This is a genomic window from Vibrio neptunius (assembly GCF_000967495.1).
GTDB classification, from domain to species: Bacteria; Pseudomonadota; Gammaproteobacteria; order Enterobacterales; family Vibrionaceae; genus Vibrio; species Vibrio neptunius.
Window position 1 is genome coordinate 1 of record NZ_JXXU01000034.1, and the last position, 42,071, is coordinate 42,071.

Here is a 42,071-nt window from a genome sequence, read left to right on the forward strand (position 1 = left end):
CGTATTTTAGGACGAGACACCTTACCGAGCAGCTTAGTTAAATACCATCACCACCAATAAAGCTCTGTGAGCGACCGTTGAACTGCTGGTCCATATCCAATGAAGGCTTATCTGTTTTAGGTCGTCCTACAATCTTAGCAGGCACGCCCGCGACGGTGGTATGAGCGGGTACTGGTTGTAAAACAACAGAACAAGACCCGATCTTCGCGCCTTGACCCACCTCAATATTGCCAAGAATCTTAGCACCAGCACCGATCATCACACCTTCACGGATCTTCGGGTGTCGGTCGCCACATTCCTTACCTGTACCACCTAACGTGACGTCTTGCAGAATCGAGACGTCATTTTCCACAATTGCTGTTTCTCCAATCACAATACCTGTTGCATGGTCTAGCATAATACCGTGGCCAATTTTTGCTGCTGGATGAATATCCACTTGGCACGCTACCGAAATTTGATTTTGCAGATAAGTGGCCAGCGCAATGCGTCCTTGGCGCCATAGCCAGTTCGCCACGCGATAACCTTGCAAAGCATGATAACCTTTCAAGTACAGCAAAGGCATTGAGTACATGGAAACCGCAGGATCTCGATTCACTGTGGCACAGATATCACAAGCCGCTGCCTCTGTGATCGAATGTTCTGCGTTGAACGCTTCTTCCACCACTTCACGAACCGCCATCGCGGGCATAGACACTGTATTAAGCTTGTTGGCCAAAATATAGCTAAGTGCAGCGGCTAGGCTTTCATGCTTGATGATCGTCGCATGATAAAAGCTTGCTAGCATCGGCTCTTGTTCTGAGAGCTCTCGAGCCTCTCGAACGATGGCTTGCCATACTTTCTGTTTTTCACAATGTTTCATTTCTCAACCCTTCACCTAAGCCTGCTTAAGTGTTGTTTGCTTTCCATGTCTTTGGACGCTTACGCTTCTGATTTCTTATCACGAGCAAGCAAATCTTTTGCTGCAATATGTGCATCTTTTCCTTGATACAACACTTGATAAATTTGGTCAACAATTGGCATCTCGACTCCCATGCGCTGTGACAGTAGCCAAACTTCTTTAGTGTTACGATAGCCTTCAACGACCTGCCCAATCTCATCCTGAGCCGTATCTACATCTTTACCTTGCCCTAGAGCTAGGCCAAATCGACGGTTACGTGATTGGTTATCTGTACAAGTCAGAACCAGATCGCCCAGCCCAGCCATACCCATAAAGGTTTCTGGCTGAGCACCTAATGCAGCACCAAGACGCGTCATTTCTGCGAGGCCACGAGTAATAAGAGCTGTTCTAGCGTTAGCTCCAAAGCCAATACCGTCTGACATTCCTGCACCGATCGCAATCACATTCTTAACCGCTCCACCTAACTGCATACCTGTAAAATCACTGTTGGCATAAACACGAAACGTCTTGCTGCAATGAATTTTCTCCTGCAGTTCAGAAACAAAACTCTCATCAGGAGACGCGACAGAAATCGCCGTAGGCATACCTAGCGCAAGTTCCTTGGCAAACGTAGGCCCTGATAGTACAGCTAAAGAGTACTCTTCCCCTAACGCTTCTATAGCCACGTCTTTCAGTAGGCGTCCTGTCTCTGGCTCAAGACCTTTCGTTGCCCAGCAAATGCGTGTGTCTGCTCTGAGGTGAGGTTTAATGTTGTTAAGCACGATGCCAAACACATGACTGGGTACCACAATCAATAAATCACGACTTGCCTGGACCGCTTTTTCTAGATCTGACTCAACGATCAGTGATTGTGGAAAATCAATACCCGGTAAGAATTCGTGATTCGCTCTATCTGACTGCAAACGTGTCATATGCTCAGGGTCATGGCCCCAAAGCACCACATTCGCGCCATTTCTCGCCAGTGAAATAGCCAGAGAGGTACCGTATGAGCCAGCACCAAGCACCGTCATAGCAATTGCTTTCCCGTAGCCGTTTTGAATGTCTGAGTCCGTCATTAATCCGTCCGATCGTATTAAAAATTTGGAAGTTGGAGCTTCGATTGATTTCAATGTAAGGCACTATTGTAGGCAATAAACAAAAAATGCACATCACATCCTTTGATGCTCTGTGCATTTTGTTGATACCAAGAAACAGCGATAACGTAATTAAGCTTCCGCAGTACCTTCTTGCTGAGCTTGCTGCTGCAGGTAGTTCATAAACAATGCGTCAAAGTTAACTGGCGCTAAGTTCAATTGCGGGAATGTACCTTTAACCACTAGGCTAGAAATCGTTTCACGAGCGTATGGGAATAGAATGTTAGGGCAGAATGCACCTAGACAATGCGCAAGCTGGCCTGCTTCCATTTTATCAGCAGTAAAAATACCACCTTGTTGAACTTCACACAAAAACGCAGTTTCTTCTTCGTTCTTCACCGTTACAGTCAGACGTAGAACAACTTCATAAACACCTTCACCTAGTTCACGGCTTTGGGTGTCTAGGTCTAGTTTCACATCTGGGTTCCACTCTTTTTGGAACATATTTGGTGAATTAGGCGCTTCAAAAGAAACGTCTTTTAGGAAGATACGTTGAATCGCAAAGTTTTGTGCGTCTTGTTGTTGTGGTGCTGCTTCAGCCATTTTGAAATCCTTTAATAATCAATTTTCTAGGAGACTAGACGAGAGAGATTGCTATTACTAGGCTTCTCATAAAATTCGTGGAAATGCCCACACCTCTCTTTAACAAACGCTGTTTTTTCAATCGGCGTTTGCAGAAAAACCACTCAGTTTATTTTTTGCCTTTCACTAACGGCAAATTTGCTTCACTCCAAGCAAGCAGGCCATTCTTCAGCAAACTGACATTTTCAAAACCAGCTTTGACAAGAAGGTTAGCACTCTCTGGCGCCGTATTGCCTGTTTTGCATACCACTATGATTGGGTTAGATTTTTGGTTTTCAAGGCTGCCAAAGTTACCGGCTTTGATATCAGAAGGTAAAATGTGAACTGCATCGGTAATATGTCCATTGCGGAACTCATCTTTACTACGGATATCAACAACAACACCATTTTCACGGTTCATTAGGTGCGTCGTTTGTGATGCAGTGATCTCTTTGTACGCTGCTGTCGTTGACTTAACAATATTCATAATAAGGGCAACCAGTAGACCAACCCATACTAGAGAGAGAATCATGTTCTCTTGAAAAAATGCGATGTATTCTTGCATGTCCTGTGCTCTTCAATAATAGAGCTGCTTAATTCTAAGCAGCTCTGGACTAGAAATCAGAATGGGAGTATAGCGGGGATAAGAACTTAAGGCGAGAGCACCTTAAGCAATACGAAGAATAGCTAGTCATTTTCTCGACGAGATGCGTAGCGAATAAGAACAATCGCAACACCCAGCATTCCCCCAAGCAATATTGATAATATGCATATCAGGGCCCTTTTAGGGCCTACCTTTTCTTCCGGCACTACTGGAGGATCGATTACTTTGAACGCGTATTCATCTTTCACTTCCGCTAACATGAGAGTTTTTGTTTGTTCTTCAATGAGTTGGTAGAACACGTTCTGCATATCGACGACTTTGGTTCTGTCCAACTGTTGTTCAAGGTATTCAATATTACGATTGGTATCTGTTAAAGATTCTTCTTTCATCCAAGAGTTTAGCTCTTTCACCAACCATTGAGTCCATTGCTGAGCAACATATGGAGATAAGTGGGTAATACTAACGGTAACTATACCAGTCTCTTTGGATTCAGAGACTTTTAATATACTTTGAAATGCTTTGTAGGCTTCCCAAGCCGTTGGCTCTAAGGATTTTTCTGGATCTTTAGGGTCATTAAGCCAGCGAATGCCGTCATAAAGTTCAGGGTCAAGTACAAGCTTATTGCTCTCTTTGTCCCACGATTTGGTTGCCATCAAAATAGGTAGTAAAGCATATTTATCAATAAATGCATTGATAAACTTGCGAGATTCCAGAGTTGCTAAAGACAAAGCCTTATCGTCTGTTTTCCCACTCACCACATTAATTCCAGCCAAGGAAGCTAAGCCTCCAAACTGACTCGCCATTGCGGCAAGCCCACCAACTTTTTCATCATTTGAAGCAACCAAAGTGGCAGACGCTTGGTAAGTATTCGATTGTGATAGCGCGAATACAACACCGCCTAAAGCGAATAGTAAAGTAGTAACAATCACCACCCACTTGCCTCTCCACAGAGTAAGGAATACTTGCCTTAGATCTATTTCATCGTTAGTAATTGGCAAGCTTTGAACTTGGGTAAAATTATTTTCATGAATGATTGGCTTGTTCATAATATCTTCTTGAATATGATAGCCCCCTCAATTTGAGAGGGCTTATAAACTAATTAATCCTTTACAGCACTCCAGGCTACACCAATTTGATACAAGATTTGCGTCGCTGATGTCAGTGTGCTCAAGCCATCTAGGTAATCGGTGTCTAGTGGTACAATGATTGTATCTCCAGGTTCCAGAGGATTAGATTTGCGGCTGAACCAGAATGAATTATTGGGTAACATGACAGAACCATCAGCACGAACAACATAAATTCGGTCGGTATCTGCCTGCTTTTTGGTCCCACCCGCAGAAGAAATATAATCTTCGATCGTCATTCCAGGAGTAAAAGTGTGGTTCGAGGTAAACTGAACTTCACCCATGACACTAACAATTGGCTGCCTAGCTGGGACATACAACTTATCGCCTTTCTCGACAATAATGTCAGCATTGGTATTTCCAGCTAGCGCTTCAGGCAAGTTAATAACCAAGCGTCCGATGGCTTCCGTAGATGCCAGTTCATCAGCAATGGTCATCGCTTCCGTAGGGCTAGTGGTATAAGTAGCGCTTGAGTTCTGGCGACGTAGCGCTAAATTACCTATTTCTTGTTTCAATTGCAGATTGAGTAGCTTTAACCGCTCTTCCTCCTGGCGACGCAGATTTTCACGACTGAATACCGCCCCTTGTGCGTACGCAAACTGAGTTAATCCACCTGCTCGCTCTATAAGATCTTGAATCGTCTCTCCGCGCTGGAACGTATAGGTTCCCGGAAAAACAACTTCACCTTGCAATTCAATTGAATTACCACGCTGCCAGTTCGGTTGGGTCTTGATAACAATGTGATCTTGCGCCTGAATATCAAGTTCCTCTTGACCACTTAAAATCTCATTGGGAGAAAAAGAGTGATGCTCGACAACAAAATCTTGTTTTATCTTCTTCGAACGGCTCAGCTCAGCACTGTATAAAAATGCTTGCTCAGCAAAGCCACCAGCTGCAACGATTATTTTCTCAAAGCTGGTATTCTCTGTTAGCGGGTAGACACCTGGATATTTTACCGCACCTGTCACTTCGATAATTTTAGCTTGCTCGGTAAGACTAGCCTGTGCTTTAAGCCTTTCAATGATTGGTTTTAACAATGATTCTCGACTAGACAAGCGAAAATCATCCGCAATGGCAAATTTATCATCGTCAGCAATATCGAGTTTCTTTTGCTGCTCTTTTTCTACCAAAGCGCCGGTTGCTGAGTCCAGTACCACAACGCTCTTAGAATTATAGGATGGCAACGGCGTTCTCAATTGCGATTGTGGCTTTATTTGCGATTGAGCTTGTAGCTGTGCTTGGGATTGCGATTGCGATTGCGATTGCGATTGTAATGACTCAGTTGGGAAAGATTGAGCTTGGAATTGATCACTTGTGTTGTTCTCAACAGTCTCAGTAAGCCTAGTCATTCGTTTTAAATTGGTAGACTTTTGCTCTCTATACCAGTAGTCAACATTAAGGCCATTATCAAATACAAATAGTTGGTCACCTTTTTGCAAAGAGAAATTGTCGCTTGTGCTAGGTGTGTTGAACACCTCCCCTAAATCAAATTGCCAAACGCTAATATGACGACTTTCGGGTTCTTCTCTAACGAGCAATGCATAAGACAGATCCGCATTCTCTTTAACGTCTACACGACTGATAACATCACTGATTCTAAGCCCCTTTTTATATTGATATGCACCTTGGCGGAATAGCTCTCCACGAAGCGCAATCGCATTCTCTAGCTTCTCCCCTGTGGGTAATAAAGAGATTTCATCGCCTGCTTGTAGCTTAAACGTTTTACCTTGCTGTGATGATAAGTCTAATGTCAGCTGCTCAATACCCTTTGAGGTACGTCTTTTTACGCTCACTTTTGATAAATAGGCACTAGGCAAAGCACCACCAGCGACATTGATTAATTCATTTAAACGACTGTCTACCTTAAGCTCATAATGGGCAGGGCGAAGTATTTCTCCTTTGATAACAATATCAGATTTCTTGGCCGGAACGAGAATAGTGTCTCCGGCTTGTAAACGGATATCTTGACTAGAGTTACCATTGACTATCAAATCATAAGCATCAAACGTCAACACCGTTTTGCCAAGTCGTTTTAGTTTAATGTTTCTCAAACTACCGGTTAACTTTATACCTCCTGCTGCAATCAAAGCTTGAGATAGAGTAGTCAACCCATTGACATTGTAGGCGCCCGGCTGCTTAACACCACCTGTCACAAACACCTGCATTGTTCGCATAGCACTTAACGAGATAACCGCCTCTACCCCAATAGACTTGCGTTGAATTAGCGACGCCACATAGGTTTTCAGCTCACTAAAAGTTTGCCCTGCCACATATTCAGGACCGTATTCAGGGATATTGAGTTTGCCCTCTCTATCTACTTTTAACTTTAAGTCGCTATAAGATTTTCCGTAGAGTTGAATTCGGACTTCATCCCCAGGAGCGATAATGTAGTCATGAGGAACAGGCAAATGTTTGACTGGCGTAAAGTCGAGTGGATTACCAGCGAAAACATCATAACCAAAGTGAGGCAATCCATTTGAATTCCCTCTATTCTCATATTCAATATCAGTTTTAATGCCTTTTTTAAAAGCTTCTGTTGCTCTCTCAGGCTTCTTAATTTCAGGTGTATCGAGATCTGAACTCGAAGAAGGAACACCGAGAGAGTCAATTAAAGAAAGATCCACACCCAACTGTCTAGCAAGCTGTTCTTGTTGGGCCTTAGGAAGAGATTTGAACTGATTAATCTGCGCTTGAGTTGGCATTGCAGCATTGACACTCGCACTTAGGAGTATTGAGGCGGCCAACATGTGTGTATTAAACTTCAATGTTGTGGTACTCATTAAATTATATAATCTTCTCTAGTGTTTACGACACAATTAAAACCTGAATTCATACATAGAACCAAATACCATTTCACTTTCACGGTTGTCTTTACTGAGATAGTCGGCACTAAGGCTAACTCTTCCTTGTAGCGCAGGAAGTTGATAAGCCAGTTGGTATTGTTCCTGCTTATTATTTTTGTCATCCAACAAATGTTTAGTCACAAAGGTTGCGGAAACCTGATGATCATTGGCAAGTTGAAGGTAACTACTAAAAGACCAACTACTTTCATTCAGATAACTCGACTGGAGGTAATTATCAATTTTTTCACTGAAAATTAATTCACTCTCCTGTGAAGTTAATGACTGATATTCAACAGACATACGCAACGAACTTCCGAATACAGGCCTATGACCAGTCCAGCCTATAAGATACGCGCCTAATCCACTATCCTTTTGAGCAGAAGCGAGCTCACCATATAGGCCATGCTGCACATTGTTAAGTTGGGGTAAAGTAAGCTTTACATCGACAGTCGTTTGCTGTTGATGACTAGAAACTTGCTGCTGACTCGCCTCAAACCAATAATGTTGTGTCAAGCCCAATTCTAACCACGAATTCAGTTTACCAGCATATCTCAATGAAGTTCTGTAATCATAGTCTAGGTCTTCTAACTTTGAAGTCACTATATTCAGGCTCCACACTCCTAGAAAAGGATTGTCTCCTATCCAGCTAAGACCAGCATCTAAATCACTTCCAGACGTTGCTAAAATGAGACTGTGATTCCAACCGTGCCCCCACCACCTAGGTAACATACCCACATCGAATAACGTACGACCAGCATTCAGGGCGATGTATGTGTTTTTAAAAGAAAGCTCTTTATCGCTAGCGTTGTCTAGATACGAAGAGTTAAGCCGGAATGCATAACTGTTAGCGAGATGTTCATAGCTCGCTTCCATCACCCACTTATCTCGGTCCACATCAGAAAACCAACCATTGTCTAAATCTTTGTTTCCACCAGAAATAGCAAAGCGACGATTGCCTCGATTAAGCTTGGCGGTCTGTAGAGCGTAGTTAAAGTGGCCAAGTTCAGCATCTAAGTAACCAGAGGTATCGATGACATGATCCCCATCGGCAATAGATGACCAACGTAATGGAAATGTACTAGTCACTCCGTTAAGCACACCTCCATCACTTAGCGCCAGCATAGAAGACCTTAGAAAAGGATCGTTGGCTTCGATCCAAGGAGAAGAATAGACATAGGCATTCATTAAAAAGATAGATGTCAGTGATATGGATATTCTAAGCCTATCAATCTTTCGCATATGTCCTTCTTTTGTCTCCGCATCAATATAAAATACGAGCAATTCAGTGCTGAATACCTTCGTTTTAGCTCATTATAAAGGGCGTTATGGATTAAGCAATCCACCATACTGTGATCACCTTGCATTAAAGAAATTTAAATTTTTACAGATATAACAAAGTGAAATAGAATCAAAACTGGAACGAACTAATTTTGTTCCAACATCGATGTTAAATTGTAAATTTACAAGGAAGACTCAATGAAGAAAATTGCTCTAACCATGTTAGTTGCGTTATGTGCATCAACTGGCGCTTTCGCTGAAGAAAGTTCTACAGCAAGCACTGCAGGTAGTTCTGCTGGCGGTTCTGCTGCTGGTGGCACAGCCGCAGGCTCAACAGCTGCTGCTTCTACTGCCGCAGCAGGTGTAGCGACAACAACAGCGGTAGCTGTAGGCGCAGCCGTTGCTGTAGCCGCCGTGGCAGTCGCAGCATCAGATAATGATGGCACTACGGGTACTGATGGTACTAACTAATTAGTACTTCGAGTAATAAACACCCTTAGCATTTTTGCTAAGGGTGTTTTTTTGCGATATTTATTAGTTCTGAGTTTTCATGATGACATATAAGGCAACCGCTCTATTTATAGCGACTATCTTGACATTATTAACGGGATGTACACAGCGTTTCGCTGATACTAACGAGACTTTAAAAGAAGCATTTTGGGGCTTTGAAGATGTGAATTTAAAGAAAGAAACAATCGAAAACATACCCTATGCTAGTAGCTATTTTAAAATTAATGATGGACCACAAATTCTGATGGTGCTTGCATTTGTTGAAAAGAATCCACAATCCGGAAAAACTCAGCATAAGTGGCTATCCAATGACAAAGCGATGATTGTTACCGAAGAGGGCCGTATCGTTAAAACATACAACCTTCCAGACGCAAACCTGAGCAGTAAAATCTCTTCTGAGAACATTGTACATTTCGATAATCCTCAATATTACTGGACTTCTGTTTATGACTGGCAGCCTGACTATCATTACAACCATCAAGCGAAAATTACCACCGAATATGTAGCCACAATGCAGTTAAACTCTATGTTGTGGTCTCAAAAGGTCAACATCTGGCAAGAATACATTTCATTTGAGAAATTGGATAAGACCATGCAAAGCACTTATTGGGTAAATGGCAATGGAGATGTACTGAAATCGGCCCAATGGGTCATTCCAGGCCAGCTTTTCATCGAGCAAGAAATACTCAAGCCATATAAAGGATGATCTTGATGAAGCATAGCTTTTTAGTTCTTTTAACTTTAGTTTCTTTTACAAATGCCGTCGCCAGTAGCGTTAAAGTAGAGCTTCCCAGTGAGCAATTAGTGATTAACTATACTGCCCCCGTCCGCCTTGAGAGAGCCATTGCTGACTCTATATTACATAGTGAGAACAATGCTCCATTTAGTTATCCATTGAATAATGCTCTATTCAACATAGACAAGCAAAGAGTCGCCAACAATAAAAAACAAGCCGTATTGAATTTACTCGATAAACTTAAAAAGCAAGATTCAGCACTTTATGAAAGTCTCGGCATCTTACACGAACAAGTGAAAACTTGGTCTGTAGGTTATAGAGAAAACCTTGCACTAGATCTCGACTTTATTCGCCTTACTCCTTCTGCCAACCCTATGCTTTCTGGTCATTATCAATTCGAATATCTAGATCGCCCTAAAACCATAAATATAGAAGGGTTAGTTTTCAGTACCTCTCGACCAGACGCAAAACCAGATTGGACGGTCAAAGATTATTTATCAACGTCTAGAGTGCTTTCTAGTGCCAGTAATAGTTATGCTTGGGTTATCTACCCAGATGGCAATTATAAGCAAGTTGGCTTCGCTTACTGGAATGATGAGAATACCCCACTACCTCCAGGCTCTAGCATCTTCGTGGGATTTAACAATCCATCAACAGAGCTTTCTCAGCTTGAACAAGACATCGTCTCTCTAATTGCCTGGAGAAGAAATTACTAATGAAACTTAATGTCATCACCTCTTTATTCCTCTCTCTTGGCTTCGTTTCAACAGTTCAGGCAAGCGATAATCTCAAAGTATCCCAAACTGACTTTGGTGGCGTCGGTCTAATGCAAATGCCTTCAGGACGTATGGCGAAAGAAGGGGAGTTCAATATAGGAGTTAGCGTCAACGACGACTACCAACAGTACACTGCATCAATTCAGTTAATGAATTGGTTGGAGTCCACAGTCCGTTACACAAGGGTGCCAGACTTGTTGTTTAGTAGCGATCCCTCTTACAGTGGAGACAATTTATATACCGATAAAGGCATCGACTTCAAAGTCCGCCTTTGGCAAGAAGGTTACTGGTTACCAGAAACTTCAATTGGTGTGCGCGACTTCGGCGGCACTGGTTTGTTTGACGGTGAGTTTGTTGCTGCAACAAAACGCTTCGGTAATTTAGATGTAACACTAGGTCTTGGCTGGGGGTACTTAGGCCAGCGTGGCAATGTGACCAATCCTTTCTGCAAAATGAGTGATGAATACTGTACTCGTGACGGTGATTTCAGAGGTACAGGCGGCAGTGTCGATTACGAGCGCTGGTTTAAAGGCCCAGCAGCTATATTTGGCGGTCTTGAGTACCAAACGCCTTATGCACCACTTCGCTTAAAGCTCGAATACGATGGCAATGATTATACACAAGACTATCCTGTAGTTCGGGCTGGCAAAACCATGCCTCAACATACTCCATGGAATGTAGGGGTTAACTATCGTTTAGGGGATTGGGGGGATGCCAAAGTCAGCTATCAACGTGGAGATACCATCACTTTTGGTATAAATATCTACACCAATTTTAACGATATGAAAGCGACATGGCGTGATGAGCCCAAACAGGCTGTCACCAACGTGGATAACAATAACCCTGACTGGCAATCGGCAGCAAAACAGATTGAGTCAAACGCAGGCTTTGAGCAAAACTCGATTACACTGGATGGCGATACCGTCATAGTGAAAGGCCAGCAGAAAAAGTACCGCGACAGAGAAAAAGCTCTCGACCGAACCGCAGCAATCTTATCTAACCATTCAAATGATCTGATTCGCGTATTTAAAGTCGTTGAACAGCAAGATGGTATGGACCTGAAAGAAACCACCATAGATAAACAGAAATACCTTACTGCAGCGAATTACTTATCCACTGAAGCAAAAGCCAAAGACAGTTTTGAGGAATCAGAGCCTAAGAGTATTGCAAAAGCACCCGTAGTAGAAAACAAAGAACGCTGGGATTATGGCTTCGAACCCGTATTAAAGCAGAGTATTGGTGGTCCTGAGTCATTCTATTTGTACAGTTTAGGCGTCAGCGCAAATTCGAACTATTGGCTCACTGATAACCTTGAGTTTGGCGGTTCAATCATCTTCAATGTGGTCGATAACTATGACAAATTTAACTACATTGAAAACTCTCCACATGTAAGAAATTACTCAACACCTAGAGTCCGAACCATGTTCCGTGCCTATGTGCATGATAATCCAGTCAGGCTCAACCACCTTCAACTCACATGGTTCGAACAGCCATTCGAAGAAGTTTATACCCAGATGTACGGTGGCTATCTAGAAATGATGTTCGCTGGTGTCGGAGGTGAAGTACTATACAGACCAATAAATAAGAACTGGGCAGTAGGTTTCGATGCTAACCTAGTCAGCCAACGTGACCCGGATTCATGGTTTGGCACATACAGTGAAGATTACTTCTTCTATGATGAGGCGACCTGCAATGACCCAACACCTTCTTGCCAAGCGTATGTTTTAAGCCAAGGTACAACAGGACATATCACAGGTTACTATATGCCAAATTGGGACTTCCTAAGAGATACACTGTTTAAGGTCAGCGCAGGCAAGTTTTTGGGTGGAGACATGGGCGCTCGCTTCGATTTTTCTAAACAGTTCAAGTCTGGTGTGATTGTCGGTGCTTACGCCACCTTTACCGATTTGACAGCAGAAGAATATGGCGAAGGAAGCTACAACAAAGGCTTCTATATTTCGATTCCTTTAGACATCATGACAATTAAACCCAGCACTGGCCGTGCAAATATTTCATGGGAACCAATAACCCGAGATGGTGGACAAATGCTGAAGAAACAATACAATCTGTTTGATAAAACAGACGTTCGTTCTCAGTGGTACCAGAAACCAAGTACTGTTGAGTAGAATGAAGAATAAAAAGGCTGACAGCAATGTCAGCCTTTTTACTATTAGGCCCTAGGGAAAGGGAATGCAGTTACCTTATCAATATGATCATTGCTGGTCGCTAGCATGATGAGACGATCAATACCTAATGCAACACCCGCGCATTCAGGTAAACCAGCTTCTAGCGCTTTGATCAAATGGCTATCAATAGGTTGAGTGGCTAATCCCATTTGTTCTCGTTTGGTATTATCTGACTCAAAGCGTTTAAGCTGTTCTGTTGCATTGTCTAGTTCATGGAATCCATTTGCTAGCTCTATTCCTTTAAAATACACCTCAAAACGGTCCGCAACGCGACTGTCTTGGCGGTTTATCTTTGCCAATGCCGCTTGTGAAGCAGGAAAATCGTATACAAATACGGGGACCTGCTGGCCAATTTCAGGTTCAACCCCAACACCAAACAATAGCTGCAACAAAGTGTCTCTATCCTGCTCAAGTTGAGCTATATCACTGAGCCCTAGCTTACCAGCCGCCACTTTAAGGTCTTCCATCGTTCCCTCTAAAGGGCAAACATTTAATATTTTCAGAAAGGCCTGCTGATACGTCATACGCTCCGCTACACCGACTTTCAGAAGTCGCTGTAACAGGTCATCTATTTCATTCATCAACTGATGATGATCAAATCCGACCCGATACCACTCAAGCATAGTGAATTCAGGGTTGTGATATCGACCATTTTCTTCATTTCGAAAAGACTTACAAATCTGGTAGATACAACCACTTCCCGCCGCAAGTAAGCGCTTCATATGGAATTCAGGGCTGGTCATCAGGTAAAGCTTCTTACCGTCCGCATAGCCTGGGCCAATAAATTCGGTTTGAAACGTATGAAGGTGGATATCCGTCACTGTCGCATGACTCATCGCTGGCGTATCAACTTCAAGGACACCTCTATCATCAAAAAACTGGCGCACTTCTCGAATCAAACTAGCTCGCTGCTTTAACTGCTCAACACTTGCTGTAGGTTGCCAATCTGCCTGCATACTTAATCTCTCGTGATGCTTTAATGTGGCGAAAATTAGCATCTTTTGCTCAAAATTAAAATGAGTTGTACTTAACCTGAAGCGCTTAAATAACGTCTTACAGCCAATAATTCATTCAATTAATCATTGATGATATTAATTCCCCGCAACAGCTGGTACGTAGGAGTATTTGAGCCGATATGGATTTGCCGTGATAGTAATCACATAACCTATATTTTCTATGCCCTTGCATGCATTACCGGAGCAAAAACCTAAATACATCAATTTTTCTGCCAATAAGCTCTTCTACACTAGCCCTATCAACTTTGGGGGTTTACCCCATGTAATTACAACAAGCGGAACAATCCGCAAATTCACACTGGAGGATAACTGTGCAAACTATCACCACAGATATCGCAGTCATCGGCGCAGGCGGCGCTGGTCTTCGCACTGCTATTGCAGCAGCTGAAGCAAACCCTGATTTAGAAGTCGCACTGATTTCTAAAGTTTATCCAATGCGTTCTCACACGGTCGCAGCGGAAGGTGGCTCAGCAGCAGTTATCAAGGATGAAGATAGCCTAGACAACCACTTCAACGACACTGTTGGCGGTGGTGACTGGCTATGTGAACAGGACGTTGTTGAATATTTTGTAGAAAACGCGACTCGCGAAATGATCCAAATGGAGCAATGGGGCTGCCCATGGAGTCGTAAAGAAAACGGTGAAGTCAACGTACGCCGATTTGGTGGTATGAAAGTTGAACGTACATGGTTCGCTGCTGATAAAACTGGCTTCCACATGCTTCACACCCTATTCCAGACATCAATGAAGTACGACAACATCAAACGTTTTGATGAGTACTTTGTGGTGGATCTGCTTGTCGATGAAGGCGAAGTGCAAGGTCTTATCGCTATCCACATGTCAGAAGGTGAACTCGTTACGATTAAAGCCAAGTCTGTTGTTTTAGCAACAGGTGGCGCAGGTCGTGTTTACCACTGTAATACTAACGGCGGTATCGTAACAGGTGATGGTATGGCAATGGCTTACCGTCATGGCGTACCTCTACGTGATATGGAATTCGTTCAGTACCACCCAACCGGTCTTCCAGGTACTGGTATCCTGATGACCGAAGGTTGTCGCGGTGAAGGCGGTATCATCGTTAACAAGAATGGCTACCGTTACCTACAAGATTACGGCATGGGCCCTGAAACTCCAGTTGGCCAGCCAAAGAACAAATACATGGAACTGGGTCCTCGCGACAAAGTTTCACAGGCTTTCTGGCACGAACAGCAGAAAGGCAACACCATCAAACACCCTTTAGGTGATGTGGTTCATCTAGACCTTCGCCACCTTGGTGAAGAGTACCTGCAAGAGCGTCTACCGTTTATCTGTGAGCTAGCGAAAGCTTACGTCAACGTTGATCCTGCAAAAGAGCTGATTCCAATTCGTCCTACTGTTCACTACACCATGGGTGGTATTGAAACTAACGGCGAATGTGAAACGCGCATTAAAGGTCTATTCGCAGTAGGCGAATGTGCTTCTGTTGGTCTTCACGGCGCTAACCGTCTGGGTTCTAACTCACTGGCTGAGTTCGTGGTGTTCGGCCGTGTTGCTGGTGAACAAGCAGTGAAGCGTGCAGCGGAATTCAAGGGCTGGAACGAAGAGTCTATTGCAGCTCAAGTGAAAGATGTTGAGCAGCGTATCGCAGCACTGATGAACCAAGAAGGCGATGAAAACTGGGCAGATATCCGCACTGAAATGGGTCATACCATGGAAGCGGGCTGTGGTATCTACCGCCAAGAAGATTTGATGCAAGCCACCATTGATAAAATCACTGAGTTGAAAGAGCGTTACAAGCGCATCAGCATCAAAGACAAAGGCAAAGTGTTCAACACAGACCTTCTGTACGCTATTGAAGTCGGTTACGGCCTAGAAGTCGCAGAAGCTATGGTTCACTCTGCGATCCTACGTAAAGAGTCTCGTGGTGCCCACCAGCGTCTAGACGATGGTTGTACTGAGCGTGATGACGTAGAGTTCCTCAAGCACTCGCTGGCTTTCTTCCAACCAGATGCAGCCCCAACTATCGACTACAGCAAGGTGACTATCACTAAGTCACAGCCTAAAGCTCGTCTATATGGTGAAGCAGCTGAGAAAGCAGCCGCTGCAGAAGCAGCAAAAGCCGCACAGAAGAACGCAGAGGAGCAAGCATAATGTCAGCAAATCGCATCCAAAAAGTAGAGATTCTGCGTTATGACCCTGAGAAAGACGCAGAACCGCACTTCCAGACCTTTGAAGTACCATTCGACGAAACTATGTCGACACTTGATGCACTTGGCTACATCAAAGATAACCTAGATAAAGACCTGTCTTACCGTTGGTCTTGTCGTATGGCGATCTGTGGTTCATGCGGCATCATGGTAAACGGCGTGCCAAAACTTGCTTGTAAAAGCTTCCTGCGCGATTACCCAAACGGCGTGAAGATCGAGCCACTGGCAAACTTCCCTATCGAGAAAGACTTGATTGTCGACATGACACCGTTCATTGAGCGACTTGAAGCTATCAAGCCTTACATCATCGGTAACGATCGTAAACCTGAAGATGGCACTAACCTACAAACGCCAGAGCAAATGGCCAAGTACAAGCAGTTCGCAGGTTGTATCAACTGTGGTCTGTGTTACGCAGCGTGCCCGCAGTTTGGTCTAAACCCTGAGTTTATCGGCCCTGCTGCGCTGACTCTTGCCCATCGTTACAACCTCGATAGTCGTGACAATGGTAAAGCAGAGCGTATGGCGATGATCAATGGTGAAAACGGCGCATGGGGCTGTACCTTCGTCGGTTACTGTTCTGAAGTGTGTCCGAAGAACGTTGATCCTGCAGCTGCAGTAAACCAAGGTAAAGTCGAGTCTTCTATGGACTTCGTGATTGCTATGCTGAAGCCTGACGGCACACCAGCAAAAACAGCAGAGGAGGCATAAGAATGAGTAACCGTAAACCTTACGTTCGTGAAGTAAAACGTACTTGGTGGAAAGATCATCCTTTTTACCGCTTCTACATGCTTCGCGAAGCGACTGTACTGCCTCTGATCCTATTTACTGTCTTCCTGACTTTCGGTTTAGGCTCATTAGTGAAAGGTCCCGAAGCTTGGCAAGGCTGGCTTGAGTTTATGGCCAATCCAGTAGTCGTAGCGATTAACATCGTCGCGCTAGCCGGCAGCCTACTGCATGCTCAAACATTCTTCAGCATGATGCCGCAGGTAATGCCGATTCGCTTAAAAGGTAAGCCAGTGGATAAGAAAATCATTGTGCTTACTCAATGGGCAGCCGTGGCATTTATTTCTCTGATTGTGCTGGTAATCGTTTAAGGAGCTATGACTATGAAACCTAACTTTTCTGTAGATAGAGCCCCTAAGCGTTCTGATGAGCCAATTTGGTGGGGATTGTTTGGCGCTGGCGGTACTTGGTTTGCCATGATTACCCCAGTGACGATTCTGGTTCTTGGTGTACTTGCTCCATTGGGCATCATCAATGTCGAAGCTCTAAGCTACGAGCGTGTGGTTAATTTTGCAACAAGCATCATTGGCGCTCTATTTATCATTGGTACGCTAGCACTACCAATGTGGCATGCAATGCACCGTGTCCATCATGGTATGCATGATCTCAAAATTCATGCTGGACTAGCTGGGAAAGTCGGCTGTTACGCCTTTGCAGGGCTCATATCGGTCTTGAGCGTGATTTTTATCTTTATGCTCTGAGCAAAACCTGAAGATAAAAGCTGGCTTAACGCCAGCTTTTTTATTGCTCGCAAGCCATCTCTATTCCATGAAAGTTGCGATATTAGATAAAGATTTCTTATGAGTCGCATGTTCAGGAATCGTTGCATCTTCAGCAGGATAACCCGTCACAATCAACATGTACGGCCTGTCGACATCGTTATCACGGCCACAAATCTTACTCAGAAAGCTCATTGGTTTAGGGGTATGCGTTAGTGTTCCTAGGCCAGCGTTATGCAATGCTTGGAGTAAAAAGCCCGTTGCTATGCCGACCGACTCATGTACGTAATAATTGGTTTGCTCCCCATCATTGCTCACGCCACCTTTCTTCTGTGAAAAAACGGCAATTAACCAAGGCGCTGTTTCGAGATAGGGTTTACTGGCGTGAGTCCCTAAGGGCTTTAAAGCATCCAGCCACTCCTGCCCTGCTCTCCCTTCGTAGAAAGAACGCTCTAACTCTTCTGCAGCCTGGCGAATTTGACCTTTCACTTCCGCACGACTGATGGCGACAAAATGCCAAGGTTGATGATTCGCTCCACTAGGCGCGGTTCCAGCTGCAAGGATACAGTGCTCAATGACATCTTTCGCTACTGGTCGATCTGAAAAGCGGCGAATCGAATGGCGGCGTTTGAGCTGTTGGTAGTTTTGCTCAGCACGCGCTGACATTTCCTCGGCAGGAAATTCAATAAAATCATTCAAAGGCGAATGGGATTCTGTGGTCGACATGTTGCTTCCTTGCGCAGTTAGAGTCATTCCAATATAGCGTTATTTGTCTATCTCGCGAGTTAGCAAATGGAGGGAAACCAAAGAGTGAGAGTGAACGCAAACTTCCCTCAACGATTAATAACAAAAAAGCCGATCTTACGATCGGCTTTTTCTTCAAGAGTAGATCAAAGAATGAAACGACTTAGGTCTTCATCTTCTATTGTTTCGCCTAACTTAGCTTTAACGTATTCGGCATCAATCGTCAGTTTCGAACCTGATTTGTCTGTTGCTTCAAATGAAATCTCATCCATCAAGCGCTCCATCACCGTATGCAGGCGGCGAGCACCGATATTCTCAGTGGTTTCATTCACTGTCCATGCCGCTTCTGCGATTTGAGTGATACCCTCTTCAGTAAACTCAACATCGACATCTTCTGTCTTCATTAGCGCAACGTATTGCTCTGTCAGTGATGCTTTGGGCTCAGTTAGGATACGTTTGAAGTCGTGACTTGAAAGCGCTTCTAGCTCGACACGAATTGGCAGGCGACCTTGCAGTTCAGGGATCAGATCCGAAGGTTTGGCTACCTGGAATGCGCCAGATGCCACAAATAGAATATGGTCTGTTTTCACCATACCATGCTTAGTTGAGACTGTGCTACCTTCAATCAATGGAAGCAGGTCACGCTGAACACCTTCGCGAGAAACATCTGGACCTGAGCTTTCGCCACGCTTACAAATTTTGTCAATCTCATCGATAAACACGATACCGTTGTTCTCAACATTGAAGATAGCCTGTTCTTTCAGCTCTTCCTGATTAACCAGTTTCGCAGCTTCTTCTTCCGTCAGCGCCTTAAATGCATCTTTGATTTTCAGCTTACGTTTTTTCTTGGTATCGCCAGCTAAGTTTTGGAACATACCTTGAAGCTGATTAGTCATTTCTTCCATGCCAGGAGGCGCCATGATTTCTACACCCATTTGCGGTGCAGCTACATCGACTTCGATCTCTTTGTCATCGAGTTTGCCTTCGCGTAGTTTCTTGCGGAAGATTTGACGCGTGTTAGAAGCGCTTTCGTCTTGCTGCTCATTTTGCCCCCAAGCATCTCTCGCTGGTGGTAAAAGCGCATCAAGAACACGTTCTTCAGCTTGCTCTTCAGCACGGAATTTAACTTTTTCCATCGCTTGCTGATGCGTCATCTTAATAGCAACATCCGTCAGATCGCGAATGATAGTCTCAACTTCTTTACCAACGTAACCCACTTCAGTGAATTTTGTTGCTTCTACTTTAATAAACGGTGCATTGGCCAGTTTAGCTAAACGACGCGCAATCTCCGTTTTACCTACACCAGTTGGACCAATCATCAGAATGTTCTTTGGTGTGACTTCAACGCGTAAGCTTTCTTCAAGCTGCATACGGCGCCAGCGGTTACGCAGTGCAATGGCCACTGAGCGTTTCGCGTTATCCTGACCAATGATATGGCGGTTAAGTTCATGAACAATTTCGCGGGGAGTCATTTCAGACATAATCAAATTCCTTAAATTCAGTAACCACTATCTTGGGTTATTCAGCGTTAAGTTCAGCTGGGATTTCTAGTTCTTCGATAGTGTGGTGATGATTGGTAAACACACAGATATCACCTGCAATTTTTAGTGATTTCTCCGCGATGTCACGAGCATCTAGCTCTGTGTTCTCTAGTAAAGCTGTCGCCGCTGCTTGGGCGAAATTACCACCAGAGCCAATCGCAATCAGATCGTTCTCAGGCTGAACCACATCACCATTACCAGTGATGATAAGTGAGGCAGTTTCGTCTGCTACCGCAAGTAGGGCTTCAAGTTTGCGTAACGCACGGTCACTGCGCCAGTCTTTGGCCAGCTCAACAGCCGCTTTGGTTAGATGGCCTTGGTGCATTTGCAGTTTGCTTTCAAACTTTTCAAACAGCGTAAATGCGTCTGCGGTACCACCAGCAAAGCCAGCAAGCACTTTGTTGTTGTACAAACGACGTACTTTACGTGCGTTGCCTTTCATCACAGTGTTACCCAGTGATACTTGTCCATCGCCGGCAATGACGACTTTGTTGTTTCGACGTACAGATACAATAGTAGTCACGAGTAGGGCCTCATCATTATCTTCATCTTGGTATATCAGCTATATGAGGCTGGCTTAAGAGGAATTCAAGGGGAGATAAAAGGTTACAATTGACGAGAAGCCTATTTATCTGGTCATCCTCAAGAGCGAGGGACGAGTGAGTTGGGGATCTCTTCAACTTGTGTTGCTAACTTAAGAGGTTCCCTACTCCTTCCTTCGTCAGTCTATGGAATGACAACAGGTAAAGAGCCAATAAAAAACGAACCCATCAGGGTTCGCTTTTAATATCTTTACTGCGCTTCTTTCCAAATTGCACAAGGTTCAATCTTGGCGCGCTGAAGTTTGTGTTTGTCTCGCTCGGCGTCACGCTTGAACTTATATGGTCCGAGCACTACCCGATACCATTTGCTCCCTTCTTTTTTACGGATCTTACTGTTTATGCCTTGAAAAGCGATATCGAGCTTACGTGCTTCAGCCTGCGAGGCATTGGTATACGCGCCACACTGCATTATGTATGGGACCTCAGACACCACCTGCTTTTTGGCAGTCACTTCAATTTCGCGGCTTGGTAAAGACTCAACATAGTCCCATTTTTCCTCCGGAGGAGGTGGCAATGCTTTTTCAGTTTTGGGTTTAGGCTTCGGCTTAGTTTGCTTTACTACAGGCTGAGACGGTTGAGGGTCATTACTGAGCGTATATAACCCATACCCAAATCCACACACCAGCAGAATCGCCAGCAATCCACTGCGCCAAGGCCTTCTCTTTGGCACCGACTTCTTACGCGCTGGTTTTCGCCCACTGTTTCCGCGACCACGTTTTACATAATCTCTATTTGCCACTGCTGTACATCAACATCTATTGCCTCTTTCGCTATGGTAATGCAGTTTGCGCCCTGATTACAGAGGGGAAATGGAAGCGGCGCATCAAAATGCGCCGCGGATAGAGAAGGTTTGGTCAGATGATTCTTGGTGGAGCCGCACTTTCCCTCACAATCAGCTGAGTTTCCAGCAACCTTGAGCCAGCGCGGACGTCATGTCCTCTGAGCAATTCAAGCATCATCAGCATCGCCTGACGGCCAATTTCGTAACGTGGCTGAGAGATGGTGGTCAACGGTGGATCGCAGTACTGGGCAAATTGAATATCATCGAAGCCCACCACAGAAAGGTCTTGCGGAATACGCAAACCCAATTTCTTGGCTTCCTGAATCGCTCCAATTGCCATCGCATCATTGTGACAGAAAATAGCCGTTGGTGGCTCAGGCAGGGAAAGAAGCTTGCGTAATGCTTTTGCACCATCTTCGAATGAGAAATCACCATAAGTGCAGTAATTTGGGTTCATCGTGATGCCCGCTCGGCGAAGTGCCTGCTGATAGCCTTGGTAGCGGAACTGGCATAACACCGCCGAGTCCGGACCAGATATCTGCGCGATGCGCTTATGACCCATTTGCGTCAGATAATTAACAGCTTCAAATGCTGAAGTCAGATTATCGATGTGGACCGTCGGCAACTCTAACTCCGGAGCAAACTCACACGCCATCACCATAGGTGGTAAGTTTTTTTGCTCTGGTTTGCTTACATCAAATGGGAGATCAGTACCAAGCAGCAACATCCCATCCGCTTGCTTAGTAAAGACAAGATTGACAAAAGAGCTCTCACGCTTTTTCTGCTGGCCACTGTCTCCGAGAAGTACGATGTACCCATGCTCCATCGCCGCATCCTCTATCCCACGGATAATCTCTGTATAATAGGGATCACAGATGTCCGGAATAATAGCTATGATAGTCTTGGACTCATTTCGGCGCAGGTTGCGCGCAAGAGAATTTGGTGAATACCCGGCTTCCAAAACTGCATCTTCGACCCGCTTCCGTGTGGCTGTAGATACTTTTTCCGGGTTCATTAGAGCACGCGATACTGTTGCTGTTGAAACGCCTGCTAGTTGAGCAACATCCTTCATTGTCGCCATATATTAATTACCCTCTTCATTTTCTAAACATGGTAGCGCTTGGTGCCACCTAAACCGATTTTGATGAGCTGAAACTCATTCTTATGTTTATTGCCTAGAGCAATCGTTTACCTGTCTTATATCAATCAATTTATTCAATCAAGCTAATCCATAGTTTATTCATTTCGAAACATAAAGTTACGGGAAGATTAACAAAATTAAACCCGGTGATGAGATGTTAATCACAATTAAATGAAAAAGATGCAAATCAACTCAAGTCCTGCGGCTCAATATCTAGAGACCAGCGAACTCTCTTCGCATTTGGCAACATTTGGATCGCTGGCTTTGCACTCCCTAATAGTTTTTGCATCGTTGATCGAGTTTGCGTCTGCAACATTAGCTGCCAGCGGTATTTGCCTGACCGCTTCGCCAACGGGGCTGGCGTAGGACCTAGTACCTGACAGCAATCATCGAATAGTGGGTGCGATTCCAACGTATGGCGTACTTGACGCAAAAATGCTTCTACATACTGAGAGTCATTCGCCTCAGCACGGAACAAGGTTAAGTAAGAGTAAGGAGGCAACATAGCCAGTTTACGTTCCTGCAAGGCGGTCTCGGCAAAATGTCGATAACTTTTCGTCAACAGAGCTTGAAGTAAACTATGTTCAGGATGATGGGTTTGCAGTATAACTTCTCCTGGCTTGCTGGCTCGCCCTGCTCGTCCCGCGACCTGAATAAACAATTGAGCCAAACGCTCTGAGGCTCTGAAGTCACTGCTGTATAGTGATCCATCGACATCCAACAACGCCACCAATGTCACATCTGGAAAGTGATGACCTTTCGCCAACATTTGCGTACCAATCAATATTTGGTATTTACCGTTGCGAATAGCTCCGAGAGCTGATTCCAGACTGCCTTTACGTCGGGTACTGTCGCGATCAATACGAATGGTTTGATATTCAGGAAAAAGTTCACCAAGCTGCGCTTCGAGCTGCTCAGTCCCTACACCCACCGTGACCAAATTGGACGATCCGCATCCTTGGCACTGATGAATAGTGGGCTGCTGTGAACCACAGTGGTGGCAACGGATCTCATTGCTGTATTGATGATAGGTATAATAAGCATCGCATCGCTTACATTCCGCAATCCAACCACAATCATGACACATCAAAGCAGGCGAAAAACCGCGACGATTGAGGAACAACATCACTTGATTACCCGCACTAAGGTGTTGACGCATCTCAGCGATCAAGGAGGCAGATAGACCACTTTCCAAATACTGACCTTTCACATCCAGCACCTTGTTTGTCGTCGGTACCGCATTACCAGCGCGCTCGGTCAGTGTCAAATGGTGATACTTGCCAGATAAAGCATTATGTAGAGTTTCCAGAGCTGGTGTTGCCGATCCGAGTACAATTGGAATTTGCTCTTTGCTAGCTCGCATCACAGCAACATCACGCGCATGATAGCGAAGGCTGTCTTGCTGCTTATAAGAAGCATCGTGCTCTTCATCAACAATGATGATGCCGAGATCAGCAAAAGGCGTCAGTAATGCTGAACGTGTACCAATAACGATGCCAGCAGCTTGATCTCGGGCACTTAACCAAGCATTCAATCTTTCGCTGTCGTTAAGCCCCGAATGAATCACTTCGACTGGCACATCAAACCTGTGGCGAAAACGGTTAATGGTTTGTGGTGTCAAGCCAATTTCAGGCACTAATACTAGGGCTTGCCGCCCTTTCTCCAATACCGGCTTAATAAGGTTCAGATACACTTCTGTCTTACCTGAACCGGTCACTCCTTCCAGTAAAAAACACCCAAAACCATCAAAGCTATTAACGGTCGCAATAGCGACAGCCTGCTCTTCATTAAGCTTTGGCTTGTCCACATCTGCTTCAACCTGCTGACTCCAGTCGCGAATCTCCGGTTTGCACTCGATCGACTCAATCCAGCCTTTCTCCTGCAAGGTTTTGAGAACGCTAGAGCTGACTTCTTGATCAATGAAGTGCTGGTGTGGCACTGAACCACTTTCAAGCATATGCATGACCTTAGCCTGCTTGACGGCTCGGCCAAAACCTAACATCAGTTGATTACGTCCAGCTGCAGTCAACTGCCATTCCACCAGCGTCGCAAAATCGGCTTCTTTGCCTTTACGAAGTGCACTTGGCATCGCATTGAGCAAGGTGTCTCCAAGAGGGTACTGATAAAACTGACTGCACCATTGCAACAACTCATAGAGGCTATCTGGCCAAACAGGCTGAGAGTCCAGCACTTGTTTTAGCGGTTTGAGCTTGTCAACACTGAACTCGGACTGGTTCACCAACGCCGTGACCACACCGACCAGCGTCTGACGACCAAACGGAACAGACACACGCCCACCAATAATAGGAAACAGGTGAACAGGAATCTGATAATCAAACTGTTTGTCGAGTGGTACAGGTAAAGCCACTCGGGCAATTGTCGGTCGCATATAGACTTAAAGCACAATGAAAGGAACTCATTTAGTCTAAGGGAAAAGCACTAAGCGCGAAAGTCACAGCATTGCTAACCCGATTTCTAGCACGGATAAAGACCAGCGGCTAAAAAAGTAGCAACTTTCTTAGTAAATAAGTTGATCCCTAAGTCTGTATTCATTACTATATCGCGCCTTAGTGATATGGCTTGCTTTTGAGCAGCGGTATCCAAAGGAAATTTTATTAACTACGTGTGGTGTCCGGCATAGAATCGGATAGCGACACGGCCTATTTTAGAGGTTCTCCCATGAAAGCTGGTATCCACCCAGAATACAAAGCAGTTAAAGCAACTTGTTCTTGCGGTAACTCTTTCGAGTTCAACTCAACTCTAACTAAAGAGTCAATCCACCTAGACGTATGTGACAAATGTCACCCATTCTACACTGGTAAGCAACGTATCGTTGATACTGGCGGCCGTGTAGATCGCTTCAACAAGCGTTTCGGTGCTCTTTCTTCTAAGAAATAATTTCTTTTTAGATGAAGAGAAAAGGACGCTACGGCGTCCTTTTTTGTTCCCTACATCCCCAGCGAATCATTCAGAGTAATATCTTCCGCTGTTTGATATTCGCCAGCCACATCTCTAACCATCTGGTCTTATCTCCTGTCATTTAGCACATTTTATTGCTTTAGCTCGCATTCTGACCTTTGCAGCTTGACTTAGTTACTCTAGAATGGGTTCCCCCCTATCCTAATTATTAATAACGAGTACCTACACCTATGTCCGATGACAATCACCAAGAACTATCCCCTGAAGAACAATTCCGTCAGCAAGCATTGGATTACCATGCCTACCCTACAGCAGGCAAGATTTCGGTTGAGCTGACAACACCAGCTGAAACGGCAGGTGATCTAGCGTTAGCGTACAGCCCAGGCGTGGCTGAGCCAGTACGTGAAATTGCTCAGAATGCAGATAATGTCTACAAATATACCTCTAAAGGTAACATGGTAGCGGTTATCTCCAACGGAACAGCTATTCTTGGTCTTGGAAACTTAGGTCCGCTGGCATCTAAGCCTGTCATGGAAGGTAAAGCTCTCCTGTTCAAACGCTTCGCAGGTTTGGACTCTATCGACATTGAAGTCAAACACCGCACAATAGAAGAGTTCGTCGATACCGTCGCTAACATTGCCGATACCTTTGGAGGTATCAACCTCGAAGACATCAAAGCACCAGACTGTTTTGAGATTGAAAAACAGCTGATCGAGCGCTGTGATGTACCGGTTTTTCACGACGATCAACATGGTACAGCTATCGTCACCGCAGCAGGTATGCTTAACGCAATTGAACTCCAAGGCAAAAAGCTAGAAGATGCTACGATTGTTTGTCTTGGCGCCGGTGCTGCAGCAGTGGCTTGTATGGAACTACTGATTAAATGTGGTGCAATGCGTGAAAAAATTTACATGCTTGACCGCAAAGGTGTTATCCACACTCGCCGTGATGATCTCAACGAATACAAGCAACTATTTGCCAACAACACTGACAAGCGTACACTGGAAGACGTAATTGAAGGTGCTGACCTATTCTTAGGCGTATCTGGCCCGAACTTACTCGCACCTGAAGCACTAAAACTGATGGCTGATAAACCTGTGGTCTTCGCATGTTCAAACCCAGATCCGGAAATCAAGCCAGAGCTGGCACACGAAGTACGTGATGATTTAATCATGGGCACAGGCCGTAGTGACTACCCGAACCAAGTGAACAACGTGTTGTGTTTCCCATTCATCTTCCGCGGCGCTCTAGACGTTCGAGCTAGCGAAATCAACGATGAAATGAAGCTCGCTGCCGTAGATGCCATTCGTGAACTAGCGAAAGAAGAAGTTCCAGCAGAAGTATTGAAAGCCGCTGGCGTAGACAAGCTGGAATTTGGCCCTGGTTACATCATTCCTAAACCGATGGACTCTCGCCTATTGCCACGTGTCGCAAAAGCGGTTGCTTTAGCAGCAGTAGAGTCAGGTGTGGCTCGTATTGAAATGCCAGAGAATTACATGGAAGCGTAGGCCTTCCTCTCTAGCAACAAAAAACCGCTGAACATTCAGCGGTTTTTTAGTTTTCAGTAAAATAAAAACAAGGCGCGCCGCCAGTTATTACTCTTCGTCATAGGCTTCGAATTCAATACCCATCTCAGTCATGAGTTTTTTTACTTCCGCCGGGATATCATCTGGGCGATCTTTACGCAAATCTTCATCAGTCGGTAATGGTTGGCCAGTATAAGCATGTAGAAACGCTTCACACAGCAGCTCACTGTTTGTCGCATGGCGCAAGTTATTGATCTGACGGCGCGTTCGCTCATCAGTTAAAACCTTCAATACTTTCAATGGAATAGAAACTGTAATCTTCTTTACTTGCTCGCTTTTTTTTCCATGTTCAGCATACGGACTTATGTATTCGCCGTTCCAATCTGCCATTGCGCACCTTTATGATTCATTATGTATAAAGTTAGAAAGCATAATTTTAGCGGGATTCATGTCCACAAGCAAAGACATATAGACGTCTAGAAGTGTTGACGTCTCAAAAAATGAGAAGTAAAGTGAAGAGATATACGATTGGAATAACATATATCTAACATCCGGCAAATAGGTATAGTGTAGTCTCCAGTCAAGTCACTACAGTTCGAAAGGAAACACTTATGAGCGCCCGTAAACCAGCCACAATCGCGGTACGTACTGGTATCGAGTCAGACACTCAGCATCATGCCGTTGTGCCACCTATTTACCTCTCGACTAACTACGGATTTCCCGCCTTCGGTGAAGTGCCCAAATATGACTATACTCGCTCAGGTAACCCAAACCGTGGTTTGTTAGAAAAAGCACTCTATGAACTGGAGTCTGGTAGAGGCGCAGTAGTGACCAACTGTGGAACCTCAGCATTAAATCTGTGGGTCTCGGCATTTCTTGGCCCAGATGACCTGATCATTGCGCCACACGATTGCTACGGTGGTACATACCGTTTGTTTAACACCCGCGCTCAGAAAGGTGACTTCAAGGTTCAGTTTGTCGATCAGTCTGATCAAAAAGCCTTGGACGACGCCATTGCAAAGCAGCCTAAATTGATTCTGTTAGAAACACCGTCCAATCCTCTGGTTCGAGTCGTCGACATAGCCGCAGTATGTGAAAAAGCCCGTCAATTTGGAGCATTGGTTGGCGTCGACAATACCTTTTTGACTCCTGTGTTCCAAAAACCTCTAGAGCTAGGGGCTGACTTCGTCATTCACTCAACAACCAAATACATTAACGGCCATTCAGATGTGATTGGTGGTGTGGTAATCACCAAAACTGAGCAGCATGCTGAAGATCTTGCTTGGTGGGGCAACTGCATCGGTGCGACTGGTACACCATTCGACAGCTATATGACATTACGCGGTATTCGCACCTTGGGTGCACGAATGAAAGTGCATGAAGAAAGCTCGGCACAAATCCTCAATTACCTGCAGTCTCAGTCTCTGGTGGGGAACATCTATCACCCTAGCTTGCCGGAACACCCTGGTCACGAGATTGCGAAAAAGCAACAGTCTGGATTCGGCTCTATGCTTAGTTTTGAGTTTGCAGGCAGCTTTGAGCAGCTCAAGCACTTTGTTGGTGAGCTAGAACTGTTCTCACTCGCCGAATCACTTGGCGGCGTGGAGAGCCTGATTTGCCACCCAGCGTCAATGACACACCGAGCTATGGGTGAAGTGGCATTAGCAGAAGCTGGGGTTTCACAGCAACTGCTCCGCCTTTCCGTCGGCCTCGAAGATGCGGATGACCTGATTGCCGATCTTGAACAAGCATTCGGTAAAACTCAGGAGGCGTTGTCATGAACCAGCAGCGTCAATTGCATAAATTTGGCGGTAGTAGCCTCGCAGATCCAGACTGCTACCGCCGCGTAGTCAATATTCTCAAAGAGTATTCTGATAAAGAAGACTTAATTGTCGTCTCAGCGGCAGGCAAGACCACCAATCGTTTGATTGAGTTTTTAGACTCACTGAACAAAGATGGCCGCCTCGCACACGAAGCATTGCAGTCATTACGCCAGTTTCAGGTCCAGCTAGTAGAAGACCTGTTACAAGGTGAAATACAACAGCAGCTTCTTGCCACACTCAACGACGAATTCACCATACTGGGTGAGCTAACAGCTCCCTTAAAGACTGCCGACCGCGCAGCCGTATTGGGTCATGGAGAGGTTTGGTCTTCTCGACTACTGGCAGCATTACTAAATCAAAATGACCTACAGGCCGTTGCTCTAGATGCAAGAACCTTCCTACGTGCCGAAGCAGGTACACAACCTGAAGTCGACCGAGGTACCTCCTATCCGCTGCTCAAGGAAGTGCTCGCTCAACACGCCCATCATCGCGTTGTGATCACGGGCTTTATGGCACAAGATGAGCAAGGCCATACCGTTCTGCTTGGTCGTAATGGTTCAGATTACTCCGCCACCGTCATTGGTGCGCTAGCCGAAGTAAAACGCGTGACCATATGGAGTGACGTCGCAGGTGTCTACAGCGCAGACCCACGTTTAGTCTCTGATGCATGCCTTCTGCCATTACTTCGCCTTGATGAAGCCAGTGAGTTAGCCCGACTTGCTGCGCCAGTCCTGCACAGCCGTACGCTTCAGCCAGTCGCGCAAAGTACGATGGACTTGCATCTACGTTGCAGCCACGAACCAGAGGACGGCTCCACACGCATTGAACGTGTATTGGCCTCAGGTCGCGGTGCGAAAATCATCTCGTCGCTGAAAGAAGTACTGCTGATCCAACTAAATTTTGCCTCTGGACACGATTTCAGCCGCCTTGAACAAGAAACCCTAACCGGTCTGAAGCGAGCTCAACTTGAGCCACTGACCTATGAAGCACAAGAAGATCAACAAACACTGCGTTTAGCGTATACCGCAGAGATTGCAGGTGGTGCTCTCGAGTACCTGCAAGATGCTGCAATAGAAGCTGAAATTAAGCTCAAAGAAGGCTATTCGTTAATTGCAGCTGTCGGCGCAGGCGTCACTAAAAGCGCAAACCATTGTTATGGCTTCTACCAGAAGCTTAAGTCTTCTCCGGTGGAGTTTGTGTCAGAATCTCAGTCCGGATTAAGCTTAGTCGCGGTGCTGCGTCGTACGGAGACTTCTGTTCTGGTCAAGTCAATTCACAGCCAGTTGTTTCAAGCTCAGAAACGTGTCGGCATTGCACTTTGTGGCAAAGGTAATATTGGTTCGAGCTGGCTTGAACTGTTCGCTGAGCAAAAAGCAGAGCTAGAAAAACGTCGCGGCATGAACTTCGAATTGGTTGCTGTTGTTGGCAGCCAAAACTACTGGTTCAATCCTAAAGGGATTGATGCCAGTACCGTAAGCGGCCACTACGAAGAAGAAGCCATTGAGTATCAAGGCGATGAGTGGGTAAGAAAACTTGGCGCGATTCAGGGCTACGATGACGTCGTTGTGCTCGATGTAACGGCCAGCCAGCAACTGGCCGAACGTTACCTGGATATCGCAGAACAAGGTCTACACCTTATCTCAGCCAACAAAGTCGCTGGCTCCGCATCGAGTGATTATTATCATCAAGTGCAAGATGCATTTGCCAAGATAAACCGCCATTGGCTTTACAATGCAACGGTTGGAGCTGGCTTACCGATCAACCATACGGTGAAAGACCTACGGGAAAGTGGCGATGACATTCATGCTTTATCCGGTATTTTCTCAGGCACGCTTTCTTGGCTGTTTCAGCAGTATGACGGTAATGTACCTTTTGCGGAACTAGTCGATCTCGCTTGGCAGCAAGGTTTGACTGAACCGGACCCACGCAGCGATCTGGATGGCTCTGATGTAATGCGTAAGTTAGTGATCTTAGCGCGTGAAGCTGGGCTCGATCTGGAACCTGAAGCGGTTAAAGTGGAAAGTCTGGTTCCTGTTGAACTTGCAGATCTATCGTTAGACGATTTCCTAGATAAAAGCCAGCTATTGAGTGAACTATTGGCCGAGCGTTTAGAGAAAGCTCAATGCGAAGACAAGATACTGCGATACGTTGCAAGGCTGGAGAAAAATGGTTCCGCAACAGTCGGCGTTGAAGCGCTTAGCAAAGAGCATGCGCTGGCTAACTTGCTGCCATGTGACAACATCTTCGCCATCGAAAGCAAATGGTACAAGGATAACCCACTGGTCATTCGCGGCCCCGGCGCAGGCCGAGAGGTAACCGCAGGGGCGATTCAGTCAGACCTCAATCTTCTTTCCAGCTTGTTATAATTGAATAAAGCGCAGCCCTTAGCTGCGCTTTTTCTTTCTCATTCATACCATTACCTATCAAGTTGAAAACGTCTAATATTTAACTTGAAAAAAATTCATAATCGCACTGTTGACTTTAAATCGTATTCAATACATTCTGTGGACATATAGACGTCTAAACGTCGATTTGAGGATTTGAGTTTTGTGGTCCAGTTGCCACATGGAGAGAGTAAGATGGGATATACGCACGCCGGCCATATAGATGCCTTAAACCAGAATATTGCGGAACTTTCTGACAACATCAATGTGTCATTTGAGTTTTTTCCACCCAGCAGTGAAAAGATGGAAGAAACCCTATGGAACTCAGTCCATCGCCTCAAAACGCTAAAGCCTAAATTCGTTTCTGTCACTTACGGTGCGAATTCAGGTGAACGTGACCGCACACACTCCATCATTAAAGAAATTAAAGCTGAAACAGGGCTAGTTGCCGCTCCCCACCTAACGTGTATTGACGCGTCACGTGAAGAGCTAGCACGTATTGCTGATGATTACTGGGCGAACGGTATTCAGAGCATCGTCGCGTTGCGTGGTGACATCCCACCGGGCGGCGGTAAGCCTGAAATGTACGCCTCCGATCTGGTGAAACTGCTTAAAGAGCGTCACGATTTTGATATCTCCGTTGCCGCTTTCCCAGAAGTGCACCCAGAAGCCAAAAGTGCGCAGGCGGATCTACTCAACCTCAAACGTAAAGTAGATGCAGGCGCAAGCCGCGCTATTACTCAGTTCTTCTTTGACGTTGAAAGCTATCTTCGTTTCCGTGACCGCTGTGTTGCAGCAGGCATCGACGTTGAAATCGTACCGGGTATTTTACCTGTTTCGAACTTTAAGCAAGCCTCACGCTTTGCCGCTCAGAACAACGTTAAAGTACCAAACTGGATGGCGAAACAGTTTGAAGGCTTGGATGATGACCCAACCACACGTCAGCTAGTTGGTGCGAGCCAAGCCATCGATATGATTCGAGTGCTGAGCCGAGAAGGTGTGAAAGACTTCCACTTCTACACACTAAACCGTGCAGAAATGACCTATGCGCTGTGCCATACCTTAGGCGTGCGACCTGTGGTGTAATCTCAACACTAATGACCCCTCTAAAAATGCAAAAAGGGTAGCCATGGCTACCCTTTTTATCATTAGACTATGATTACTCTACTTCGTCCATCTTACCTAGCAGATTACGAATACGATCCTGCCAAGCTGAATGTTCTTGTTGCATCTGCTGCGCTTTTTGTTCGATCTCTTCACGGCTAGAGCGCAGTTCATTTGCTTCTACTGCCAGCTTCTCTTTTTCTTCTTTCAGCTCTTCCACTTCCATTTGTAGAAGCGCAATGGTGTCAACTGCAGTTTGGATTTTCGCTTCTAGTTTTTCTAGTACTTCAAAAGACATCTTAGCCTACCTTGTATTGTCCGGTTATTGTGAAGAGCTTTCTCCACCTAATGTACTCATTCTACTCAGGCAGAGAGTGATAAACACGCCCTATATTCTATATTTCGCACCATTCGGTCAAAAAATCAGCATACATTGACAATGCACTGACGGAGAAGCTCTGAGAGCACATTTTTTATCGATTTCCCCCTGATTTTGATCGAGTTCAATTTCGCTTGGCTAAAGTGGCAAACGTTTACTTGCAACTATGCTAAAATCCTGCGCGTTTAATTCATTCCCCTATTCTCTAGATTTGGAGTCATTATGAAACGCGATTTAGCAATGGCATTTTCCCGAGTAACAGAAGGCGCCGCATTGGCTGGTTATAAATGGCTGGGACGTGGTGACAAAAATGCGGCTGACGGCGCTGCTGTTGAAGTGATGCGAACCTTGCTCAATAAGACCGATATCAGTGGTGAAATTGTGATTGGTGAAGGCGAGATTGACGATGCACCTATGCTGTATATTGGAGAACACGTCGGAATCGGCGGGGATGCAGTCGATATTGCTGTCGACCCAATTGAAGGTACGCGCATGACGGCTATGGGGCAGTCCAATGCGTTAGCCGTACTCGCTGCAGGCGAGAAAGGCAGCTTCCTAAAAGCACCTGACATGTACATGGAAAAGTTAGTCGTTGGCCCTTGCGCGAAAGGCTGTATCGACCTCAACAAACCACTTAAAGAAAATCTAGAGAACATCGCCCAAGCGTTGAATAAAACGCTAGATACGCTAGTCGTCATTACACTAGCCAAGCCACGCCATGACCAAGTGATAACAGAGATGCAGGGAATGGGGGTACGTGTTTTTGCTGTTCCAGATGGCGATGTGGCCGCTTCGATTCTAACATGTATGCCTGACAGCGAAGTTGATGCGATGTACTGCATTGGCGGCGCACCTGAAGGGGTGGTGTCTGCTGCAGTGATCCGCGCTCTGGATGGTGAAATGCATGGCCGTTTACTGCCCCGTCATGAGGTCAAAGGCGATACGGAAGAAAACCGAATTTATGGGACTGCAGAGCTAAAACGCTGTAAAGAAATGGGCGTAGAAGCGAATACAGTACTCACGATGGAAGAGATGGCCAAGAGCGATAATGTGGTCTTCTCAGCAACGGGAATTACTAAAGGTGATCTTCTCGATGGCATCACTCGCCAAGGTAACATTGCGACCACAGAAACACTGCTTATCCGTGGTCGTTGCCGTACCATTCGTCGAATTAAGTCCACTCACTATCTTGAGCGCAAAGACGCTGAAGTAAGAGAGATCATTCTCTAGCACCTAGTGGCGTTGCTGGAAGGGGGAGCTAACCTTCTGACCCTGTAAACACAGCCCATTAGATACGAAAACGGAGCCTAACGGCTCCGCTTTATTTGGCTAAGTAGCTAGGGATGATTACATCATGCCGCCCAAATCGCACTTAAACCCTATGAGTGGCGGTATATCTAGCTTTGTGGCATCATAATTGTCTACATTAATGACTACAAAGTTGGCTACATGGCATCTTCTGACACAAAACACTTGAAGCTACGAGGCAACGTCTGGTGGTATCAAAGACGCATTCCAAAATCTCTCCTAGAGCAATTTGGCGGACAAACCACGGTATCAGAGAGCCTTGGAACAGGTGATATCAGGGAAGCTAGGCGCAAAAGAGACATCCTCAATGGCAAGCTTGAAGAAAGACGATTTAATGCCCCCAATGCAGATAGACACCGCTTCCTTGAACTCATTAAGACAATGAGCGAGGACAAGGAGCGTTTCCCTGCGTCTTGGGATGAGCACTACGACCTAGACAAAATACAGCGTGAGAATGATGAAGTTTTTATTCACGCATACACAACGGTTAACGGTAGAAAAGACCATCGTTCAAGATATCGCATCACGTTGAAGGAAGCATTAAATAACTGGGTGAAGAAGTTTCACGCCAGCAAGACGAAAGATACCATTCACAAAGTCAAACAAGCCACAGACAAGTTCTTAAAATACATTGGACTTTACGATATCCAACTCGAAGACATCACTAAGCAACAGGTTAATGAGTACATAGAGCACCTTCAAACCAAGTACAAAAAGACAACCGTTCAAGGAAGCCTTAGTCGCTTACGCTCTATCTGGAACTATGCTGATTCTCTTGGAGAAGTCGCGACTAGAAGCCCTTTCGAAAAAATATCTATGCCACTGGTGATAAGGTCGAGAAAAAACAACCATTCACAGCAGATGAAATGACTTGGATTAAAGAAAACGTAGCCACCGAGGAGCCAAATAAGCGCTTGTTGGTTGAGTTGGGGGTGTTCACAGGCTGCCGTATATCGGAACTCTGCAACCTAAAAGTAAAAAACATAATTACTGAAGATGGCATAACGGCAATCTTTATTGAAACAGGCAAAACGGATGCTGCCGAGCGCTTAGTTCCTTTAACTGATGAACTGGCAGAAACAGTTAGAGCGCTAGCTGACACGAAAGAAGATAATGACCTATTACTTGGCTTCGAAAACCCGTCAGATATGAGCCGATGGTTTTCTCGAATAAAAACAGCTCGTATCCCCAACAACCCCGCAAAGTGCTTCCACTCATTCAGAGTGATGTTTTCCACTGCGATGGAGCAAGCTGGTGTAGATGAATTAAAAGCAGCTGCAATTGTTGGTCATAAGCGAGGAAAAACGATGACCTATCTCTACTACTCAAGAGGCTACACCCTCCCACAGCTCAAAGAGGCTTATGACCAAGGAGTTTCACATCTTGTCTGGTAGCTCTATCAATAGGGTCTACCCTGAGGAAAATACTTGCCAAAATAACAAAACCCACCCTAAAGACATGCTCTGGGGTGGGTTTTCCGTTTGTCACAAGGGTATAGCCATTAGAGAAAATGGTACAATAAGCGATTAGTTATTAACTCTGTATTCTATTCTTACAACATCTTGCAATCTCACGTTGCAGCCAATTGTGCCTATTTGAGTAATAGCCATTCCTATCATGCCACCATGAAAGCGTCCTCCTGAAACACTTCGAGAGGGAGATAAGAAACCAAGCAGATATTCTCCGTTTGACTTATGTATTACAGGACTAAAAGTTTCAAGCGGATACTGAATATCGAACCAAGCATCATTACACCCATCGACGGTAACAACTCTGGCACCAACGGTCTGTACTTGAGAGCTATCCTCAAGTAACGCTTCAATACCAGAAAAAATCACCGGTATCATGTAGCGTTGAACATCGACGTTTCTGCTTATATGGTCTTCGTTGGCTAATAACGGGCTTGCTTTCCACATCATGCGGACTTCTTTTTGAGGAGCGTGCTTCCTTGGTTTTATCCAACCCGCAAGTGAGGGGTTTTGAGAGAGCTCTCGACGGATTGGACTAAAAAAGTCCATCATCCCAATATCTCTTCCTGAATATAAACAGTGCTGAGTCCCAATGTATTCAAGCCCAGACACCTCTGAAGCAACGATTTTCGCAACTTCATCAACATCTGTGATTAACACACAGGTCTCTTTACCATCTGACATAGCCCATCTCAAAGTATCAGAAAAGAAATCTGAAGAACCACAGTATATGAATACATCATCAAGTGAAATATGCTCGTTTGAGTGGGTTATATCGAAGCATGAACTCTCATCCGATGGATAATAGAGCTTTACTTGCCCTTCTCTATCATCATCAATTAACCCCCCAAAGGCTCCTTTTCTGAATGCTCTAGGATTAGAAAGATACATATTACCATCTCGCCACATACTAGAAGCATGTTCTTCTTTCTGAAACTTGAACACAGGGAAAATAAAATCCCTACCATCATCCTTTACTATCTTATGACTCATGCAGCACCCAAAGAAGTTATACTGAATCCAATATACTCCTTAGGTTAACACTGCTCAATATGTGGTTGTTTTTGATAAAGTTATTAGAAAGCAGGTGTACACCTTGCCTTCTAATTTTTGAGTTAACTTTGAAGAATACGATAAACGCTTGAAAGGCTGATATTCAAGCTGCGAGCTATATCAGCTTTACTCTTACCTAAATTAGCGAGTTCAAGTACTTCTTTCTTTTTGCCTCTTGCTGTCGGCTTTCTCCCTGTGTAGACACCCTTTTGTTTAGCGACAGCAATCCCATCAGCTTGTCTTTCAAGTAATAGCTGACGCTCAAAAATCGCAACCGCACCTATCATCGTAAGCATCAGTCGTCCCGTTGGTGATTTCGTATCAATACCAAGGTTTAGTACCACCAGCGATACGCCTCTCTGGTCAAGATACTCAACAATCTCGAGGAGGTGCTTTGTATTTCTAGCCAAGCGACAAAGTTTGGTCACTGTTATAGTGTCTCCATCCCGCTCGTAATCAAGCATTATGACAAGCTGAGGGCGCTCGACCTTAGCCCCAGACTCTTTTTCTTGGAAAACCTTGTCACAAGCTCTCAGAGCCTCTAGTTGAGACTCTAGACTCTGCCCAGCAGTACTCACTCGAGCGTAACCTACATTAGCCATACTCACACCTCCTCATCCTGATTCATTTCAAGAATCAGAGATAAGATTGTAATAAGTAAGGTAAGAATGACTTTCAACGATATTTTCATGATTATTCCTCCGTAAGATTTCATCAACTTACTTATAACAATCATATAGTTACATATTGACAGGCATGTGCCGACATGTGCATTTTCGTTCGTTTGAGTGCTATTAACTTAAAATCTAGGTATGAATCACCAGACGTGGAGGCAAATATGCTAACTAACCGAATCACTCGCACCAAACGAGAAAAAATAATTAGGCTGAGAGATGCCAACCTCACCCACCAAGCCATTGCTACCAGAGTAGGTTGCCACCGTAACACTGTAAGCAAAGTGCTCAGAAGCGAAGGGCTAAAATGACCCAAATATACGAATTGTCCCTGACAGAGACCTAAAAATGTCAGTGGATGACTAGACATTTTCACCAATCATCACTAATTACCCCACTCTAGCTTTCTATATCTCTATATATGTGTGGGTATTAATAATCAGATGTTCCAATGTAGCAATGTTACAAACCGAGTTAACTTATTGTTTTATAACATTTTGTCTTGCTACATTTTGTAACTTTTTCAAATTCAAATGTAACCTATTGATTTAAAGGACTTAATCATGACTCGACTGAAGAATGGCTATGGTTGCCATAAGAAAAACATCCAAATAACAGACATTGGCAATCATATTGTTGCCAAAGTTGGCTTAGGCAAGAAACAAACTACGACTATCAGTTTGTGTGATATACAGATTTTAGAAGAGCACAGCTTCTACGCCCACAAACGTAAGGATGGTAAATACGTAGCTCGCAGTAACAAAAATGGCGCATACCTTCACCGCTTACTGATGAACCCTGACGACGAGCAAGAAGTTGACCATGTTGATGCCAATCCACTTAATAACATCCGTGGGAATTTACGCCGCTGCACAACTAGGCAAAACAATCTAGCCAAGAAGACACCAAAGCTCAAAGGGTTCAGTGGTATCCACAAAAACAAATGGGGATGGTATCAAGCCTTTGATGGTGAGGGTAAGAAGCATGGCAGGTACGATTCAGCTTCTGAGGCTGCGCAAGCTAGAGATGAGCTGATGCTAGATGCATACTTTCACAGCTATTCAGGAGAGGAACTACATACGTATAGCTTTATTGACTGGAACTTCGAGTCTCCCGAACGAGCCAATGAATCAGAGAACTACCTGTTTGATGAAACTCAATAGGCGCAATGGCTCTCAGGGCTGCTATTACAAGAGAAAGGATGGAATTGCCATTAAAAAAGGGATGCCAGAGTCTTCAAACTGGCATCCCTTAGTGTCTACATTGGCGTCTACACGTATTTTTAAGTCGTTGTTTATTAATGACTTAAATTGGTGTGAATGGCTTACATCATACCACCCATGCCACCCATACCACCCATGCCGCCCATATCAGGCATTGCAGGTGCATCTTTCTGAGGTAGATCCGTAACCATCGCTTCTGTTGTGATCATTAGGCCAGCCACTGATGCCGCGAACTGAAGTGCAGAACGAGTTACTTTTGTTGGGTCTAGGATACCCATTTCAAGCATGTCGCCGTACTCACCTGTAGCCGCGTTGTAACCATAAGAACCTTCGCCACCTTTCACGTTGTTCGCAACCACAGACTCTTCGTCGCCTGCGTTTGTAGTGATTTGACGGATAGGCGCTTCCATTGCACGTAGAGCAACGCGGATACCAACGTTTTGCTCTTCGTTATCACCTTGAAGTTCAGTGATCTTAGAAGCTGCGCGGATTAGTGCGACACCACCACCAGCTACTACGCCTTCTTCAACTGCAGCGCGAGTCGCGTGTAGAGCGTCTTCTACGCGATCTTTCTTCTCTTTCATTTCAACTTCAGTCGCAGCGCCAACTTTGATGACTGCAACACCGCCTGCTAGTTTAGCAACGCGCTCTTGTAGCTTCTCTTTGTCGTAGTCTGAAGTCGCTTCTTCGATTTGTTGACGAATTTGAGCAACACGACCAGAGATCATTGCTTCTTCACCGATACCATCGATGATCGTTGTATTTTCTTTAGTGATAGCAACACGTTTCGCTTGACCTAGGTCTTCTAGAACCACTTTCTCTAGCTCTAGACCTACTTCTTCAGAAATCACTGTACCACCCGTTAGGATAGCGATGTCTTGAAGCATGGCTTTACGACGATCACCGAAACCAGGTGCTTTAACCGCCGCTACTTTCACAATGCCACGCATATTGTTCACAACTAGTGTTGCTAATGCTTCGCCTTCAACATCTTCTGCGATAATTAATAGAGGGCGAGACGCCTTTGCTACTGCTTCTAGAGTAGGAAGAAGTTCGCGGATGTTTGATACTTTCTTATCGATCAGAAGAATGAAAGGATTCTCTAGATCAACAGAACCTGCTTCTTGGTTGTTGATGAAGTAAGGCGATAGATAACCACGGTCGAACTGCATACCTTCAACCACGTCTAGCTCGTCTTGTAGAGCCTGACCTTCTTCAACAGTGATAACGCCATCACGGCCAACTTTTTCCATCGCTTCAGCAATGATATTACCGACACTTGAATCAGAGTTCGCAGAGATAGTACCTACCTGAGCAATCGCTTTAGTGTCTTCACATGGAACTGAAAGCGCTTTTAACTCTTCAACAGCAGCAACAACCGCTTTGTCGATACCACGCTTAAGATCCATTGGGTTCATGCCAGCTGCAACCGCTTTTAAGCCTTCATTTACAATAGCTTGAGCAAGTACAGTTGCCGTTGTTGTACCGTCACCCGCTGCATCGTTTGCTTGAGACGCGACTTCTTTAACCATTTGCGCGCCCATGTTTTGGAACTTGTCTTCCAGTTCGATTTCACGCGCAACAGATACACCATCTTTAGTAATCGTTGGTGCACCGAAAGATTTGTCTAGAACCACGTTACGGCCTTTAGGACCAAGTGTTACTTTTACTGCGTCAGCTAGAACGTTGACACCCTCTAGCATTTTTACGCGTGCGTCGTTACCAAATTTAACGTCTTTAGCAGCCATCTTTAGTTTCCTTTTCTAAATTCTTTGTTTTGATTTTCAGCTGAACTTGAGCAAAAAATTACTCAATGATTGCTATTATTCAACGATTGCCATGATGTCATTTTCAGACATCACTAGCACTTCTTTACCGTCGATTTTTTCAGTTTTAGTACCGTAACCTTCAGCGAAGATAACCGTGTCACCGACTTTCACGTCCAGTGGCATCACAGTGCCATTTTCTAGAATGCGGCCTTTACCTACAGCTAGAATTACGCCGCGAGTAGATTTCTCTGCAGCAGAACCAGTCAGAACAATGCCACCTGCTGATTTAGACTCAACTTCTTGGCGTTCTACGATAACTCGGTCGTGTAATGGACGAATGTTCATCGGTCGTCTCTCCTGATTAGTTTCCATATTTGACATGATGAATGGCTATAACAGCCCAATGCTGTCTATATGAGGCACAAAGAGAAGAAACCCAAGGGCAAAGAGAAAGTTTTTGTGTGATCTGGTTCTTAGATGCTAGGCTAAACAAAAAAGCCGGATGCAATTTGAAGTGCATCCGGCTGCAAGAAGGGAGGTGATATCTTGTTAATGTCTGCGGAAGCCGAAGCGAATCAGAACGACGGCTATACCACATATTCCACCAAGTAAAGCACCCAAAATAACTATCAAAGCACGTTTAGGCTTATCCCGTGTTATTGGCTGTTCAACATTATCTAAAAAGCGGAAAGTCTGAAAGTCTACACTTCGATCCACTTTGAGAGTATTTAGCATTTGAAGCTTAGCATTTATCTGTTGAAGGCGAGGCTCGACTACGCTTAAGTTTTTGACGGAATTCAAGGCTTCAATTTTAGCTGCAAGTGCTTTGGAGCCCATATCAATCCCAAACAGCTCTTGACTACCATTGGTTTGAATCGGGGACGCCACACCTGCTGCTTTCGCGATACTAAGCGCATAACGTGCCTTATCAGCTTCAACCAATAGACGATTTTTCGCTTGAGTTTCAAGTATACGCTTCTGTTGGATTAACTCATCTTTCTTAGCAGAAACCATCGCCTCTAAATTGTTTAGCGCATCTTGATGTGCCTTAACCTTGATAGTTTTGATATAGTTAATCAGTAACAAATAGCTACTTTCGCTTGTCGTCGACTGAAAGCTTATGTCATAAGGCGTTAGCTCATTTTTCGGATTTTCAGCCTTCGCTGAAATTCTGCTAAACCATCCAGAGTAAATTGCACGCCTAGCTTCCGTTAGCTGTTCATCACTTAGTGAACTACTGGTTTGCTGTTTAAACTCTTGAAATGCTTCGCTGGAATCCAAAAAAAGACGTTTGTTGCTACTTGAGTTAAAAGCATCGACAAATCGATTAAACAAGACTTTTGTGTCAGTCAAGTTATCAAGTTCTTGACTCACTAAAACCGTGCCGTCATCCTGATAAATATCAAAAACCGGCTGGAATTGCTTCACTTGCTGCCTGTATGCAGCCATATCTTGCGCTTGAGGTTGAGAAATCGTAGCTTTCGATGACCACCACTCTTGAGAAGTCATTGCAAAAAGTACAGCCACAACAGTAAAAACTAACGTCGTGGCGATTATTAATGGTTTTCCAGCCCAGAGAGCTTGTAATAGCTCTCGAAGGTCTACTTCATGACTAGGTGGGAAAGCATTAGGTAACTGAGGTGAGTATTGTTGCTCGTTTGGTGATTGTTGAATTTGCCCGCTCACACGTGATCCTTTTAAGGCGATAAAGCCTTAACATTTTGTATTTCTATTCAGCGCGGAAGTGTAACATAGCGAGTATATAGTGAACAGAGCTTCAGCTTGGCTTATACAATTGATTACGATTCACCGCCATTGCTCTAGAAGAATTACTTCAGCATCTTGGTTGTTTTTATCTCGTATGTCACCCTCTAGCGCTTCGTGAAATTTTCCTACTTGGCTCACTAACTCTCGCATTAGTACGACATTAGTGTGGTTAGGATTTTTGCACTGGCCAACAACCCTATCAATGTGACTTTGCTGAGCCCACAATCTCTCTCGCATTTCCTCAGAAGCAGACTGGATCATTTCTTGGCACATCTCTTGTTTAAATCGATTAAAAGCTTCTGGATTATCTTGTGCCAGAACCATTAGTTCGTCAAAAGTCGGTAGGGTTTGATTAATTAATGTTGCACTCATGATTGCTCCTTAGTGGTGATAGTTTTATCAACACCATAAAAAGAGCTTAGGTGAAGGATATGAGAAATGAAATAGACCGACCCAAACTTCTCAATTATGAGACAACTCCTTACATCATCTTGTAGTGGTTTAATGATCCC

General features: G+C 44.8%; 40 protein-coding genes. 18 read left to right on the forward strand and 22 right to left on the reverse strand.

What is annotated here, in order from left to right:
* Positions 1-37: 37 nt before the first annotated feature.
* The 7 genes from cysE to TW84_RS11690 all read right to left on the reverse strand — a co-directional run bounded on the left by cysE (position 38) and on the right by TW84_RS11690 (position 8,402).
* On the reverse strand, positions 38-859 hold the full coding sequence (gene cysE / locus TW84_RS11660; protein ID WP_045975814.1) for a serine O-acetyltransferase: 822 nt from the start codon (positions 857-859) through the stop codon (positions 38-40).
* A 59-nt stretch (positions 860-918) separates the two neighbouring features.
* A complete protein-coding gene (gene gpsA / locus TW84_RS11665) occupies positions 919-1,953 on the reverse strand; it encodes an NAD(P)H-dependent glycerol-3-phosphate dehydrogenase (RefSeq protein WP_045975815.1) in 1,035 nt (344 codons plus the stop codon).
* 150 nt (positions 1,954-2,103) lie between these two features.
* The gene (gene secB / locus TW84_RS11670) at positions 2,104-2,574 is read right to left on the reverse strand and encodes a protein-export chaperone SecB (RefSeq protein WP_045975816.1); all 471 of its coding nucleotides are present in this window, start codon (positions 2,572-2,574) and stop codon (positions 2,104-2,106) included.
* Positions 2,575-2,722: 148 nt separating this feature from the next.
* Entirely contained in the window at positions 2,723-3,157 is a 435-nt protein-coding gene (locus TW84_RS11675) for a rhodanese-like domain-containing protein (RefSeq protein WP_045975817.1), read from the reverse strand.
* A 122-nt stretch (positions 3,158-3,279) separates the two neighbouring features.
* Entirely contained in the window at positions 3,280-4,242 is a 963-nt protein-coding gene (locus TW84_RS11680) for a Wzz/FepE/Etk N-terminal domain-containing protein (protein WP_045975818.1), read from the reverse strand.
* Between the two features lie 53 nt (positions 4,243-4,295).
* Positions 4,296-7,100 carry an SLBB domain-containing protein gene (locus TW84_RS11685; RefSeq protein ID WP_045975819.1) on the reverse strand — a complete coding sequence of 935 codons (2,805 nt, stop codon included), beginning with the start codon at positions 7,098-7,100 and terminating at the stop codon, positions 4,296-4,298.
* A 36-nt stretch (positions 7,101-7,136) separates the two neighbouring features.
* The gene (locus TW84_RS11690) at positions 7,137-8,402 is read right to left on the reverse strand and encodes a capsule assembly Wzi family protein (RefSeq protein ID WP_045975820.1); all 1,266 of its coding nucleotides are present in this window, start codon (positions 8,400-8,402) and stop codon (positions 7,137-7,139) included.
* Between the two features lie 237 nt (positions 8,403-8,639).
* Here TW84_RS11690 and TW84_RS11695 point away from each other — a divergent pair, with 237 nt between their 5' ends.
* The 4 genes from TW84_RS11695 to TW84_RS11710 all read left to right on the forward strand — a co-directional run bounded on the left by TW84_RS11695 (position 8,640) and on the right by TW84_RS11710 (position 12,589).
* Positions 8,640-8,912 (forward strand): hypothetical protein, encoded by a 273-nt coding sequence (locus tag TW84_RS11695; protein ID WP_045975821.1) that lies wholly within the window; start codon positions 8,640-8,642, stop codon positions 8,910-8,912.
* A gap of 79 nt (positions 8,913-8,991) precedes the next feature.
* A complete protein-coding gene (locus tag TW84_RS11700) occupies positions 8,992-9,657 on the forward strand; it encodes a YjbF family lipoprotein (protein ID WP_240478170.1) in 666 nt (221 codons plus the stop codon).
* A 5-nt stretch (positions 9,658-9,662) separates the two neighbouring features.
* On the forward strand, positions 9,663-10,403 hold the full coding sequence (locus TW84_RS11705) for a capsule biosynthesis GfcC family protein (protein WP_045975822.1): 741 nt from the start codon (positions 9,663-9,665) through the stop codon (positions 10,401-10,403).
* A complete protein-coding gene (locus TW84_RS11710; protein WP_045975823.1) occupies positions 10,403-12,589 on the forward strand; it encodes a YjbH domain-containing protein in 2,187 nt (728 codons plus the stop codon). Before TW84_RS11705 ends, TW84_RS11710 begins: the two co-directional genes overlap by 1 nt.
* Positions 12,590-12,633: 44 nt before the next feature.
* On the opposite strand, the gene epmA is transcribed toward TW84_RS11710, so the two are convergent.
* The gene (gene epmA, locus TW84_RS11715) at positions 12,634-13,605 is read right to left on the reverse strand and encodes an elongation factor P--(R)-beta-lysine ligase (RefSeq protein ID WP_045975824.1); all 972 of its coding nucleotides are present in this window, start codon (positions 13,603-13,605) and stop codon (positions 12,634-12,636) included.
* A gap of 371 nt (positions 13,606-13,976) precedes the next feature.
* Here epmA and frdA point away from each other — a divergent pair, with 371 nt between their 5' ends.
* Genes frdA through frdD form a run of 4 tightly spaced genes read left to right on the forward strand, consistent with a single transcriptional unit; the run spans position 13,977 to position 17,334 of the window.
* Positions 13,977-15,794 (forward strand): fumarate reductase (quinol) flavoprotein subunit, encoded by a 1,818-nt coding sequence (gene frdA, locus TW84_RS11720; protein WP_045975825.1) that lies wholly within the window; start codon positions 13,977-13,979, stop codon positions 15,792-15,794.
* Positions 15,794-16,558 carry a succinate dehydrogenase/fumarate reductase iron-sulfur subunit gene (locus TW84_RS11725; protein WP_045975826.1) on the forward strand — a complete coding sequence of 255 codons (765 nt, stop codon included), beginning with the start codon at positions 15,794-15,796 and terminating at the stop codon, positions 16,556-16,558. Before frdA ends, TW84_RS11725 begins: the two co-directional genes overlap by 1 nt.
* 2 nt (positions 16,559-16,560) lie before the next feature.
* Positions 16,561-16,944, forward strand: a complete 384-nt coding sequence (frdC, locus tag TW84_RS11730) for a fumarate reductase subunit FrdC (RefSeq protein WP_004743268.1) — start codon at positions 16,561-16,563, stop codon at positions 16,942-16,944.
* A 12-nt stretch (positions 16,945-16,956) separates the two neighbouring features.
* Positions 16,957-17,334: a fumarate reductase subunit FrdD gene (gene frdD / locus TW84_RS11735; RefSeq protein ID WP_045975827.1), complete on the forward strand. Its 378-nt coding sequence runs from the start codon at positions 16,957-16,959 to the stop codon at positions 17,332-17,334.
* 60 nt (positions 17,335-17,394) lie between these two features.
* On the opposite strand, the gene TW84_RS11740 is transcribed toward frdD, so the two are convergent.
* From TW84_RS11740 to priA, 6 genes are all read right to left on the reverse strand, one after another.
* A complete protein-coding gene (locus tag TW84_RS11740; protein ID WP_045975828.1) occupies positions 17,395-18,078 on the reverse strand; it encodes a nitroreductase family protein in 684 nt (227 codons plus the stop codon).
* A 164-nt stretch (positions 18,079-18,242) separates the two neighbouring features.
* On the reverse strand, positions 18,243-19,577 hold the full coding sequence (gene hslU, locus TW84_RS11745; protein ID WP_045975829.1) for an HslU--HslV peptidase ATPase subunit: 1,335 nt from the start codon (positions 19,575-19,577) through the stop codon (positions 18,243-18,245).
* Positions 19,578-19,614: 37 nt separating this feature from the next.
* Positions 19,615-20,160: an ATP-dependent protease subunit HslV gene (gene hslV, locus TW84_RS11750; protein ID WP_006963336.1), complete on the reverse strand. Its 546-nt coding sequence runs from the start codon at positions 20,158-20,160 to the stop codon at positions 19,615-19,617.
* A 269-nt stretch (positions 20,161-20,429) separates the two neighbouring features.
* Complete coding sequence (locus TW84_RS11755; protein ID WP_045975830.1) at positions 20,430-20,978, reverse strand: SPOR domain-containing protein; 549 nt, start codon at positions 20,976-20,978, stop codon at positions 20,430-20,432.
* 115 nt (positions 20,979-21,093) lie between these two features.
* Positions 21,094-22,101, reverse strand: a complete 1,008-nt coding sequence (cytR, locus tag TW84_RS11760; protein ID WP_045975831.1) for a DNA-binding transcriptional regulator CytR — start codon at positions 22,099-22,101, stop codon at positions 21,094-21,096.
* Positions 22,102-22,348: 247 nt separating this feature from the next.
* Entirely contained in the window at positions 22,349-24,550 is a 2,202-nt protein-coding gene (priA, locus tag TW84_RS11765; protein ID WP_045975832.1) for a primosomal protein N', read from the reverse strand.
* 290 nt (positions 24,551-24,840) lie between these two features.
* Between priA and rpmE the strand changes: the two genes are divergently transcribed.
* On the forward strand, positions 24,841-25,059 hold the full coding sequence (gene rpmE, locus TW84_RS11770) for a 50S ribosomal protein L31 (protein ID WP_006963341.1): 219 nt from the start codon (positions 24,841-24,843) through the stop codon (positions 25,057-25,059).
* 251 nt (positions 25,060-25,310) lie between these two features.
* Positions 25,311-26,588, forward strand: coding sequence for a malic enzyme-like NAD(P)-binding protein (locus TW84_RS11775; protein ID WP_045975833.1), 1,278 nt, complete (start codon positions 25,311-25,313; stop codon positions 26,586-26,588).
* An 87-nt stretch (positions 26,589-26,675) separates the two neighbouring features.
* On the opposite strand, the gene metJ is transcribed toward TW84_RS11775, so the two are convergent.
* The gene (gene metJ, locus TW84_RS11780) at positions 26,676-26,996 is read right to left on the reverse strand and encodes a met regulon transcriptional regulator MetJ (protein WP_006963343.1); all 321 of its coding nucleotides are present in this window, start codon (positions 26,994-26,996) and stop codon (positions 26,676-26,678) included.
* Between the two features lie 221 nt (positions 26,997-27,217).
* Here metJ and TW84_RS11785 point away from each other — a divergent pair, with 221 nt between their 5' ends.
* The 3 genes from TW84_RS11785 to metF all read left to right on the forward strand — a co-directional run bounded on the left by TW84_RS11785 (position 27,218) and on the right by metF (position 31,899).
* Positions 27,218-28,387, forward strand: a complete 1,170-nt coding sequence (locus TW84_RS11785; RefSeq protein WP_045975834.1) for an O-succinylhomoserine (thiol)-lyase — start codon at positions 27,218-27,220, stop codon at positions 28,385-28,387.
* Positions 28,384-30,795: a bifunctional aspartate kinase/homoserine dehydrogenase II gene (locus TW84_RS11790; RefSeq protein WP_045975835.1), complete on the forward strand. Its 2,412-nt coding sequence runs from the start codon at positions 28,384-28,386 to the stop codon at positions 30,793-30,795. The genes TW84_RS11785 and TW84_RS11790 overlap by 4 nt, the downstream gene beginning before the upstream one ends.
* Before the next feature lie 213 nt (positions 30,796-31,008).
* On the forward strand, positions 31,009-31,899 hold the full coding sequence (gene metF / locus TW84_RS11795; protein WP_045975836.1) for a methylenetetrahydrofolate reductase: 891 nt from the start codon (positions 31,009-31,011) through the stop codon (positions 31,897-31,899).
* 73 nt (positions 31,900-31,972) lie between these two features.
* Here metF and zapB read toward each other — a convergent pair whose 3' ends face one another.
* Positions 31,973-32,215 (reverse strand): cell division protein ZapB, encoded by a 243-nt coding sequence (gene zapB / locus TW84_RS11800; RefSeq protein WP_045975837.1) that lies wholly within the window; start codon positions 32,213-32,215, stop codon positions 31,973-31,975.
* 303 nt (positions 32,216-32,518) lie between these two features.
* Here zapB and glpX point away from each other — a divergent pair, with 303 nt between their 5' ends.
* From glpX to TW84_RS25055, 3 genes are all read left to right on the forward strand, one after another.
* Positions 32,519-33,526, forward strand: coding sequence for a class II fructose-bisphosphatase (glpX, locus tag TW84_RS11805; protein WP_045975838.1), 1,008 nt, complete (start codon positions 32,519-32,521; stop codon positions 33,524-33,526).
* A 219-nt stretch (positions 33,527-33,745) separates the two neighbouring features.
* On the forward strand, positions 33,746-34,474 hold the full coding sequence (locus TW84_RS25050) for a DUF6538 domain-containing protein (protein ID WP_240478171.1): 729 nt from the start codon (positions 33,746-33,748) through the stop codon (positions 34,472-34,474).
* Positions 34,471-34,998 (forward strand): tyrosine-type recombinase/integrase, encoded by a 528-nt coding sequence (locus TW84_RS25055; protein ID WP_240478172.1) that lies wholly within the window; start codon positions 34,471-34,473, stop codon positions 34,996-34,998. The genes TW84_RS25050 and TW84_RS25055 overlap by 4 nt, the downstream gene beginning before the upstream one ends.
* 132 nt (positions 34,999-35,130) lie before the next feature.
* Here TW84_RS25055 and TW84_RS11815 read toward each other — a convergent pair whose 3' ends face one another.
* Positions 35,131-36,066, reverse strand: a complete 936-nt coding sequence (locus TW84_RS11815) for a hypothetical protein (RefSeq protein ID WP_045975839.1) — start codon at positions 36,064-36,066, stop codon at positions 35,131-35,133.
* A 122-nt stretch (positions 36,067-36,188) separates the two neighbouring features.
* Positions 36,189-36,728, reverse strand: coding sequence for a recombinase family protein (locus TW84_RS11820; protein ID WP_045975840.1), 540 nt, complete (start codon positions 36,726-36,728; stop codon positions 36,189-36,191).
* A gap of 236 nt (positions 36,729-36,964) precedes the next feature.
* Between TW84_RS11820 and TW84_RS25330 the strand changes: the two genes are divergently transcribed.
* Positions 36,965-37,111 carry a helix-turn-helix domain-containing protein gene (locus TW84_RS25330; RefSeq protein WP_162197122.1) on the forward strand — a complete coding sequence of 49 codons (147 nt, stop codon included), beginning with the start codon at positions 36,965-36,967 and terminating at the stop codon, positions 37,109-37,111.
* A gap of 252 nt (positions 37,112-37,363) precedes the next feature.
* Positions 37,364-37,963: a numod4 motif family protein gene (locus TW84_RS11825; RefSeq protein WP_045975841.1), complete on the forward strand. Its 600-nt coding sequence runs from the start codon at positions 37,364-37,366 to the stop codon at positions 37,961-37,963.
* Between the two features lie 161 nt (positions 37,964-38,124).
* On the opposite strand, the gene groL is transcribed toward TW84_RS11825, so the two are convergent.
* The 4 genes from groL to TW84_RS11845 all read right to left on the reverse strand — a co-directional run bounded on the left by groL (position 38,125) and on the right by TW84_RS11845 (position 41,931).
* Positions 38,125-39,771 carry a chaperonin GroEL gene (gene groL, locus TW84_RS11830; RefSeq protein WP_038164233.1) on the reverse strand — a complete coding sequence of 549 codons (1,647 nt, stop codon included), beginning with the start codon at positions 39,769-39,771 and terminating at the stop codon, positions 38,125-38,127.
* A 75-nt stretch (positions 39,772-39,846) separates the two neighbouring features.
* Positions 39,847-40,137: a co-chaperone GroES gene (locus TW84_RS11835; protein WP_043009484.1), complete on the reverse strand. Its 291-nt coding sequence runs from the start codon at positions 40,135-40,137 to the stop codon at positions 39,847-39,849.
* A 204-nt stretch (positions 40,138-40,341) separates the two neighbouring features.
* The gene (locus TW84_RS11840; RefSeq protein WP_045975842.1) at positions 40,342-41,478 is read right to left on the reverse strand and encodes an LPS O-antigen chain length determinant protein WzzB; all 1,137 of its coding nucleotides are present in this window, start codon (positions 41,476-41,478) and stop codon (positions 40,342-40,344) included.
* Between the two features lie 120 nt (positions 41,479-41,598).
* A complete protein-coding gene (locus TW84_RS11845; RefSeq protein ID WP_045975843.1) occupies positions 41,599-41,931 on the reverse strand; it encodes a DUF3135 domain-containing protein in 333 nt (110 codons plus the stop codon).
* Positions 41,932-42,071 lie beyond the last annotated feature (140 nt).

What these genes read in the sequence shown, in the direction of transcription:
- TW84_RS11705 (WP_045975822.1), top strand. Translation starts at nt 9,663, where the DNA reads ATGAAGCATAGCTTTTTAGTTCTTTTAACTTTAGTTTCTTTTACAAAT.
- TW84_RS11725 (WP_045975826.1), top strand. Translation starts at nt 15,794, where the DNA reads ATGTCAGCAAATCGCATCCAAAAAGTAGAGATTCTGCGTTATGACCCT.
- TW84_RS11680 (WP_045975818.1), bottom strand. Translation starts at nt 4,242, where the DNA reads ATGAACAAGCCAATCATTCATGAAAATAATTTTACCCAAGTTCAAAGC.
- TW84_RS11690 (WP_045975820.1), bottom strand. Translation starts at nt 8,402, where the DNA reads ATGCGAAAGATTGATAGGCTTAGAATATCCATATCACTGACATCTATC.
- TW84_RS11820 (WP_045975840.1), bottom strand. Translation starts at nt 36,728, where the DNA reads ATGGCTAATGTAGGTTACGCTCGAGTGAGTACTGCTGGGCAGAGTCTA.
- TW84_RS11740 (WP_045975828.1), bottom strand. Translation starts at nt 18,078, where the DNA reads ATGTCGACCACAGAATCCCATTCGCCTTTGAATGATTTTATTGAATTT.
- gpsA (WP_045975815.1), bottom strand. Translation starts at nt 1,953, where the DNA reads ATGACGGACTCAGACATTCAAAACGGCTACGGGAAAGCAATTGCTATG.
- TW84_RS11700 (WP_240478170.1), top strand. Translation starts at nt 8,992, where the DNA reads ATGATGACATATAAGGCAACCGCTCTATTTATAGCGACTATCTTGACA.
- secB (WP_045975816.1), bottom strand. Translation starts at nt 2,574, where the DNA reads ATGGCTGAAGCAGCACCACAACAACAAGACGCACAAAACTTTGCGATT.
- zapB (WP_045975837.1), bottom strand. Translation starts at nt 32,215, where the DNA reads ATGTCTTTTGAAGTACTAGAAAAACTAGAAGCGAAAATCCAAACTGCA.
- priA (WP_045975832.1), bottom strand. Translation starts at nt 24,550, where the DNA reads ATGCGACCGACAATTGCCCGAGTGGCTTTACCTGTACCACTCGACAAA.
- metF (WP_045975836.1), top strand. Translation starts at nt 31,009, where the DNA reads ATGGGATATACGCACGCCGGCCATATAGATGCCTTAAACCAGAATATT.
- cysE (WP_045975814.1), bottom strand. Translation starts at nt 859, where the DNA reads ATGAAACATTGTGAAAAACAGAAAGTATGGCAAGCCATCGTTCGAGAG.
- hslU (WP_045975829.1), bottom strand. Translation starts at nt 19,577, where the DNA reads ATGTCTGAAATGACTCCCCGCGAAATTGTTCATGAACTTAACCGCCAT.
- TW84_RS11825 (WP_045975841.1), top strand. Translation starts at nt 37,364, where the DNA reads ATGACTCGACTGAAGAATGGCTATGGTTGCCATAAGAAAAACATCCAA.
- TW84_RS11815 (WP_045975839.1), bottom strand. Translation starts at nt 36,066, where the DNA reads ATGAGTCATAAGATAGTAAAGGATGATGGTAGGGATTTTATTTTCCCT.
- groL (WP_038164233.1), bottom strand. Translation starts at nt 39,771, where the DNA reads ATGGCTGCTAAAGACGTTAAATTTGGTAACGACGCACGCGTAAAAATG.
- TW84_RS11710 (WP_045975823.1), top strand. Translation starts at nt 10,403, where the DNA reads ATGAAACTTAATGTCATCACCTCTTTATTCCTCTCTCTTGGCTTCGTT.
- rpmE (WP_006963341.1), top strand. Translation starts at nt 24,841, where the DNA reads ATGAAAGCTGGTATCCACCCAGAATACAAAGCAGTTAAAGCAACTTGT.
- TW84_RS11835 (WP_043009484.1), bottom strand. Translation starts at nt 40,137, where the DNA reads ATGAACATTCGTCCATTACACGACCGAGTTATCGTAGAACGCCAAGAA.
- glpX (WP_045975838.1), top strand. Translation starts at nt 32,519, where the DNA reads ATGAAACGCGATTTAGCAATGGCATTTTCCCGAGTAACAGAAGGCGCC.
- TW84_RS11790 (WP_045975835.1), top strand. Translation starts at nt 28,384, where the DNA reads ATGAACCAGCAGCGTCAATTGCATAAATTTGGCGGTAGTAGCCTCGCA.
- TW84_RS11675 (WP_045975817.1), bottom strand. Translation starts at nt 3,157, where the DNA reads ATGCAAGAATACATCGCATTTTTTCAAGAGAACATGATTCTCTCTCTA.
- TW84_RS25050 (WP_240478171.1), top strand. Translation starts at nt 33,746, where the DNA reads ATGGCATCTTCTGACACAAAACACTTGAAGCTACGAGGCAACGTCTGG.
- TW84_RS11845 (WP_045975843.1), bottom strand. Translation starts at nt 41,931, where the DNA reads ATGAGTGCAACATTAATTAATCAAACCCTACCGACTTTTGACGAACTA.
- cytR (WP_045975831.1), bottom strand. Translation starts at nt 22,101, where the DNA reads ATGGCGACAATGAAGGATGTTGCTCAACTAGCAGGCGTTTCAACAGCA.
- epmA (WP_045975824.1), bottom strand. Translation starts at nt 13,605, where the DNA reads ATGCAGGCAGATTGGCAACCTACAGCAAGTGTTGAGCAGTTAAAGCAG.
- frdC (WP_004743268.1), top strand. Translation starts at nt 16,561, where the DNA reads ATGAGTAACCGTAAACCTTACGTTCGTGAAGTAAAACGTACTTGGTGG.
- TW84_RS25330 (WP_162197122.1), top strand. Translation starts at nt 36,965, where the DNA reads ATGCTAACTAACCGAATCACTCGCACCAAACGAGAAAAAATAATTAGG.
- metJ (WP_006963343.1), bottom strand. Translation starts at nt 26,996, where the DNA reads ATGGCAGATTGGAACGGCGAATACATAAGTCCGTATGCTGAACATGGA.
- TW84_RS11785 (WP_045975834.1), top strand. Translation starts at nt 27,218, where the DNA reads ATGAGCGCCCGTAAACCAGCCACAATCGCGGTACGTACTGGTATCGAG.
- TW84_RS11695 (WP_045975821.1), top strand. Translation starts at nt 8,640, where the DNA reads ATGAAGAAAATTGCTCTAACCATGTTAGTTGCGTTATGTGCATCAACT.
- TW84_RS11685 (WP_045975819.1), bottom strand. Translation starts at nt 7,100, where the DNA reads ATGAGTACCACAACATTGAAGTTTAATACACACATGTTGGCCGCCTCA.
- frdD (WP_045975827.1), top strand. Translation starts at nt 16,957, where the DNA reads ATGAAACCTAACTTTTCTGTAGATAGAGCCCCTAAGCGTTCTGATGAG.
- TW84_RS11775 (WP_045975833.1), top strand. Translation starts at nt 25,311, where the DNA reads ATGTCCGATGACAATCACCAAGAACTATCCCCTGAAGAACAATTCCGT.
- TW84_RS25055 (WP_240478172.1), top strand. Translation starts at nt 34,471, where the DNA reads ATGACTTGGATTAAAGAAAACGTAGCCACCGAGGAGCCAAATAAGCGC.